Source organism: Endozoicomonas gorgoniicola (assembly GCF_025562715.2).
Classification (GTDB): Bacteria; Pseudomonadota; Gammaproteobacteria; order Pseudomonadales; family Endozoicomonadaceae; genus Endozoicomonas_A; species Endozoicomonas_A gorgoniicola.
Map to the genome: position 1 here is coordinate 5,100,001 of NZ_JAPFCC010000001.1, position 57,671 is coordinate 5,157,671.

The window sequence follows — 57,671 nt, forward strand, 5'->3', positions numbered from 1 at the left end:
AGCCCTTAAGCAATCCTGGAGTTAGCGGAACACACTGGAAAGTGTGGCCATAGTGGGTGATAGCCCCGTATGCGAAAACTCCTTTATTGTGAAATCGAGTAGGACGGCACACGTGAAATGCTGTCTGAACATGGGGGGACCATCCTCCAAGGCTAAATACTCCTGACTGACCGATAGTGAACCAGTACCGTGAGGGAAAGGCGAAAAGAACCCCGTTGAGGGGAGTGAAACAGAACCTGAAACCGTGTACGTACAAGCAGTGGGAGCATGCTCAGGCATGTGACTGCGTACCTTTTGTATAATGGGTCAGCGACTTACATTTTGTGGCAAGGTTAACCGAATAGGGTAGCCGTAGGGAAACCGAGTCTTAATAGGGCGAACAGTCGCAAGGTGTAGACCCGAAACCGGGCGATCTATCCATGAGCAGGTTGAAGACCAGGTAACACTGGTTGGAGGACCGAACCCACTGTCGTTGAAAAGCCAGGGGATGACTTGTGGATAGGAGTGAAAGGCTAATCAAGCCCGGAGATAGCTGGTTCTCCTCGAAAGCTATTTAGGTAGCGCCTCTTGTCTCACCATCGGGGGTAGAGCACTGTTTGGGCTAGGGGGTCATCCCGACTTACCAACCCCATGCAAACTCCGAATACCGATGAGTGCAATCAAGGGAGACACACGGCGGGTGCTAACGTCCGTCGTGGAAAGGGAAACAACCCAGACCGTCAGCTAAGGTCCCAAAGTAATAGTTAAGTGGGAAACGATGTGAGAAGGCCCAGACAGCCAGGAGGTTGGCTTAGAAGCAGCCACCCTTTAAAGAAAGCGTAATAGCTCACTGGTCGAGTCGGCTCGCGCGGAAGATGTAACGGGGCTCAAACTATTCACCGAAGCTACGGGTTCGATGCTCTTTTTATAAAGAGTTGTCGAGCGGTAGAGGAGCGTTGTGTAAGCGGTTGAAGGTGTGCCGGGAGGCATGCTGGACGTATCACAAGTGCGAATGCTGACATGAGTAACGATAAAGGGAGTGAGATCCTCCCTCGCCGGAAGACCAAGGGTTCCTGCGCAACGCTAATCGGCGCAGGGTGAGTCGGCCCCTAAGGTGAGGTCGAAAGACGTAATCGATGGGAAACAGGTTAATATTCCTGTACCCCCCTTGACTGCGATGGAGTGACGGAGAAGGCTAGGCCGGCAGGGCGATGGTTGTCCCTGTTTAAGGTCGTAGGCTGTGGGCCCAGGCAAATCCGGGTCCACTTATGCCGAGAACTGATGACGAACCGGCTACGGCCGGGAAGTGGTTGATGCCATGCTTCCAGGAAAAACTTCTAAGCGTCAGGTCAAGGGGGACCGTACCCCAAACCGACACAGGTGGTCAGGTAGAGAATACCAAGGCGCTTGAGAGAACTTGGGTGAAGGAACTAGGCAAAATGGCACCGTAACTTCGGGAGAAGGTGCGCCGGTTCTGGTGATGAGATTTACTCTCTAAGCTGGGACTGGTCGAAGATACCAGGTGGCTGCGACTGTTTATTAAAAACACAGCACTGTGCTAACACGTAAGTGGACGTATACGGTGTGACGCCTGCCCGGTGCCGGAAGGTTAATTGATGCTGTTATTCTTCGGAAGAAGCGGTTGATCGAAGCCCCGGTAAACGGCGGCCGTAACTATAACGGTCCTAAGGTAGCGAAATTCCTTGTCGGGTAAGTTCCGACCTGCACGAATGGCGTAACGATGGCCACGCTGTCTCCACCCAAGACTCAGTGAAATTGAAATCGCTGTTAAGATGCAGTGTATCCGCGGCTAGACGGAAAGACCCCGTGAACCTTTACTACAGCTTCACAGTGGATCTTGATGTTGCTTGTGTAGGATAGGTGGGAGGCTTTGAAGTGTGGACGCCAGTCTGCATGGAGCCAACCTTGAAATACCACCCTGGCAATATTGAGGTTCTAACCCAGGTCCCTTACCGGGACCGGGGACATTGTGTGGTGGGTAGTTTGACTGGGGCGGTCTCCTCCCAAAGAGTAACGGAGGAGCACGAAGGTTGGCTAAGCACGGTCGGACATCGTGCGGTTAGTGTAAAGGCACAAGCCAGCTTGACTGCGAGACGTACAGGTCGAGCAGGTACGAAAGTAGGTCTTAGTGATCCGGTGGTTCTGAATGGAAGGGCCATCGCTCAACGGATAAAAGGTACTCCGGGGATAACAGGCTGATACCGCCCAAGAGTTCACATCGACGGCGGTGTTTGGCACCTCGATGTCGGCTCATCACATCCTGGGGCTGAAGCCGGTCCCAAGGGTATGGCTGTTCGCCATTTAAAGTGGTACGCGAGCTGGGTTTAGAACGTCGTGAGACAGTTCGGTCCCTATCTGCCGTGGACGTTGGAAGTTTGAGGAGAGCTGCTCCTAGTACGAGAGGACCGGAGTGGACGAACCACTGGTGTTCGGGTTGTGTCGCCAGACGCATTGCCCGGTAGCTAAGTTCGGACGGGATAACCGCTGAAAGCATCTAAGCGGGAAGCCCCCTTCAAGATGAGACTTCCCTTGGCCCTTGAGGCCACATAAGAGACGTTGAAGACTACGACGTTGATAGGCGGGGTGTGTAAGCGTTGTGAGGCGTTGAGCTAACCCGTACTAATGACTCGAGAGGCTTGACCATATAACGCCAAAGCGATTTGAATGTTGACTGTGTTACCCGCTAGAGGATAACGAAGCCCGTTACCCGTAGCCCGTAACCCGTTAGCAGCCATGCACAGCATGAGAGTGCGAGCAAGAGAACTCGAAAAGCTTATTAAGAAACAGGATTCCAGAGTATGCAGCAGCCCAAACGGGTCACGGGATACGGGCCACGGGATACGACCCAAAACGCCACCCCAGCTGTGACTCAAAAGAATTTGCCTGGTGACCATAGAGTGTTGGAACCACCCGATCCCATCCCGAACTCGGAAGTGAAACGACACATCGCCGATGGTAGTGTGGGGCTTCCCCATGTGAGAGTAGGTCATCGCCAGGCACCCAATTTACCTTGAGCGACCTCCATGAATGGAGGAAGCACTTCGAAACGTCAGGAACGTTTCAAGTGTTCGCTCAAGGCTGTGAAAACCCCAATCGAGAAATCGGTTGGGGTTTTTGCTATGTACGAAAAACAAACGATTTGAATTTAAGAACCATAATCTCGTCTCATTCATTTTCAATTCAGAATGCTGATTGTTTTCTTTATATCGAATTATTTATAAGCAGCAAGAACTATTTAGTTATGAAGTTCTCTAAATGTTAATGGACCACTAACGATGTAAAGAAAAACTAAGGAGAAGTCTAATGAAAGTAATGTTTCGGTCACTGCTATTATTTCTGACGATTGCTTGCTTCGGGCTGACGGCTTATTCAGAGCAGTCTGTTCATACAATCGACACTGTCAGCTACGAGGTTCGTCAATCTTACCCGGATTGGGAAAATGCAGCTGATCGCTTGCCCTATGCAATGATGAGCTATTTTGCTGAAGTCATAAAAATCAAGGGAAGAAAGCCTAATAAGCAGAAAGCGATTGATCAGCGCTTCGCTTATCTGGCCTCTAATGGGTACATTCTTGCGGAAAAAAAAGACTTTCCCAGAGACTGGTACAAGCATTTTCAGGGTGGTGACCTGAATAGGATTTATATAGATGAGACAGGTTTCAGAGCCAGAGTCTTTATTAATGAAACCAAAAAGACCGTTCTGCTTGCCATTGCAGGTACTGACTTTTCTGATAAAGACAGCATTTTGTCAGCAGCTTACCTGGCTTATGGAAGGCAATCTGGTGCAATGATGAACGCCATGGATCTGGTTCTTGATCTGAGACAAATGTATTTCGAAAAGGACTATCGTATAGAAATTACCGGCGCATCCCAGGGAGGGGCTATTGCCCAGCTGGTAGCTTATGCAACGGCTGCTTCAGCTTTTGTATTTAACAGCCAAATGCCCGGTCAGGCACTTCTGGATATTGTTATGCCTGATGCCAAGGTAGATATTAAGCATGCCTACATTGGAGGAGATATGCTGAACGACAGCATCCATCCGGCAGGTTTTATTTTCCAGAACTCATCTACGGTAGAAACGCTTGAAATAATGCTTGATGACACTATGGAAGATGAAGTCAATGACCTTTACTACAGGCAGCATGGTGTACTTGGTTACTACTTAGCAACGACTCCGTGGGTCAGGCACTGGACCGGAACGGTTCTGTTTGTTTCTGAAAAGCTTGCCGGTAAAGACTTTGCTGATCTTTATGCAAAAGAAACAGGTAAAAAGAGTGCCAAATAAGAACTCTTTTAAAAAATCTGATCAGCGGCTATTAAGAAGCCGCTGCAGCACTCAGCCCATTACTGGTTGAGTTCATAAATACAAAATAAAGACGTACCACAACAAAGATAAGCCCTATTACCATGCCCAGTAGCAGGTTGGAAAGGCTCATAATAAAGGCGCCAGCCAGTGCAGCAAAAGGAATCCATGGCAGCATCAGGTACATCAGGCGCAGATACGCGCGGGCTTTGTTGCAGGATTTTGCACCAAATAGTCCCAGTACGGTAACCGGAAGAATAGTCAAAGGCAGGACAACGCTGATCAGGGTCAGGAGAACCAGCCAATCCGGAGAACCGATCAAAAACTGTTCGAAAGACGCCAGCATAACAATCTCCACTTTTCTGTCCTGCCATGATGACCGGATTGCTTCATTATTGCTGTAAGATATTGCCGCCGTCGCATCAAGGCTTTATGAGCAGAGGTGGGTATATTTACTGGGCTTCTATCAGGTTTGTTGACAAGGTGATTAGTCACAACCTGCAGGCTGTATGTAATACCAATCGCAGTTATTAGTTATTGTCTGATTCCTTCTACTTCCAGCGTAATATGAATATCAGCGGATGCTGGTCCGAGGTTCATGTCGAAATCAGCCATAGACAACTGGGTGGTTCCGGAAAAACCAGCTCTGTAACCTCCCCATGGGTCTCTGCCTTCGCCGACTTTAACCGCTTCAATAACGATTTTTTTGGTGACGCCCTTCAGGGTGAAGTCACCATAAATTCTGGCATTTTGTCCGTCGTCGCTTTCAATCCGGGTACTGACAAAAGAGGCTTCAGGGAACTGACTGGTGTTGAGAAATTTTTTACCGCGCAGGTGTTTATCCCGTTCAGCATGACTACTGTTCACTGAGTTGGTATTAATGTTTACCTTAATGCTTGATGCTTCCGGCTTTGCCGGGTCAAATTTGAATGAACCGCTAAAGTCTGTGAAATTCCCGTGAACCCAGCTATAGCCAAGATGACTGACCTTGAAGTTAATAAAGGCATGGGCTCCTTTGGTATCGATCAGGTAGGTATTGGCACTGGCTGGTGCACTCAATCCAAGAATCGACACGGCAAAAGCAGCGATGGCAAAGAATTTTTCTAAACGGGTCATAATGTTAACTCTTATTGTTATTAGGTAGCGGTCAGGCTTTCAATGCGTTTTTATCATTCTTATCAGTGTTCGGTCCCGGTTAATCACATGATGTTTAATCGCTGCCAGCCCATGCAGGGAGGCCAGAACAACCAGTGACCAGGCCAGATAAAAGTGGATCTCACCAGCTATATCTTCCTGCCCGCGAATTCCTGTTATTAAAGCGGGTACTTCAAACCAGCCAAAAAACGACAAAGGTCTTCCATCTGCCGTACTGATCAGATAACCGCTGATCATAATGCCAAACAGAAGAAGGTACATCAGATGGTGAGTTGAAACAGCCAGTCTGACGGTTGTTTTACTAAGCTCCGGGAGATGCGCAGTTTTAGGGTTAATGGCTTTCCATAGAAGCCTGAAAAGGGTAGCTGCAAACAGGGTTAAGCCAATACTTTTATGCCACCATGGAAGTGACTGATACAAAGAGTCGTAATAAGACAGGGACATCATATACAGGCCAACACCAAACAGTCCGAAAACAGTAAAGGCACTGATCCAGTGGATAAGTATGCTGATCAGGCCGTAACCCGCTGTTGTATTTTTCCAGACGCTCATGTCCGTTCCCCACTGCTCTGGTCAAAAAAAGATTACTGTAAAATAAATGTATTAAATATCATAAAAATTAGATGGCATTGTTCTAATAAATCGAAGGGTTGGATGAAAAATTAGCCAGCTTGTTTAATGACCTATGGTAACTAATTAAGAATGATCATAAATCATTCAGTCAGTGGCTGATTATTAAGCGACGATTGGTATTCTATTTTTACTTTTGTGCCAAATTTTACCTTTATGTTTACCTTTGTCTTTGCCTCTTGCCTCAGATCAAACTAAGCAGATTAAAATTATTTATAATCCATTCATCCAAAGATAAGCAAAAATAAAAGAGATGTATTGATGAAAAAGCTCAATTTGTTGGTGGGGACTGCAATAGCCGTGTTGTTATCGGCTTGCAGTGGCTCTGAAGAAACTGCGACAGCGGTGATTACTGGTGATCCAATCACCAGAGATATTAAAGCAGAGCTGAAAGTCTGGTCCTGGGATGTGGCAGCAAAAGCTTTAAAAGATACGATTCCCAGCTTCAATGAAAAATATCCCAACGTAAAAGTGGTCGTGGAAGAGCTGGGCACATCGGATACTTATCAGAAGTTGATGATAGGCCTGAACTCCAATACCGGCCTGCCTGATGTGATGACCATTGAAACCGATGGTTTCGTAAAATACCCTCCTAATTTTCCTGGTGGTTTCTACGACCTGAGCAAGGTCGCAGGGAACATGAAACAGGATTTCGACCCCAGCAAATGGCCAACTGGTGAGTACGAAGGAAAGCTTTATGCGCTTCCCTGGGACTCTGCGCCTGCCGGTATTTTCTACCGTCGTGATTTCTTCCAGAAAGCAGACGTCAATGTTAATGACTTAACTACCTGGGGCGACTTCATTGACGCAGGTAAAAAGGTTCAGGCTGCTAACCCTGGCGTAAAGATGATTCCTATAAATTATGCCAAGGGGACTTATATTCATGGCATGTTGACCGGGCAGCTGGGCGGAGGCAGCTTTAACGAGAAAGGTGAAATAACGTTAGCAGACAACAAGAATATCAAGGCGATGGAGCTTCAGAAACGGCTGCATGACGAAGACCTGACCTACAACGCGGATTCCTGGAACACCCTGGTTATCGCCACTAAACGTTCATGGCCGGTAACTGGCCACCCCGAAGCATGAAAATATTGAAGCCTTCATCCAGACTTGGAGTGGGCGGCAAGGCCTGATCATGGTCGACAAATTTTTCAGAGGCTTTTGACCCTGAACCTAAACTGACCTGGACGGATCGCTCGTACCCCTAATCGTTTCCCGCCTTACGACGTTGAACGGATAGTAAAAAGACCTCTGCTGATCCTCGGCTTATGGCCCACGATCAATCCATCAGACCTTGCCATCTTCCATGATCCATAGGGAGATTAGTCTGATGCAGTCAATTTTGAAATGTTGTGCTGGCCTCGATGTTCACAAGATGATGGTCATGGCGACTGTTCAGACCGAAGATGAAAACGGCGAAATCAAAGAGATCACTCAGTCGTTCAAGACGTATCGACGTGAACGCAGGAAGCTTCGCGACTTCCTGGTGAAACATCAGGTTGAGCTCGTAGTCATGGAAAGTACTGGCGTTTACTGGAAATGCGTTCACGAAACTCTGATTAAAGCAGGCCTCAAGGTCTGGGTTGTCAATGCCCGTCACGTCAAGAATGTGCCCGGTCGCAAGACTGATGTCCAGGACAGTCAGTGGCTGGCAACACTGGGTCGGTGTGGTTTGCTTCGCCCCAGCTTTGTACCGCCCCCTGATATCGAGCAGCTGAGGTTGCTGTTTCGCCGTCGTCAGAAACTGGTGGGGCAGCTTGCCGGTGAAAAGACCCGTCTGCATAAAGTTCTGGACGATGCCGGCATCCGTCTCGGTGGTGTAGTGAGTGACATACATGGCAAGTCCGCACAGGAAATGATTCAGGGACTGATTGACGGCCTGCCTCCGCAAGAGCTGGTGAAGTTTGCCCGTGGCAAGCTGAAGAGCAAAACCAAAGAGTTATTCGACAGCATGGAAGGCTCGCTGTCTTCAGCACATCTGACAGTGCTTAAGAGCATCCGGAAACATATTCAGTATCTGGATGATGAGGTTGCCGAATTGGATGCGGGAATACGCAATATTGTACAAACTCAGTACCGGGAACCCTGGCAGCTATTGCAAACCCTTCCGGGAGTCGATGAGATCGCAGCAGCAGGGTTGATTGCTGAGATCGGTGATGACATGAGTGCCTTTGGCAGCCGGGAGTCTCTGGCATCCTGGGCAGGCCTATGTCCGGGCAACAATGAAAGTGCCGGTAAGCGTAAGAGTGGTAAAACTCGTAAGGGCAACCAGTCCTTACGACGGCTGATGTGTGAGATCAGTCAGGCAGCTGTAAAGACCAAAAGCCAGTTCAAAGGCAAACATCAAAGCCTGACCATTCGCCGTGGATATAAGCGCAGCATCATTGCCATCGGACATAAAATGTTGCGGGTGATCTACTGCATCCTCACCAGGCTTACGCCCTACAAGGATCCAGAGATTGATTACGAAGCACTGACGGTTCACAGGAATGCACCGCGCTGGTTACAGATGCTCCAGAAATATAATTATCTGCCAGCTTTAACTAAAGAATAAAAGCTCATCAGAGGCTGCGAGTAAGAACCTTGCCTGTCGGTGAGGATGGAGTGCTTTGCGAGTTCGGAGCACTATTTTCATAGTAAAAACAACGAAGTGGCAACCGTACCTTATGGTGGCTGGTGGGGAGGAACCCTGAAAGATCAGATGCCTGAACACAGTGGCAAATGGGGCTTCTTTTCTTTCCCGGCTTTTGAGGAGGGAGGCAACCGGGCCACTTACATCGGTGGTGCGTCACTGACTATACCCTCCCAGTCTGAGAATGGGGAGCTGGCCTGGGAATTTATCAGGAACGCCATTGCTACCAAAGACAATCAGGTCATGATGTATAAAAAATACGACCTGTTTCCTTCCTATCTGCCTGCTTTTGATGACCCCTATTTTGAAAAAGGCGATCCTTACTTTGGGGGGCAGAAGATGGCTCGTGTACTGGCGGATATGGTTCCGCACATCAATGTTTCTTTCAATACGGAAGATGGCGGTGAAGCCGGTGACTATCTCCTGAATGCACAGTCCGATATTTTGCTTGAAGATGCTCCTGTCAGAGCGAGTCTCGAAAAAGCTGCCCGGTCTTTGCAGACTGCAACGGGGCGTGCTATCGCAAATTAAATGGGAAGCCGGTTGGCGGATGATGTGACGTCTTTAACCACATTATCCGCCTGGCTCGATAGACACACCGGAAGGATATATTATGGAAGCCTGTCTTTCACAAGAGAAAGAGACCAGGGTCAGTCTTCTTTCAAAACTGAAGCTGACCAATAAAACAGCACCTTATTATTTTATTGCTCCCGCTGTTTTTCTATTTTCACTGTTTACGATTTACCCTTTTCTACGAACCATTACCCTTAGTTTTTTCAGCTACGAACGTGGTCAATATATATTTACCGGGCTGGCTAATTACTCACGCCTGTTTGGTGATGAGGTGTTTTATCAGGCTCTGTCTAACACCTTTATCTATTTGCTGATTCAGGTGCCTTTGATGTCCATGCTGTCACTGGTTCTGGCAGTGGCCATGAACTCGCGATTTATTAAATGGAAATCCCAGTTCCGGGTTGGTTACTTTCTGCCATCTGTCACAGAGATGGTCGCCTATTCCATTATTTTCTCGCTCTTTTTAAACGATAAAGGTCTTCTTAATTACCTCCTTTCCATTTTAGGGATCGACAGTGTGTCCTGGCTGGTTGATCCTTTCTGGGCGAAGTTCTCCATTATGCTGGCACTGACATGGCGCTGGACCGGTTACAACATGGTGATCATGCTGGCAGGTCTGCAGGGAATTCCGGCTGACCTCTATGAAGCGGCGGAAATTGATGGTGCCAGCAAATTGAAACAGTTTTTCTATATCACCATTCCGCAGATGAAGCCTCTGATTCTGTTTTCCATGCTGATGTCTACTATCGGTACGATTAACCTGTTCAGTGAACCTTTTATTCTGACCAAAGGTGGCCCGGGTAACTCAACCATGTCTCTTGGCCTTTATCTCTATAACCAGGGCTTTATGAATCTGAATTTTGGCTATGCGTCGGCGATCTCGGTGGTTCTGCTGATATTGACCGCAGTGATGTCGTATATACAGGTAAAGGTAGGAGGCAAAGATAATGGTTGAATCCAGCACAGGCCTCAAAAAGGTATTCACTTATACCACGATAATACTGGGGCTGATTGTCTCACTGTTTCCCTTTTACTGGATGTTTATCGGTGCGACAAACAGCTCGGCGGATATTTTCGCCTTTCCGCCCCGTCTGCTGCCCGGTGATCATTTCTGGCAAAACCTGACCGCGCTAAACGAACAGATTGACCTTGGACGTGTTATTTTTAACTCGTTCTATGTGTCCCTGAGCTATACCTTTTTTGTTCTGGCGCTCAGTACTATTACCGGTTATGCCTTTGCAAAATTTCAGTTCAAGGGACAGGACTATATCTTCGGTGCCATCCTCCTGACCATGATGTTGCCTGCCCAGGCCACCATGATTCCCCTGTTTGATACCATGAAGGCCTTTGGCTGGCTGAACTCTTACAAAGCGGTCATTATCCCCGGTATTGCCAATGCCTTTGGTATTTTTCTGATGCGTCAGAATATGAAAAAAATCCCCGACTCATTGATTGAGGCAGCACGGATTGATGGCTGTGGCGAATTCGCTATTTTTTACAAAATCGTGTTGCCGACCATGAAGCCTGCCATTGCCGCGCTGGGTATTTATATGTTTATGGCCCAGTGGGGGAATTTTATGTGGCAGTTGATTGTGTTGAATGATGCTTCCATGAAGACCTTGCCGGTGGCTCTGTCCTCGCTGGTTGGGTTGTCCAGGGTGGATTATGGTCAGGTGTTTATGGGAGCCAGTCTCTCGACACTGCCCGTGATCGCTATTTTCCTGTTACTTCAGAAGCAGTTTATTTCCGGCATTCTTGGTGGTGCTGTTAAAGAATAAAGCCGCATTAAGGATTACGGCAATAAAAAACTTATCAGCTTGCCCTATTCCCCTAGTAGGAATAGCGATGGCTTGCAAATATTCATAAAAAATTGAGCAGTAGTTGAACAATGGCTGAAGTCGTACTGAAGAAGGTAGAAAAGGTTTACCCCAATGGTTTTAAAGCCGTACACGGGGTTGATCTGGATATCAGGGATGGTGAGTTTATGGTATTTGTCGGCCCGTCTGGCTGTGCCAAAACAACGACCCTGCGAATGGTGGCCGGGCTGGAAGAGATTTCCAGTGGCGAGGTCTGGATCGGAGACCGTATGGTCAATAGCACTCCTCCCAAAGACCGGGGCATTGCCATGGTATTCCAGAACTATGCGCTTTACCCACACATGACCGTTTATAACAACATGGCCTTTGGTTTGAAAATGGCCAAAATCCCTGCTGATGAGATTGATCGACGGGTACAGGACGCAGCGCAAAAGCTCGATATTACCGACCTTCTGGATCGAAAACCCAAAGAAATGTCGGGTGGTCAGCGTCAGCGGGTAGCGGTGGGGCGTGCAATTGTTCGTAAGCCTGATGTTTTTTTGTTTGATGAACCCCTTTCTAACCTGGATGCGAAACTTCGTGTATCCATGCGGGTACGGATTACCCAGTTGCATAAGGAACTGAAAAAAGCCGGTCAGAATGCCACCATGATCTACGTCACCCACGATCAGGTAGAAGCCATGACGATGGGCGACAGAATTTGTGTAATGGATTACGGCAAAATTATGCAGGTTGATACACCGCTTAATTTGTACCACGCACCGGCTAATAAATTTGTTGCAGGATTTATTGGTTCTCCGGCTATGAATCTTGCTGAAGCTGAAATCATCAGCAAGGATGATCAGGTCTTTGTGAGCCTGAACGGTGAAGAGTTGTTACTTCCCGAAGATAAAGCGACAAAGGCTGAACATTATGTCGGTCAGAAAGTCTGGTTTGGTATTCGTCCGGAAAACATTGCTATCAATGAAGCGGCTGGCAGCGGTCTGACAGGCAAGGTTTCTGTTGTAGAGCAGATGGGGAATGAAGTTTATATCTATTTCTTCCTTGGAGAGCAGCAGTTTATTGCCCGTCTCTCCGGGGAGAGTAATAGCCGGGATTTCAAAGCTTTGGATTATGGCACTCCAACCCGCTTTTTCGCTGACATGAATAAGTGCCATATTTTTGATTATGAAACCGAACAGAATATTTTTCTTCAATAAACAGCCATGAGCGAATAAAAAAATGAATCAACGTACCTTCCTGGCTGATGGCCTGCTGCTTTTGGTCGCTTTTATCTGGGGGTCTGCGTTTGTTGCTCAGCGTCTGGGCATGAACCATATTGAACCCTGGGCATTTAATGGCATACGTTTTTTGATTGGTAGCTTTGCCCTGATACCTTTTTTACTGTTTCAACGTCGGCGGGGGTCTGTGTTTACACGCTTAACCTGGCTGGGCGGTATTGCCCTTGGCTTGGTGATGATGCTCGCTTCCGGTTTTCAACAGATTGGCCTGATCTATACCACCGCAGGCAAGGCCGCTTTTATTACCTGCCTGTACATTGTGCTGGTACCGATTTTGGGATTATTGGTCGGTAACAAAACAGGTCGGGACACCTGGCTGGGGATTGTTATTGCTCTGCCCGGACTGGGATTTTTGACCCTTGGTGATGATCTGGTTCTGAACTATGGCGATATGCTGGAAATGATTGGGGCTTTATTCTGGGCTGCCCACCTGCTGCTGATTGCCAGGCTGGCTCCCCGGAATAATGTTATAGCCCTGGCATTTGTTCAGTTTCTGTCCTGTTCTCTGTTCTCTTTTGGTGTCGCCAGTGTTACTGAAAACTGGGCCTGGAGTCAGGCTGAAGCGGCTCTGATGCCATTGCTTTATGTGGGAATTGTGTCCACCGGGGTTGGCTATACCTTGCAGATTATTGGTCAGAAGACTGCGCCTGTGGCTCATGCTTCCATTATTCTCAGTCTGGAAACTGTATTTGCTGTCATCGTTGGCTATCTATTCCTGAATGAGACGTTGTCAGGTATTGCCATGCTCGGTTGTGTGCTGATGCTGGCGGGGATGGTTGTCTCTCAGTTTGGTTTACACGGCATTCGGCGTTTTTTTCAGCAAAAGGCGGGATAACTATCATTCAGCCGAATCTGTTGTCCGATAAGCCCCAGATAACACGTGCCAAAGGTAAGCCAGTAAGCCAGCTCTGTGTTCAGAGCCTTTAGCTTTTTAGCAGCAAGTATAATGAGGTGTTTGCATTCAGGGGCGACATTAACGCTGGACATGACGTTCACAATCAATCACAGAGGGAGTAAGCAGGAAAGATACTCCGGTAAAGTTTGTTATCCCACTCCCCTAAGCGGCTAATGGGGCAGGGGCGAGCTGACATTACCGGGCGATACTTTGAGTACAATATAGGCAGCCTGCCAGGGGTGTCTGGAGAACTGTCTGTCTGGAAATAGGACTTCACTTTTCTTTCTTCCCAAAACTTTATCGTCATCTGCAATAAGAATAACACGTCCCTGAGCGTCTATTGCCATAGCTTCTGCTTTGTGGGCGAAGTGATAAGGGGCGGAAGAGTTGTGCCTGACAAGTCGTGGCTTCAGGAGCTTATTGTTGGAATTATTGGGCAAAACCCAGAGGTAAGTTCCAACATCTTCATCGCCAGAACCCTTTTCATAACTCGTTGTCATGTAAAGCAACCGCCTTTTAAAGTCATATTCAATACTGGAGAGTCCAACAGAGCCTGCAAGGTTGTAGGATGCGTTGAGGGGAAAGTCATACTGCAGAGAAAACTGGGTACCTATGACCAGCTGCCCCGAGTCTATTCGGTAGTCAGTGGTAAGAATAATGTTTTTGAATCGGGTCTGGAGGTAGTGGGCTCCAATTTCTCGAACACCAAATGCCAGGCGGTTCCCCGGAAGTATGGATAATCCTTCAATCTTGAAAAAGTTGGTATCGGAGTATTTCGTTCGAAGGGCATTTAGCATTCCGTTTCTTAGATAATAAGAAAATTCTTCTGCATTAATGTTTTTTGCAGGAAGTGTGCTTCCATTGATCAGCAAGTCGGGTCGGGTAGCTTGCGAAACCTTTCCGTTCTGCCAGTACACTATGTTATTGATGGTTGCCCAGTCAGAGTATCCCGTTTCAGCAGAGTGTGTAAAAGCCCCTGAGGCAATAAAGATAAGGTTATCTTCTGTTCGGGTCATCGCCTCGATTTTCTCAATACCTGTGAACGCATTACTTTCAGAGTGGTATCTCTGGGTTGCTGGTAAAGGGGTACCATTTTCCCACTGAATAGACATCAGTTTGGAACTTTTTACGGTTTTCCACCAGTCGGAAGCAAAGTAAACCGTTTTCTGGTTGCCTGAGTAAACCGCTGCAGAAACATCACAGTAAATGGTTTTGCCACTGGTGCTTTTACGGAGTTGTTGTGGACACTCAAGGTAGCCTGAGCTTAATGGCTTCATTTTATAAAGAGATGAAGCCTGGACAAGACAGGCCGAGAACAGAAGTAAAAATGAAGCTGTTTTTACCATCACTGAAATCTTTTGATGTTATGCCGATGTAGTGTTTAGCGATCAAATAAGAAAATTCTAAAGTCTGAATTTATGTGTCCAAACCCGTTATTGACTCCGGCGTGGTGAAAAAAGTGAATAAAAAACGATCCAAGGCAACCCAGGGTTTTATTCAGGCAGCAGGCTTTATCTCTTTATGGGCACTGAGTGTGAACAGCTTCGCTATGGAGTATGAATTCTCTCTTGGAGTGCAGGCTGGCTATAGTTCATCAAGAAGCCATTTTGAGGACAAAAATGCTTTTGCCTCGGAGGTTTCAGAGTATCCTATCAATGGCCCGGTACTCGGGTTATATGCCAGTGCCGGACTATTGATCAATTCCTGGATTCTTGGGATGGAAATTGACTATACCGGTCGACAGCAAAGCACCAGAGCTTCAGTCAATAACGTTCTGGATGATATCAGTGAAGCTAAAAAGTTATCATTTGTGGATCGTCAGGACGTGTCTCTGTTGCTGGGTTATCAATATTCTGAACAGGTAAGGTTTTATCTGCGCGGAGGCCGAAGTTCTGCGACTTATGAGTTTTCATCATTCAGCACTGATAACGGTTCCAGTAAATTTGATATAGATATGAAAGCCCCCCATATGGGCTTTGGCATCCGTGTAAACCTGAATGACCGGTTCGCACTGAGAACAGACTATCGCTTTACTACCTTTTCAGACAAAAAAAGGGAAGCCATAAAAAGCACGGAGTATGAGTTTGAAATCCACACCTTTCTGTTAGGTCTCGAATACCTGTTTTGACAGTTATTCTGTTGAGTAAGCTTTTCTGTAGTTACCCTGATAATCAAACAGTTTGTCGATTATTTTCCAGTAATGCTTCTCTTTAAGGGCTACGACAAAGTCGGGCTTCCTGAATTTCTTACGGTTGTTGATAACCTGATCTACAGAATTGGCCCGGAAGGGTTCTGCCCGATTAATCAGGGCATGCTTGCCGAAGTTATGATAGAACGCTCCCTGCTGTGCCGGTGTGTCCAGCTGGAAATGTTCTTTTACATCCGCACCGTCTTCGTCGTAGTAAGTAATGGTGATACGGGCTTTGCCCTGTCGGTTTTCACCGGCTTCCATGGTCATTCCTGAGCAGCGAATGACCATACAGTTTTTCAGATTCAGTGCTTCTTTTAACTTCTGGTCCGGGTCAACCATTGGTTTCTGGCATTCATGGCACTTCCGGGCAGCAATATCATTTTCAGCCCCACACTGATCACATTCCTTAAAGCGATAACGAAAGTCACACTGTTCCCGCTCGCCTTCTATTTCCTTATAACCCTGACAACGCCGCCCGTAGTGTTCAATCAGATCGCCATCGTTATCCACAATGCCCCAGAAGCTGTTTTCATGGCCGCAGGCGGGGCAGGGAACGGTCACTGGAACGCTTTTGGAATCAGGTTTGGGGCTGCCAATTTCAGGACTGAAGAGGTTGTAGCGATTGCCGGCAAAGTCAATGACAAGACAATCATTTTTATCCGGTGCCAGTCGTAAGCCTCTACCGACTATCTGCTGGTACAGGCTAACCGATTCAGTGGGGCGCAAAATAGCAATCAGATCGACATGAGGGGCGTCAAAGCCAGTGGTCAGAACAGAAACGTTAACCAGGTACTTGAGCGTTTGCTGTTTAAAGGCCGCAATGATGGCATCGCGCTCTTTTCCGGGTGTCTCACCAATTACCAGAGCAGCTTCTTCGTCTGGCAGGTATCCCAGAATTTCTTTGGCATGATCAACGGTTGAAGCAAAAATCATCACACCTTTTCGGCTCTCCGCTTCTTTTATAACCTGTCTGATAATCTGTTGGGTCGCCCGCCCTTTGCCTTTCAGAAGCGAGTTCAGTTCCTGTTCGCTGTATCGACCAAAAGGATCACGGGACAGCTGACTGAAGTCGTAAAATACTACGGGGGCATCCACCATAGTGGCTGGTGTCAAAAACTGGCTTCTGATCATGTAAGACAGTGGCAGCTCAAAAATACAGTCTTTAAAAAAACGTTTGTCGGTGGTGCGAATGGTGCCTTTCCTGTCTTTGTCCTGACTGTGCTGATACTGATACAGCCATCCTATGCCCAGACGATAAGGCGTTGCCGTTAATCCGAGAATTTTCAATCTGGGATTTAGGCCACGCAGATGGTCAATGACCTTGTGATAGCTGGAATTTTTTTCCAGTGAAACCCGGTGGCATTCATCAATCACCAGCAGTGTAAAACCGTCGTCGTTAAACTGGTCGAGGTTGCGAACCACTGACTGCACACTGCCAAATACCACCTGTTCATCAGCGTCCTTGCGCCCAAGACCGGCACTGAAAACGGATGCTTTCAGGTCATAACTTTCGTATTTGGCATGGTTCTGCTCGACCAGCTCTTTTACATGAGCCAGCACCAGAACCCGGCCTCTGGCGATGCGCCCCAGTTCACTGATAACAAGACTTTTCCCGGCACCCGTGGGCAGCACAATCAATGCGGGATCATCGGTGGAGCGGAAATGTTGAATAACGCTTTTAACGGCGTCTTTTTGATAAGGGCGAAGTTGATAAACCATGAGGGGGATTATATGAATCCCCCTCATAAAGGTCTAATTACTGGAAACGGATGCGGTTGCGGTTGTACCGGGCCAGGCGTTTGCTGACACCTTTTACTTTGGTGAGATCATCAAGGTTGTTGAAAGTACCGTATTGCTGTCTGTACTCGACAATTTTTCTGGCGGTTTGTTGTCCGACAAACACCAGCGTTTTATCAATAGTCTCAGCTGAGGCGGTGTTGATATTCAGTCTGGATGGGTCCGCCTGAACGTTTAAGGCCAGGACAGTGGTAGCTACCAGAAGGATTGATGGGCATTTAAAGAACTTCATGTGCTAACTCCTTGTGCACTCGTTAAATAGGAAATCCTTAATTAACGGTTTAGCCCGGATATTTCATAAAAAGAGGCAAGTTCCGCCCAATCACTTGATATAATTGGGTCGACCAAAAAAATGCTTCGGAAGAAGCAAACCGGAACTTGCCATGAACAAATTTACACAAGAACAGCTTCGTTTTCACCCCTCCAACGGAAAAACTATCCGGGCAGACTTCAATGGCGGAGAATTATCCTCTGATTTTGGCGCCCTGATGCTACGTGAAACAATGCTTCACAGCGGTATCATATCCAGGCTGACTGACGGCATTGACGATAAACGTCATCAATCCTACATCGACCACACCCTGCAAGAACTCATTGCCCAAAGAGTTCTGCAAATGGCCTGTGGTTATGAAGATGCAAACGACAGCAACCATCTGCGTAAAGACCCAATCTTTAAGCTTGCCAATGGAAGAAACCCACTGGACGATGATAACCATCTGGCTTCCGCTCCAACGTATACAAGGCTTGGTCAGTCCATGACCAAACGGGATATTTATAATATGACCAAAGCACTGGCTGATCACTTCATCAGCAGTTATGAATACCCGCCATTAGCCATCATTATCGACCTGGATCATACGCCTGCTATCACCCATGGCGGCCAGCAGATGAACCTGTTCAACGCCAAATATCAAGACTACTGTTACTTGCCCTTAATGATCTTTGAGGGGCTCAGCGGCAAGCTGATCACTTCGATCCTGCGTCCTGGAAAAACACCCACAGGCCGAGAGAATGCAGCTATTCTCCAGCGCCTCATTAAGCTGATCCGTACAAGATGGCCGAAAACCCATTTACTGGTTCGTGGGGATAGCCACTTTGCCCAACCAGAGTTAATGCAGGTTGTTCAGGATGACCCTCACTCCGACTACGTGCTGGGAAAAGGCGCAGGACACAAGACGGCCTTGCGACCTAAAGCCAAAGAGTTGCTGGATGAAGCGCGGAAAGCTCTCGACGTTAAAACCGGGCTGGCAAAACTGAACAACATGCCAGAGCCTGAGCGACTCAGGCTCTACGGAGAAACGGACTATCAGGCAAAAAGCTGGAAAGGGCTGGACACCCGGATAATCTATAAGGCAGAGGTCAACCAGAAAGGCGACAATCCCCGCTTTATTGTGACTTCGATGATGGAGGCTTCCCCCGAGGAAATATATGAAGACCTTTATTGTCCCAGAGGGCAGGATGAGAACTTCATTAAGCATCTGAAAAGTGATTTGTCCGGTGATCGCTTGTCAGATCAAGGCTTTCTGGCAAATCACCTGAGAATGTTTTACGCCTGCGCTGCTTATGTTCTTCACTATGAGCTGAGAACCAAGGCACTGAAAGGTACGGAGCTGGAAAAGGCACAGCCATCAACCGTGATCACAAAACTTTGTAAGGTCGCGGTTAAAGTGGTTGAGTATAAAGACCGAATCAAACTTCACTTGCCCCGCAGCTGTCCAATAAAAGGGCTTTTGCAGCATATAACCGAAGTCTTTTATTCAATGCCGCTGCCTCGACCGGGATAGTCAGCTTCATAAACTCAATCAGAATAAAATAGCGACCAACAGAAAGAGTGTTGGGGAATTCTGTTGTCCTGAAAAAGCAGGTGCTGATCAAAAAACATCCGAATTAATGGTGAGTTCGGGTTGTAATACCTTTTTCATGGACAGTAGAGCAACAGACCTCCGAAAAAATCAGAATGGGATGTTTTTTCCGGAACTTGTTGCTCATTTATGAAATATTCGGGTTAGACAAGAAATCGGGCAGGAGCAAAAAAACTATTGAGTGTGACAGGTGTCAAAAAAGCATCAGTCAGGAGTCAGCGTATCGATTTCTGCGATGAATGGTGAAAAGCGGCCAGTCTCCTGAAAAAAGGCCGCTTTTCACGTTGGGCGAGGGTGCTTAAAAGTCGTAGCGCACTTTCACGATCCAGGTGTCAGCTTTAAATCCTGACTGCCAGTTGTGGTCGTAGTTTGCGCTCAGGGTGACATTATTATCCATCCAGTACTCAGCACCGATACCAGCCTGATAGCGATTCCGCACGCCCTTAGAGCCAAAGTAGGTAAATGAATTATTGCTGGTCTCGAATTTAACGTCAGCCTCAACCGATTCAGCATTCAGGTCGTGCCAGGCCATCAGGTTGATTTCAGGAAGCAGGGTATTGTTACCCAGTTCAAAACTGGTCTTATACCTCAGACCCACTCCCAGCTCTATAGCCTCCAGGTTCTGTTTTCCAACTGAAACCTGCTCGCCATTGCTCTGGTATCGGTAACCATCGGTACTGATTCGGGCGTAATTAAAGCCGACCTGAGGCTCTACCAATGTATCGTTATCATTCATCAGGAAACTTCTGCCTGCCAGAACGCTCAACCCTATTTGATCGGAATCATAGTCTGTTTCCCAGCCAGGCCCGGTCAGGTCGGTTTTACTTTTGCCGTAGCTGATAGTGGTATCTGCAAAGTAGGTGAGGTTTTTCCAACCAGCGTAAGCGGAGACCAGATAACTGTCTGTCTCACTGTTTGTATAACTCTTTACAGAACTCTGGCTGCTACCTTTTTCGTTAGCCCGGCTGGTGGCGTGGGTAACGCCTGCGCCGAGAGTGAGGTTATCAGTGATATCTTTATCCAGTCCCAGGGTAAAGCCTGTACTTCTGAGCGAGTAACCATTGTAACGGTTGCCCGAGGAACGGATTTCATCCTGCTGACCTTCTGAGTGAATAGCTCTTAGCCAGAGGGAGTCAGGCCTGATGCTTCTACTCTCTTCTGCGTCACCGGCCGAGATACCGGACGCGCCGGTACGAAGCTCGGCAATTCGGGACAATATAGTGCTTAAGGCTTCACTCTGGGCGTTCTGGCTGGCGGCTATGCCACTGTCAGGGCTGGCAATCAGCGTTTCAGCCAGTAAGGCCAGAGAAGCCGTAGTGCCATCGTAAATAGCGTTAAATAAATCCGGGTTTGATGCCTGTAACGCCACAAGCCCTGAGGAATCAGTTCCCTGAAGACTGGACAGGGCGTTGGCCGCATTATTGTCAGCGCCCCCTTCACTGGCCAGCTCACCAAGGTTATTGATGCTGGCGATCAGTCCCAGCTGTTCTTTGGTTCCACCTTCAGGAGCGGTTCTTTTGAATTTTTCATAGCTGAAAATAATGGAGTCTTTCTGGATAGAGAGACCATTGTCGGTAATACCAGTGCCTGCGTGTACCAGGTGTATTTCCTGAGAACCATTACCGGGATTGAAGTTATTCAGGTCCCTGTTTTCAACGCTTATCCGAAGCACACTGTCAGCATTTACATCGGCGCTGTTGCTGGCATCAACCAGTGGGTTTGTGAAGTCACCATTGTTCCGGTTAAGCACCAGAGCCATATCGCCGTTCTGGGAATAGTTGCCCTCCAGCTTGACCTGATTACCAGTGGTCATGGACAGCGTGCCGCTGTCTGTAACAGTCAGTCGTGTATTGTTGCCAGTACTCAGAACATGACTGTTAAGGTTGACGAGCCCGGTGATATTGACGGCTTCAACATCGTACACATAGCTGCTGAACTGACCTGCAGCCAGCTCAAACTGATCAGACTCCAGAGAGCTGCCGTAAATATCACCGTTAATGCTGCCCGTGTTATTGCCACTTTGCCCGCTGAAAAGATTCAACGCTGATGTAGCCTTTCGGTAATCAATAGCAACATTACGACGGGTATCCAGAGCCCTCATGCCTTCTGAGAGGTCAGCGCTATTTTCCGGAACCACATACTGACCACCCGTTATAACGCCATAGTTGGTAATTTTTGGTTCCTCGCTGTTTGCTATGGATTTAGTACGGTTATCTGACTGATAATTACCCGCCAAATAAAGTACACAGGTTTCGCAATTGTTCATGGATGGTAACCAGATTTTCATGCTTGGTCTTGGTTTGCAGGCACCCTGGAAAATAGTTGATCAACACCTCGATACATCCCAGAAGCCCAACCAACTCAGACTCAGAGTCAGCGCTGATCGTGGCAGCCTGTTTCCCTGCCCCAAATGCGGTAAGGCTTGCCCGACGCATGACTTTAAGGAACTAACCTGGCAGCATCTGAACTTTTTTCAGCATCATTGCTATATCACCGCTAAAGTACCTCGGACAACCTGTGAAGAACACGGCACTCTTCGTGTAAATGTTCCCTGGGCCAGAGAGAACAGTAAGTTTACCCTTCTTTTTGAACAGGCGTTGCTGTCTCTGGTCAGGGAGATGCCGGTCAAAGCCTGTGCCAAACATATTGGAGTCAATGACAAGCGTATATGGCGGGTGATCAAGCATTACGTCAGTCAGGCATTACTGCAAATGGATCTGTCATCTCTGAAGGCTATAGGGCTGGACGAAACGGCCTCAAAACGAGGTCATAACTATGTTACCGTTTTCATTGATATGGACAGGCACGACAAGCCCGTAATCTTTGCCACCACAGGTAAGGGCAAAGGTACTATTAAGGAGTTCAGGGCGTTTCTGGAGAAGCATGGAGGCCAGGCAGATAATGTGCTTGAGGTGGTTTGCGATATGTCAAAAGCGTTCTTGGCCGCCGTGAAAGAAGAGCTGCCGCAAGCCAACGTCACTGTTGACTGGTTCCACGTTGTTCAGCTGTTTACCCGGGCTGTTGGCGATGTCCGCAAAGAGGAGCGAAAACTGGGGCAGCATCCGAAAAGTTTGCGCTGGGCAGTGCTAAAGAAGGCAGATGGGCCACTTACTGAAAAACAGGTGGAAGCACTTGCCGAACTGGAAAGCAGTGACTTGAAAACTGGTATAGCATGGCGAATCAAGGAAAAGCTCCGCTGGATCCGGAAGGCCAAAACAGCGCAGGCGGCTCGCTGGAGGTTAACGCATTTCATCAAATATGCAAAATCTGAACTGGGAGAGTGTGAAATTCTGGTTCCGGTACGTAAGGCATTATCAACGGTAGAGAGTCACGCTGATAAGATAATACAACGATGGTCTTCAACCTATACCAATGCTCGCATGGAAGGGCTGAACAGCTTGTTTCAGGCAGCCAGAAGCAGAGCAAGGGGCTATCGAAATACAGGAACTTTTCTGATGATGATCTATATGATTGCCAGCCCTGTAGCGGATTTACTGAAATCCATATGAAACGGCGAAGAGCCTAATTTTTCCGACATTACCGTTACCCACAGTTATAACCGCTCCGGCAGAAGCCACCATTGAGCCGGAATTTATCACGCCAGCTATGGATGACTCGTCACCGTCGTATACATTGCCACTGGTATCAAGACCGATGCTCAGAGTCTCGTTCACTGAGCTGAGGCTGCCACTGTTGATCAATGAACCTGTCACTACCCCGGCATCAATATCAATGGCGTTTTCGCTGGCGTTGATGGTTCCATGATTCTCAAGGGATCCGCCCAGGGTCGATGACAGCAGACGAATGGCATCATCACCGGAGTTAATAGTGCCGTCGGCGGAATTAACGACACTGCCACTGTGTTCAGAGGATGCGGCAAGGGTGCTATCGACCAGTCGTATACCGTCATCGCCTGAGGTGATGGAGCCACTGTTTGCTAAGTCGCCGGTAAAATTCGAATTGAAAAGTTCAAAGGCGTACAGCGAACCATTAACGGTATTGTTGTTTGAAATAACCGCTGCACCGCTGGACTCTTTGACAGAGAAGGTAGTGGCTCCGCTCAGGGTTCCTGTGTTGGTGAAGTTTATACCGCCAGTAGCCGCTGTAATATCAATAGTGTGGTTGCCGTCTCCCTCGCCACTCGAACTCATGGTTCCTTCATTGAGTATCACCAGATTACCGCTGATATTGCCAATATCCAGAGCGTTGTTACTCTCTCCATCGCCATTGGCGTTAATGGTTCCAGAGTTCACAATTTCCAGATTGCCACCAATGCCGCCGATGTCCAGAGCGTCATTACCATCGCCGTTTGTGTTCGCATTGATCTGGCTGGAGTTAACGATGGCTACATTTCCGCTAATGCCATAAAGGTCCAGAGCATCGTTTCCGCCGTTACCCTCTGTGCTGACGGATTCAATCGTGCCGCTATTAGATACCTGTAAATCGCCGTCCACATTGCCAATATCCAGACTATCAACTCCACCATTTGTACCTCGTGCAGTCATCGTGCCGGAGTTGGTAATGGTGACGTTCCCTTCGATGTTTCCAAAATCCAGAGTATCAGAGCTGCCCGAATCATTTTCGGCTTTCAGGCTGTTGGTATTGACCAGGCTTATATTGCCAGCGGTGTCGTATATCTCAATGGTGTCTGAGGTTGCGGAAATGGTTCCGGAATTGCCAAGGGTAATATTGCCAGTGACATCCTGAAGGTCCAGACCGTCATCTCCGGCAGTAATGACACCGGCATTATTAATCGATGTGTCGCCACTGGCGATCTCTACTTCAATACCATCATCAACGGAAGTGATTGTGCCGGTTTCTGTGTTACGAATTTCGCCTCCGGTGCCTTTGTAGACTTTAATCCCGTTCCCGTAAGAAGACTCCTCATTGGTTGTTCCGGCAGTAATGGCTCCGCTGTTAACGATCAGGCTGACAGAAGAATTATCAATCAGGATGCCGTCATCACCCGCATCAATGTTGCCGCTATTCACAAAGCCTGAACCCACTTCTGTCTGGTTCAGGGTGATTCCCTGCTGACCTGACTGAATATTACCCGAGTTGTCAAAAACACCCCCGATGACAGCGTTGTCGATGTATATACCTTCATCGTTGGCGTTGATGTTACCGGAGTTAAAAACACTTTCCTTGATGACTAACTGACGCTCTACTTCCAGACTGCCGTCGTTGTTGTACAGGTTACTGATAAGGCTGATGCCGCGCTGCTTTACAGGAAGGTCACCTTCCTCCCGGATCACCACTGAATTCGCTGTCAGATCCCCCTGATTAATGAAGCTTCCATTGATATCACTGGCTTTTATAATGATCGCGCTTGAACTGCCCGCTGTGATATCGCCGCTGTTCTGGAAGTTGCCGCCAATGGTGGTTTCTTCAATATCAATACCACTACTGCCGGAGTTTATGTTGCCGGAGTTTTCAAAATTGCCACCGATTTCTATGGGTAACACCGTACCTTCGGGGAAATCTGATTCAATATCGTCATCACTACTGTTTTTTCTCAGACGTATACCTTCTTCGGCAGAAGTAATGGCTGCGGCATTGATAAAGTCACCACCAATCGTAATGCTTTCAAGATCAAAACCTTTTTTAGTGACGTTTATCTCGCCGGAGTTGATCAGGCTGCCACCGACTTTGACATGATCCATATCAAAACCATCACCACCGTCTGAAGCGTCATTGACCTCATCTTCCTCAACGGTAACGCTGGTGAGGGAAGCACTGTTATTCAGGTCACCACCAATCGAGGTATAAACAAAACCTTCCTCTTCATCTCCATCGAAGAAACCACCATCAATTTCGATGGCGTTGTCGCCAGCTTCTATGGAGCCAGACAGTAGAACGCTCCCTTTTACGGTGCTGTCGTTTATATCGATGCCGTCGTGACGGATGGCTTTGATGTTTCCGCTGCTGACCAGATCTTGTTCTACAACACCTCCGCCCTTGAGGTACATACCATCAGACCGGGCGGTAATGTCTCCCTCGTTGATAAAGCTCCCCTTTACTGTACCGCCATTAATTAGCATCCCTTCATTCTGGGCGTTAATGGTTCCTTCATTTTTGACATCACCCTCAACAAGAGCGTCATTGAGGTGAATGCCATCCGACTGCACGTAGGAGAGAAAAGAAGTCTTTATTTCGCCACTGTTAATGATTGACCCCTGCACTCTTGCCTTATCGACGTATATGCCGTGATTTTTGGAGCTGATCAGGGCGTTCTTTGCGTTAACAACAGAGCCAAGTACAAGTGTACTGTCTTCAGTATTATTTCCCTCAACATAGATACCGCTATTATCTGCTGAAATGTTGCCTTCATTCTGAATACTGCTGACGGTGGAATGTCCGTTTACCGTGATACCGTTAACCGGAAATGTATCTGCGAAAAACGGATGATCAGACTCTGCTAGTCCGGCATGAACAGAAATATCAGACCGGTTAATCACATTGCCGGCGGTACTGCCATTGGAGACCGCAATTCCTGACAGAGACTGAGGAAACACCTGATATCCCTCGTTAGCCTCATCTTCCAGGTTGGGCAGGTAAACACCTTCTATGGGGTAGGGCTCAGGCGGTGACTGGTCAACTTCCTGCTGTGGTATATAGATATCTATAACACCGGAATTGACAATATCCCCCTGAATGGTTGTCTGATGATCGACACGAATAGCCCCCAGGTTAGCGCCCTGGAATTCTGCGCCTTCTTCAAGAGCCGCTTCGGGGATATAGTCAGCGTACTCACTGACATGATTTGACTTAAAGGAAATTTCACCCTGGTTCTCAATGCCGCCTTCAATGGTCACCTGGTCAACGATTTCAATACTACTGTTGATAACACCATTGGCACCATTGGTCAGATCGCCAGTAACCACAGCCCCTTTGACAATTCCTGTTCCGGAGTTGTTGGCAGCTTCGTGATTGATTGAACCATCAACCGTACCTCCGTCGACGATTAGCCGGGACAGGCCATTACGATTAACAACATTGCCTTCGACAGTGCCTTCAATAGTCACAGTATCTACGGCTTCGTCTGGCTCTATACCACCATTACAGGTTGTACCGGCTGGCACTCCAATGTTATTTGATGCGTCCGGATTTGGGCAGCTGGCCGCTAATGAAACAGACGATACACTGTATAATGAAGCAAGAATGGCTGAACTTAGAATAGATCGACGAAAGATATCTCTGTGTTTGCTTTCCATAGCACTTCTCTTTTTTTTGTTGCAGCAATCCTTCTCTGAAACATCCTGTTAAAAGAAGGTACTTGTTTTTTAATTGACTATACCGTCATCAATAGCTTAACCACAACACTGTGATAAAAGCAGGCCAAAATAAGGTCTCTCTTAAAAACGACAAATGTCATTTAATAAGCCGGACCTGTCTTTGCTACGATTTACAGCTGCTTATCCGGGTTTCTCTATCTATCAACTGGCGTTTAATGTTCACTCCCCAGCGATAGCCGGAAAGACTGCCATCTCTGCGAACGACCCGATGACAGGGAATCGCCACTGCAAGCAGGTTGGCACCACACGCCCCTGCCACAGCCCTGACTGATTTGGGTGAACCTATTTTTTCGGCGATATCGGTATAGCTGACCGTTGCGCCTGCTGGAATATCCTGCAAGGCTGCCCACACTCGTTTCTGAAAAGCGGTTCCCTGTATATCCAGTGGCAGTTGCAGATCCATTTCCGGGTTTTCCAGAAATCCCACCACTCTGGCAACCAGTTGTTCATACAGGCGGTCATTACCCATCAGGTTGGCATTGGGAAAACGATCCTGAAGGTCGCGAACCAGCTTGTCCGGATCGTTTCCCAGAGAGATTGCACAAATGCCTTTTATACTCTGGGCAACAAGAATTGTTCCCAGGTAGCACTCACCGACAGCAAAATAGATATCGGTGTTATTGCCACCTTCCCAGCGAGGGTCTTCTTCGATTAGCAGCGATGTTTTGTTATCCATGACTGAGTGTTCCGGCAAAAAAAACAGGGACGGTGTAAGGTTCAGACAGTCTGGCGACGATCCGGATCTTGCGGTCAAATTTTAAGGAAGCGATGAGAGAGAAACAATAATCATCCCCTTTTTTCAGCCTTTACCTATACTTGGTGACGTTCTCAATCAGGCTAATCATTTTTGTATTCTAAAAAGAGAGATTGCCCAGTGATCAGTTCGTTAAAACACATAGTCCGTCAATTCCCACAGATAAAAATGGTGCTTCCTGCTTTGGCAATTATGGTCAATGCCTCAGCCTTCGCCGGGAATACTAAAGAAGATGTCGAAGATAAGAATACCTCAAGCGAAACAGAGACCGGCAAAACAGAACCTGCTCCCCGGCACACTGCCAACATACACCCTTATGTTTTTCAAAGGGAGGGCATGCCTCAAATAGTCATTTCACACCCGCATCGCTACTTTCCTCTCATCAACTCTGAAAGCGGTCAACCGGAACTGGTGGAAGTCGATGACCCCGGGCAAATACCATCCGGTGAATCTGGTAACGGTTTCAACAACTATTACAGCTACTCGGTCAATACTGGCGAGATTTCTATTGATACCGGTCAGGCTTCTGCTGACACTGACCAGGGCTCTGTTGCCACAAACAGGATAAGATATATGTTTGCAGGAGCAAACGCTTATGAACAATTAAGATATGTCCTTCCTGACTATCTAATAGAGCGGCGTAATGAGCATATTGAGTCGCGGGTCTTTACACCGACCCAAACACATCATTCATTATTACCTGAACGTCCCGTTCAGAATGGCCATTCTATTGAACAAGCCCTTGATCATTTTACCCAGTCCGACCAGAATGGCATCCTGCCAGAAGAACTCATTAATTTTTCTCTCGCTTTCTCAGATCTGAGCCGAGAATTTGAGGATTCACTTGACGATACAGAGAAGACAGAAACATTCAACTTGCGAGTCATTAACTTTGAACAAAGAGCTCAAACTCTGGTAAACATAATACGTGAGCAGGGAATTGACCTTCTGTTACTTGCAAGAACAAGAGTAAATGAATATGAGGCGATAATGAAAGTATTTACCAGAGAAGGGCTCAATCCCCGTTTGGTTATGGCCAGCCAGGGTGGACAGGTTCGCACCCGTCACATGGACGTAATGGAGTCTACCGACGGGTCCCTCATTTCGTCTATGTTCATCCAGTTTAACCGGGAGGGTGCTTCTTCAAATGTGAGAGCAGAACCGGTCGATCTGACTGCGCTGAATGTCCTTCCCGTTGATGGCTACGCGTTAAATCAGAATATGCCTGCCGCTGTTGATATTAGATTTGCTGATGAACAAACTGTTCGCTTGATCAGTGCGCTGACTCCACCTCGTCAGCAAGAAAGAGATCGGACGATAACAGATATCGAAACAATTGTTACTCATGCTGAATCGTCATCAGTCATGCCTTTTTACTCATTTAAATCCGATAGTCATGCAAAAGAGTCTGAACAATTTGTTGAAATGGGCGGTAAGGCAATCACTGACATTCACCCAATCATTTTTCTCCGGGACGGAGTCGGAGGAAGGTTCCCTTATAACGCTGATAGCCAGGAAGCCAAGTTGTTCAGACGTATTCTGCGCAGATACTGGGACAGCTCACCCTCTTTCGATGACCCCTACTCCATCAAACTCCGCACTCCCGGTGATGACAATGACCGTGACGGTTCGGGGTTAGGAGGGGGTATAAGCACAGGCTCTTAGCCGAAATCATTGAGACAGCGGCAGATAAAACACATAACAGACAATACAGCTGTCCGCTGTTTCATGTGCTGAAAATATTGGCAGTAACTTTGCTTCCGGATCTATCCGGCCTCACTGCCAATCAAGCTTGGTACTGAATGGATTCTGCCAGATGAGACTTAACAACCCTTTCTGAACTTTTTAAAGGGGGGCTGAAACTTTATTTTGTACAGATTGTCAAATCGCTAAATAAACGATTTATTACAGAGCGTTATAATTCAGGGAGATGATAATGTTAAATATACAAACATCGTCAGTTCAGGCTCTTCAGACACAGAGTCCGGATCAGGGAAGAAAGATTGAAACCGAACAGTTACAAGCAGCCAAACAAATACAAAAACTATGGCGAGGTTATTCAGCACGGAAAAAATTTCAAAAACCCCATATTCCTTCATGTACACCCAATAATAACCTTAAGCACTTGCCTTGTAGCAACGACCCTATTTCGCATGCAGATAAATACCTCCTCCCACATCAAAGTCGATACGCAATTGTAGCGACTGGAGGTGTGGCATGTTTAGCTATGTACGGGACAAAACATAAAGCAGGTCCGAAAAAGATGTTTCATCACTTCGACGGCATGAGTTCACAAGTACCCGTCGCAGCAAGTCCAAGCCAAGCCGAAAAAGACTATTTTGAGGGCGGTAGTGTTTATTCAGAGGCAGCTGATCGGCTTCACCGTATTTCCAGTGGCCTGCAACCATACACCAGAGAAAAGTCAGCGCAAGAATTGCCATGAGCTTGTCCATTTTTTCAGGCTCTGTCATATGAGTGGACTCAATCTCAAATCCTCGTTTTTTCAAGCAACCAAACAGAGTCTCTATACTCCAGCGTTGAGAGTAATCATCAATCATGGTCTCCGGATTTTTCGTGCCAACAACGATTAACAACCCTTTCGGTGACCGCCTTGCAGCAATGTAGAGCAAAACATCAGACACACGACGCTTAGTCATCCAAACTTCAGACTGGCCATATTTTAGATGACGAAACAGCTGGCCTGCTCGCAACTTTTTGCCGTTGCGCCCATCGATGCTAAAGTCTTCACGAATACGCAGTCGAAACAAAAGATGATTCTGTTCCAGCCATTCGAACCATTCCCTGCCAATAAACTCACGATCTGCCAGCAGATTGTCGATCTTTTCTGCAGGTATCAGGGCGATCACTTTCTTCATAAGATCAATGCGCTCCTGTGTACTTGAATTGCCTCCTCCTTTAGTCAGGCAGACCCATGCGATGGGGATGGAGACCCCTTGCCATGCTACAGACACTACAAGATAGTTGATGTCTTTACCGCCGTATTTCCAGTTGGTTCGATCCATGCACAATGTATAGCGTTCAAGACCAAGCCAGTGGAGGATAAGCTTCCCGATTTGCTTCAGACAGACTTCATAGCCCCAGAAAAAACGCTTTATGCGCCTGTAGCTGGACTCCGTGAGCGCAGTACTCTGAAAATTCTCAGCAACCCGATACAGGTTGGTAGAGCGTGCTCGCAACAAGGAGAGCATAAACTGGGCAAGGAAAATAATTCGGGCTTGATGCCAGGGCAAATGGGCTTTAAGCTCTGCGGCTAATGAGCTGACTTCTTTCATGTACGACAACGGTAAACTGTACGGAGTTAAGAGACCGGATAGGTTACCTGACGGGAAGGTCAGCTCATACCCTCCAGCTCCCATAAATCCTGACTTTTATACTTTTTGTCCCGTACATAGCATGTTTAGCCAATGCATTAAGTATCTATAAAAAAACCAAAATAATACCCAAGATATTTTTACTAGACTACAACCCCATTGTTGGAAAGTTCTGGGAAGTTCTTATCAATGCAATGAATGACTCCAGTGATAAAGAGTCATTCATAAAAAAAATGCCAGATTATGACCCCGAGACGTCTAAGTTTTATTTAACAAAAGAATCAAAGCGTTACTCTGAAAATGTTGAGGTATGGGGGTGTGAGACTCAATTTCCCGAAGAAAAAAAAGAAATGGCTTTTTTGGAAGACTGGGGGTTAGATAAGGAAAAATTCATGGCATTAAACCTTAAAGACTTCTTTCAAAACCTCTTTTGTTCTGAGGAAAATAGTTTTGATGTTATAAAAAGAATGTTGGAAAATCAGTTTTTGTTTTTAAATGTCGACTGGTCAAAGAAAGATTTTGAACCTGTTTTTAAATTTATAAAAGAAATTTGTGACCACAATGGTGCAAGTACTATAGTTTACGAGTCCAACATTCAGGACTGTGTTGAACGAAATGTAAATTGTGTAGAAGCTTCCGATGCTCTTTCAGCAAATGTAAATATAATGTCACCTGAGATCACGGTAAAAACTTCACAAGAAAATAAAAACACATGGTTGCAACCTGATCATACAATCTATCATTTGGAAAAGTCTAACAAGCGAATATTTGAACATACAAGAATACGTGAGGAATATCCATTTATGCCACCATTTAAAATTACCAGGATACAAAGCGATAACTACTGAGTATTCATTGCTGACGACTCTGTTCAGGATCCTCTGTGGCAGGATAGTTGTCCCGGTTACTGATTGATCAACCAGGCAGTGGCTTGCCGAAGCCCTATTTTTTGTAATCGTCGAATGTCCTTCCCGAATAGGCACCTGACTGGAAAGCTGAATATATGAACGAAAAAAGCCCTGAAGCGTTAACTTCAGGGCTTTTGAATATGGTGCCTAGGGACAGAATCGAACTGCCGACACGCGGATTTTCAATCCGCTGCTCTACCAACTGAGCTACCCAGGCTAAATTTTTTCATCAATTCGATGGCACGACCATTTCATCAACAGGAAATGGTGCCTAGGGACAGAATCGAACTGCCGACACGCGGATTTTCAATCCGCTGCTCTACCAACTGAGCTACCCAGGCGCTTCACAGCTTTCTAAACTTTCTAAGCAAGACTTTCTAAGCAAGAGAAGAGCGTGCGAGGCGTATTAAACGGATTTCCCCTGCTCTAGTCAAGTATGGAGTGAGGATTTTCTTCTTTCTTTTTAGTGCGTTAGTACAAATACCAATGTTTAAGAGGATGGCGTTTCCTGATCAGTCATCCTCTCAAACGCAAATTGCACAGACAATACGCTTTACTGGAACACCACATAGTCCGCAAGGGTTTCCAGATCATCGAGTTTCAGCAACTCTTCGATAGGCGACTGTTGAAGGCTTTCTTTCAACGCTTTGTAGGCTTGGGTATCGACGACAATGTCACCATTTTCATCCTGAAAGAAAATGGATTGATCCTTAACGCAGGCCAGCAACCTTTTCTTCTGGTTGTTGGAAAGAGGGATGTCTTTAATGCTCATTCAATATTCGACCCGTGATAACTCCAGAGAGCCATTATATGGGCAGGACGAGGTAGTAGCTACCGACAAAGCAGGTAGCTCTCTGTGTTTCCGTTGCCCACCGGGATATCTGGAACTGATTCGAGGCTTGTGTCCTTACTTTGCACCGTTCTGGGAAGGTGCCTGTAGATCCATGTCAATTGTCTTCAGGAACAAACCCTTCAGCAGCATCCACCTCTTCACCGGCAAAATATTTGTCCATCTGTTCGGTCAGGTATTGACGGGCTTCTGGCTCCAGCAGATTCAGGTGTTTTTCGTTGATCAGGCGGGTTTGGTGAATCTGCCATTCTGTCCATGCCTGTTCGGAAACATTTTCGTAAACCCATTGTCCCTTGGGTCCTGGCAGAGGTGGAACAGCAAGACCTTCAGCTTCTTTTTTCAGCTTTACACATTGAACAGTACGACCCATGATGTTTCCTGAATAGGTTGGTTAAAGGTGGGCTCATCTTAACGCCAATTGGTGGATAAGTCAGGATGAGCAGCTGATTTCCAGTTTTTTGCCCCAGTCGGGTGGAGCAGCGGCAAAGTGTTCATATTCCGGATGCTCTCCATAAGGGGATTCGAGGACACTCAATAATTCTTCTATGGGCTTGTAGTTGCCCTGTTCCGCCTGCTCGATGGTTTGCTGCGCCAGGTAGTTTCTGAGAATAAATTTGGGGTTCACCTGCTTCATTACCTGACTGCGGGTGCGGTTATCCATCAGGTTACGTTTCAGACGTTCGGTGTAGGTGTTCAGCCAGCGCAGCAGGGGGGGCTGTTGTAAAGTCTGAAGGTAATCAGGAAGTGGGGCGTCAGGAGAAAAAGCACACAAAGCTCTGAAAAACAGGGTGTAATCACAGTGTTCGTCCTGCAGCAGTTGCAGAAGGCTTTTGATCAGCTCCGGGTCTTCGTCTTCAACCAGCGTTAAACCAAGTTTTCTGGTCATCAGTTCGGTGTAATGACCGGAGTAGAGCTGTGGGTATTGGTCGATAATGGTTTGCAGAGATTCGGTATCGGCAATGAGTGGCAACAAAGCCTGGGCCAGCCGGCCGCAGTTCCAGTAGCTGATATCCGGTTGCTGGCTGAAGGCGTAACGACCATAGTAGTCGGAATGGTTGCAGATATAGTTCCAGTCAAAATCGTCCTGAAAACCAAACGGGCCATAGTCAAAGGTTTCACCCAGAATGCTCATGTTATCGGTGTTCATGACGCCGTGGGCAAACCCGGCTGCCTGCCAGTGGGCAACCATCAGGGCGGTTTTCGAAATGACTTCCTGAAACAACAGAAGGTATTTGTCGCTGTCATTAACCAGCTGCGGGAAGTATTGCCCGATGGTGTAATCGGCAAGTGCCTTCAGCAGATCGTGCTGTCTGGTGTAATAAAAATATTCAAAGTGTCCAAAGCGGATATGGGTTCTGGCTAACCGCAAAAGGGTTGAACCTTTTTCTTCTGTTTCCCGGTAAACAGGGGTATCGCTGGTGGTCACGCATAAGGCTCTGGTGGTGGGTATGCCCAGGTGGTGCATGGCTTCAGAGCATAAAAACTCACGGATGCAGGAACGCAGTACCGCCCTGCCATCGCCAAAGCGTGAGTAAGGTGTGGTGCCGGAACCTTTCAGATACAGGTCCCATTTTCCCTGATGGGTTGTCTGAACCTCTCCAAGCAGCAAGCCTCTGCCGTCACCCAGTTGTGGGTTGTAGGCACCGAACTGATGACCGGAATAAACCATTGCCAGGGGCGCAAATGACGGACAGGTGTCGTTGCCGGAGGTGATTTCACACAGCTGATTAAGGCTGGTACAGCTTGTGTCAAGTTCTATCAGGTCAGCTGCTGGCTGGCTGATACAGACCAGCCGGGGGTTTGTTAAGGGGTTAGCACTCTGTCGTGTATAAAACGCTTCAGGCAGTTGCGAAAAACTGTTTCTGAATTTTAGCTGGTTCAGATTTGTCATAGTGGCTGTCTTTACTGCTGAAGTACCTCCATTACAGATGAATCGGTTATCTCGGCGAACGCATGAACCATTCCTTTTGTATCAATGATCAATAAAACAAACCCTCTGTTAAAGCGTATTTTTTGTTCTCTTGAGTAGGACGGTTGTCTGGTTTGGGCAGAGGCAAGAGAAGCTTCTTCCTGGACTCGCAGCACAATGCTCTGTGATACAGCAACCGGCCCAGCGGTTGCTTCCCCGGCTGTGGAAGTTGCCTGACCGCTGTTGAAAAGCTCTCCGGGGAAGCTCTCTGTCAAGGGAAGAATGCCGCTGGAGCTTACCTGAAACGAAGGCATGGCTACAGTCATTCTGGTCTCTTCCAGCGAATCCAGCAAGTTTCTCACTATTTCTGCATTCAGTGCACTCACACCTGTTCTGTAGGGAGGCAGAATGGCTACTACTCTGAGCTCTGATCCTTGATTGTGAGGAAAGGCCACCATTTGCCATGAGCGCTCAGGAACACTTGTATTGTTAGGGTTTTCTGCCTGACGACTGTATTGTACCGGTACGCCTCTGCCCTCCATAAATCTCACGTTTTCAGTATCGCCGAAAGTGCTTCTTGAGATATGTATATTTGGGAATGCCCATTGAGCATCAAACGTAATAACACTATGCAAACCGGGCGTAGCTGTATGCAGAATGTCGTCATCAGAAATGACAGGGGAGGCTGTATTCGGAAAACTTTCCCTGAGAAAATTTGGTATCTGTTCTGGTACTTCTGAGTCAGGTTCGGTATTCAGATGATCCGCATCGCGATGACTAACAGTGAATCCCGCACTTTCTCTTGTCATATCAGCAATATTGCTACGGTTTGGAAGCTCTAAACTAGAGTATTCTTCTATTGTTTCTTGATCCATGCCCCCCAATAACTCCAAACCATTAAGAGCTACTATAGGGGAAAATATCTGGTTACCTGCCCAAGGGGCTGTATTTGAGAGCTGGCCTCTGATGGGGAAAGTAAAGGTCAGGATATCTGTTTCTGCTGGTGCCATTGCCTGTGTTTCCACGGCTGTCTCACTGGTTATTGCCTGCCTTTCTGTCTCTGTTGTAACTGATTCGGCTGAGGTATAAGAAAGGAAGTATAACGCACCGTTTCCACAGATTGGGCAGTAGAAGGTCTCTTGCCCTTGCAGTTCAACACTCTGTTCTCTGGAAATAAAATTAGTTAGATCGCACGTGGCGCATCGGAGAATGGTATTGAAGCCAGGTTCAATCAAGCTAATGGTATCAATGGAATAAACATTCGCTTGAAAAAAAAGTAACCCCAATAAAAAAGTTGTGACTTTAACCGGGAAAGTTCCGGAAAATAATACCTGAAAGACTGTCTTATTCTTCGGTTTCATGGCGTTACCCAGGTTAAGGCCAGAAAAGCCGGTTATACCAATATCGATAGTGGTTGCCGCTCCTCCTGACGCTATTGTCCAGAAAATTCAGAGGTTCTGTTTTATTTTTTTCAGGAGTTTGCTAACCGGTGCTGCCAGCCCCAGCTGAGAAGGGGTATCGGGCTGAAACCAGTGCCAGTGGTCGCCTTCCTGAACCTGACAGGAGTGAAGTTTAGTCGTGTCGGCAAAGGTTTTTACCGGTGTAATGTCCAGATGGTAGTGACTGAAAGTATGGCGGAAACTGTCCCACTCTTCGAACTCGATGATGTTGATGCCAGTCAGTTGCAGAGTTTTTTCTGACAGGCTGTCTTCTGATAAATCATCATTGACCTGGATTTCCGGAAATCCCCACAACCCTCCCCATATCCCCGTGGGTGGACGCTTTTCCAGTAAAACCTCACCATTCTGATTGATGATCATCAGCATTTTTACCGACCGTTCCGGCTTGTCTTTTTTGGGCTTTGAACCGGGAAACCGTGTTTCTTCACCGAGCTGGTGGGCGATGCAGGAGTCCTTCAGAGGGCAGATCAGGCACGAAGGCTTGCTGCGGGTGCAGACCATTGCGCCAAGGTCCATCATTGCCTGTGTGTAATCAGCCCCCCGTTTTTGGGGCGTGTACTCCTCTGCAATTGTCCACAGTTGTCTGGCAACGGCTGATTGTCCGGGCCAGCCTTCTATCGCCCGGTATCTTGCCAGTACACGTTTTACATTGCCGTCAAGAATCGGTGCCCGAATGTTCATACTGATAGAGGCTATGGCACCTGCTGTTGAACGACCAATGCCCGGTAGTTGTTCCAGTGCCTCTACCGACTGCGGAAATTCTCCGGCATGATTTTCCATAACCATTCTGGCGGCTTTGTGCAGGTTTCTTGCCCTGCTGTAATAGCCTAGTCCGCTCCAGTGGTGTAATACATCGTCTTCCGCCGCGTTAGCCAGATCGGCAACATCTGGAAAGCTGGCCATAAATTTTTCGAAGTAGGGGATAACGGTGGTCACCTGGGTTTGTTGTAGCATGATTTCACTGATCCAGACGCGATAGGGCGTAATATCCTGCTGCCACGGAAGATGTTTACGTCCGTGATGGTCAAACCATTTCAGAACCTGTTGGCTGAATGTTTTATCGTTGTGAGTCATTTTGGTTGAGTATTGGAATTGTCAGGAGCATTATGGCGTTAGAGGAGTGTAGCTGCCAATGCTAAACGGATTGGCAGCTGCGCTATAAGGCACGGCAAAATGCTATTGCCACTAATAATAACTAAATGTATGCTCTCCGCCGCATACTTATAATCTGGAAATTTTTATGGAAACCGATAAACCCCCGAGTAGAAAGGTAAGTCGTGATGTAACGCTCTGACGGTTTTCTGTGTCTGTTCGCCGAAACCGTCCGGGTTTCGGTTCTGCTGGTTTAATCCCCTCCGAAATATCACTTCTTACACACTCTGATAACAAGTAGTTAAAAAACAATCGACGTATATATTGCGCCTGGAGGATTACCATGGCGGTTGCTGATATGGCTGTTACAGACCTGCATCTTGTAAGTGTAAGTGAAAGTGAGTTTGACACTGCTCAGGCTATTGCCTTTATGCGATATCTCAGTCTTAAAGAGAAGGCTGAGTTTATTATTGGTTTAACCCTGAGTCAGGCGAATGATGTGTTGTCAGGGTGCCCATTGCGTGAAGTTCAGGACATTCTGGAACTGCTGGAAGATTCGGAATACGAAGTTCGTGCCCGGCAGATCAGTATGGGCCTGGGCTTGATCAGCAGTGAAGTTGAACCTGTTGGTGAATACCTTGATAACAGTGTGATGTCTCACGTTCGTGAGCGCATTGGCTGGATTATTGGTCTGGCGTTGATGGGTATTGTTTCCGGACTGATTATTTCACGTTACGAAGATGCCCTGAGTTCAATGGTGTTGCTGGCAGTTTATATGCCGGTGGTTGCGGCAGCAGGCGGTAACACCGGTTCTCAGGCAGCAACGCTGGTGGTACGCGCGCTGGCAACCGGCGATATCGGTATGAATGACTGGGTCAGAGTGGTCTGGAAAGAGTTTCGGGTTGCCTGCTTTATTTCCATGGTGCTGGCACTGGTGATTGGGGCTCGGGTTGTCATGTTCAGTGGTAGCAGTATCTTGCCGGAAGGTATTTCTTTGCAGATGGTGGCGTTTGCCATTGGTCTGGCGATTTCCATGCAGGTGATTATGTCCACCACCCTGGGTGGTGTTCTACCTCTGATTGCCAGGGCTTTCCGTCTTGATCCGGCGGTTCTGGTCAGCCCGGTTCTGGCCTCGGTGGTTGATATTACCGGTATGCTGATCTACTTCTTTACGGTGACACAGTTGCTGGGGATTTAACCATCACCCGGAATAATGCACACGCCACCGCCATCATCACCACGATGGACGCTCCTCCCGGATAGTCGAACAGGCTGGACAACATCAGGCCTGTTCCTATCCCGATAATGCCCAGGCTATAGCCTGTTATCCAAGACTTGATTCCCACCCTTCCCGAGATCGCCAGCGCCGGCATGATCAGGGTAGTGAATACCAGATAAACTCCAGACAGTTTCACCGACATTGTGATCATGATGGCAAAAACTGGATAGAACAGTCTGCCGGTCAGTAATTGAGGCATCAGAAACAAACCCGCCAACAACGTTATTGTTGCCAGTGTGGGGATTTGCAGGTCTGACCACTGTATCCAGAGCAGTCTGCCCCCCAGGGTGTCGGAGATATGCTCGGCTCCATGCGGGTCGCTGGCAAGGACAAGCAGTATGCACGCCGCTGCCAGAATATAAATACAGCCGATGATCGCTTCCAGCTCAATGGCAGCACGACGGGACAGTTTTGATATAAGACAGGCGCCAGCTATTGAGAAAACAAACGGCATAACCGTTTCCAGCCCATTCTTAAAGGTTTCCTGTAAATGGCTGTGGGAACTCTCCAGTGCTTTATTCATGATGTGAGCAATGACAGCACCCATGGCGGCAATTTGGGCCACAGCCAGATCCATAAAGACAATACCTCTGCTCAGCACCTGTCGTCCAAGAATCAGATGGCTGATCAGTATCAGAACACCACCACAGAATGATGGCAGCAGTATGGTCACAAGACTGATATCAACCATTGCTTTTAGTGGCCTTCAGTAGTTTACCAATCAGGTCATCATAGAGGCTTGTCAGAGCCTGGCTCTTGTTATTGTCATTGACCGACATGGGCAGCTTAATGGCAGGCACGCCGATCTGTTTACTCAGCCATTCTGCTCCGCTTTTATCCTGATACGAGGCATAAACGACAGCATCCACTCGTGTGTTTTTAGCCAGTTTCAGGAGTCTGGACAGATGTTTGCCGGAAGGTGGCAGCCCTGGTTTGGGCTCAAGGTCGCCAACCATTGATATGCCTAGCCACTGGAACAGGTACTCGAAGCTGGTGTGGTAAGCCACTACCTGCATACCCTTCAGGGGTTTGGCTTCCTGTTCCCACTTCCGGATGTTTTTCTGCCACTGTTCATCAAACTGTTTAATGTTCTCTCTGTAAGACTCCCCGTGATTGGGATCAATCTTTGCCATTCGTTCTGCCAGAGCATTGGCAACAGTCATTAAGCGATAAGGGTCAAGATGAAAATGAGGGTTTCCTTCCGGGTGAACATCGCCCATGGTGGGGTTAACGTTTTCGAGCTTACCAATAGTGTCTATCTGCTCGGCAGCATAGAACATACCGTCTTTGCCGTTTTGAATCCTGGCATTGGCTGATTTCATTTGCAGCAGAGGAAGCCAGCCTGCTTCGAGATCGGCTCCGGAGCAGATCGCCAGATCGGCATTGCGCATTTTTGCAATCAGCCCTGGTCTTGCCTCTATGTGATGAGGGTCCTGCAGGGCAGAGGTGGCACTGTAAATTTTACTGTGGGGTGCAATTTGTTCTGCCAGGGCTTTCCATTCGGGTTCACAGGTCAGGATATTTAACGCTGTGGCTTCAGGAATGAAAAACAGAGCAGGTGTTATCCCCAGAGCAATCCCCAGAGCAAAAAGCAGCCCGCTAATGCCCTCATTGTTAATAAGAGGGTTAATAAGAGGGTTAAAACTGGTGCGCATCATGAGCCCCTAAAGACATTACATATTGCAGAGTGATGATGTTGTCGTTGATGTGTTCCAGACCTTTGCCTTTCTGGTGTGTCCATTGCAGACGTATGGTGGAGAAATGGCTGTGACTCCATGACAGCATCAACTCGGTTTCCTGCAGTGAATTCTTGTGATGGTGGTCGTTTTCAAGCTTTAAGCCGTTAAATTCTCCATAACGAATACCTGTCGCCCATTGTGGAGCAAACTGATAGACACTGCTCAGATACCAGCCGTCGTGTTTATCGTCAGAGCTTTTAATGGTTTTGTTGTCGGTAATGTTCCTTGCCTGAAGGTATTCGGCAGACAGGCTCAGATGACGGTATTTGTAGTTTCCTTCCGGAGCCCATTTCCAGACAGCCTCTACGCCATAAAGGTCTTTGCCTGTATAGGAGGCTTTGTGACAGTGGTGGTGATCATGGTGGTGGTTGCTGTGATGACTGTGGTTTCCGTCAGAGTGCTGGAGATTTGCATCATGCTGCTTGTGATGATGCTCTTTCTCATGGTGTTCATGATGATCGTGGTGATGATGTTCTTCTTCATCATGGTGCTTTTGATGAAGATTGTGGGCATGATGTTCTACCGGGTGGCTTCGGGGACTGGTACCATTTTCATTACGCAGGTAGTTGAAACCAATCTGCCAGCTGTGTTCATGGTTGAAGTCACCACCGATCTTCGTAAAAAAGTTGTATACCCCGACCGAATTGGGGTCTTTGATGTTATTTGCCCTCAGTTTTTTGCCGCTGAAAGCTTCAGCCCCGATATTCCAGTAAATGTCTGTAGGCATCAGGTAACTGACTCGTACGCCATCATCAAAATAATGGGAACCTAACAGAGCCCGATAAACCGCCGGACGCTCTGTGAACGAATCGGTATGGGTATGCTGACTGTTAAGATAACCAAAGTCGGATAGAAAACGACCCGCCCTGACGGAAAGCCCTCCTGGCAATGCCAGAGTCTGGATAAAGGCTTCTTCCGTTTCTACGTCTGTTTTGCTGTCGTGGGAATGAAGGACAGCTGTCAATTTTCCAAAGAAAAGGTCGTCGACTGGGGAGCTGATACTCAGCTCAACGTGGCCCAGGCCAAAGCCTTTGTCCGTTTCGCTGAGGGCGCTTTTTTCAGACTTGTAGTGACCATCCAGTATCAAACTGTAGTTTGGGTTGAAGTCGATGGCGTGAGAAGTTGAAAGATAGCCAAGAAAGGCGGCTAAAGAGAGGGCTGTTTTGGTGATGCACCGATTATTCACTGCGGTTTGCTCTATGTGAAGTTGTTGTTGGAGCGCAAAGGCTTATGCAGTGTTTTGTTATAGTATAACGTTTCAGAAATGCCAGAAATTGATTAAATATTATTCTTACTCATAATGTTTGGGTCATTTGAAGGAAAATGGTTTAAGAGGTATGAGGCGATGTTTATATATTCAGAAGAGAATGTGCTGCAATTGACCAATGCTTTAAAGTTTAAGAACACAACCACCATACCTGGCAGCAGACAGATCCCGGCGGTAAGATCCAGACAGTTTCGGGCAAAAAGTTACTTTTCCGGATACGTCTTCAGGGGAGATTCCAGACAACCGGACATTATATTTGAACAGGGTTTCGATCTTAAGCAGCCCGTTACGGAAATGAGGCAGGTGCAAATAATGACTGGAGTCACTCCTGAGTGGGATGAATTCCCCTGTTATTATGGCCGTACGCTCGAAGAGGGTATATCAACCAGTGTCGATGCCTATGATGCAGCCTTCTACAGTCTGAGGTACAGGAAACCACCAGGGTATGTTTACTTGATTGATGCAATGGACATGGCAGGGTTTGTTGTATCTTACACCATGGAGAAATTTTCAGAAACGCCGGTTCTTGAAGACATACGGGAAGTATGCTTTCTAGCCCCTATTCCCAATACATCGGTAGTAGGGGCTGTATGCCCTGAAGGCTTGCGCCCATTATTATTTTCTTGGCCGGAAGCGATAGTCAGGCTTAACCTGAGTGTTAATCCGGAATACTGGTCAGGTTGTGAGAATGGACTGGCTGCTGGAAAGAAAGTGGTCGAATTATTTAATACATGACCTTGCTGGTGGCTGAGAAAGTATCATCCGGGTTCCGGTTACGAATCCCATTTCTGATTTTCAGTTGTTGTTGGAGCGCAAAGGCTTATGCAGTTTTTTGTTGCAGTATAACGTTCCGGAAATGCCAGAAATTGATTGAATATGACTTTTGTTCATGATTTTCGGGTCAGCTGCAGGAATCAGAACTTTTCCTGCATTGTAGTTAGACTGAAGCTTACTGAAATGACTTGATGATGCAGTGCTACGGGCTTTTAAAGAAGAGCAGTTTAAGGGGTATTGGACGATGTTTGAATCCGGTTTCGACACAGACACCCTGTATTCTGAAGAGAGTGTGCTGCAATTGACCAATGCTTTAAAGTTTCAGAACACAACCACCATACCCGGCAGCCGACATATCCCAGCGGTAAGCTCCAGGGACTTTGGGGCAAAAAGTTACTTTTCCGGATACGTTTTCAGGGGAGATAGCAGACCTCCGGACGTTATATTTGAGCAGGGCTTTATGCTGCAGCATTCAGTGCAGTCAATGGGTCAGGTGCGTATGATGACCGGAACCAGTCCTTTTGCCCACTTTCCCGGCTTTACGGGAAAAGAAGGTATATCAACCAGCGTTTGTGCATGTGATGCAGCTTTGTATACTGGGAACCTTAAAGCCCTTGAATTTAGAGGGTATGTTTACCTGATCGATGCAATGCACATGGGGGGATTTGCTGTATCTGATGACCCGGAAACATTTTCAAAACCTCCCATTCTTAAAGAAATCAGTGAAGTATGCTTTCCATGCTCTATTCCAAATACGTCGGTAATAGGGGTTGTATGGCCTGAAGGCTTGCGGCCATTAATATTAGATTGGCCGGAAGTGACAGTCAGGCTTAACCTGTCTGTTAATCCTGAGTACTGGTCAGGTTGTGAGAAGGGACTGGCTGCTGCAAAGAAAGTGGTCGAATTATTTAATACATGACCTTGCTGGCGGCTGAGAAAGTATCATCCGGGTTCCGGTTACGAGTATTCAGAGCCGATTTTCTTCTTTGGCAAGCCTTTTTATATCAAGGGCTGAAGCCTTAAGTCAGTGCCATTGGTTTAAGAGGTGTGAGGCTATGTTTAAACCCGGTTCCAGCAGCAGTTCTATATATTCAGTAGGGAATGTGCTGCAATTGACCAATGCTTTAAAGTTTCAGAACACAACCTCCATACCCGGCAGCAGACAGATCCCAGCGGTAAGATCCAGAGAGTTTCGGGCAAAAAGTTACTTTTCCGGATACGTCTTCAGGGCAGATCGCAGACCCCCGGGCATTATATTTGAACAGGGTTTCATGCTTTTGAAGCCCGTTACGGAAATGGAGCAGGTGCATACAATGACTGGAGTCAGCCCTAAGGCGGATGAAAACCCCGCTGGTTATGGCTTTACGTTGCAAGAGGGTATATCAACCGCTGTCTCTGTCTATGAGGCAGCCCACTACGCTATAACCGGCTGGCGACCAGCAGGGTTTGTTTACTTGATTGATGCAATGGACATGGCAGGGTTTGTTGTATATGACACCATGGATACATTTTCAGAACCGCCGGTTCTTGAAGACATACATGAAGTATGCTTTCTAGCCCCTATTCCCAATACATCGATAGTCGGGCTTGTATTGCCTGAAGGCCATAATCCATTAGAGCCCAGCTGGCCTGAAGCGACAAACAGGCTTAATCTGATTGTTAATCCAGAATACTGGTCAGATTCCGAAATGGGATTGACTGCGGCAAAAAAAGTGGCGGGGTTGTTTAACGCCTGACTGCACAGGCGCTTGCCGGGAGCCGGGGAGGTGGCAGTCAGGAATTCCATTGCTGGTTTTCAGAGTCCACAGGGCTGATGCTTAGGTTGTCGTTTGACCCGAAATTCGCAGAAGGCGTCTGATCCATTTTCAGCAACAGGCGCAGGTTGTTTGGCGATGTGGCATGCAGCATAGCGCGGTCCTGGGTAATTTTTCCGGCTTTAACCAGATCGTAGAGCGCCTGGTCAAAGGTCTGCATGCCCTGGCTTTTGCCTTTATGAACGGTTTCATTCAGTTCGTCGATTTCGCCATTCTTGATGAGGTCGGCGACTCGTGGCGTGTTGATCAGGATTTCGTGTACTCGTTGCTGGACTAACTACGAGAAACAAATCAGGAAAACACAACCGTTTTCTGGCTTCTACCGCCGATGCGCTGGGACACAGCGTATGTGTAAAGAGTTCCCCTGTCGTGGTTCGGCAACCTGTACGACAGTGAGAGGCTATGTTATTTGACATAGTGGGTCGCACGTAATTCCCGATTAGAAGCCCCCACTAGAATCGGCTTGCCGATTTAGTGGAGGGAGTATGTCACGAGGCATGAGGTTATGTTTAAACGCGGTTCCAGAAGTCGTTCTCAGGCAGACAGCTCACATTCAGAAGGGAATGTGCTGCAATTGACCAATGCTTTAAAGTTTGAGAACACAACCACCATACCTGGCTGCAGACAGATCCCAGCGATAAGATCCAGAAAGTATCGGGCAAAAAGTTACTTTTCCGGATACGTCTTCAGGGGAGAAAGCAGACCCCCGGACATTATATTTGAACAGGGTTTCATGCTTTTGTATCCCGTTATGGAAATGGAGCAGGCGCATACAATGACTGGACTCGCCATTCTGGATGAAGACGTTCTTTATGGTTATGGCAGTGGCAGTACGTTCCATGAGGGTGTATCAACCACTGTCTCTATCTATGATGCAGCCTACTACGTTGAGAGGCGCTGGCAACCGGCAGGGTATGTTTACTTGATTGATGCAATGGACATGGCAGGGTTTGTTGTATCTCACACCATGGATACATTTTTACAACCGCCGGTTCTTGAAGACATACATTATGAAGTATGCTTTCTAGCCCCTATTCCCAATACATCGATAGTCGGGTTTGTATTGCCTGAAGGCCATGATCCATTAGAGTCCCGCTGGCCTAAAGTGATAAAGAGGCTTAATCTGACTGTTAATCCAGAATACTGGTCAGGTTCCGAAAAGGGATTGACTGCGGCAAAAAAAGTGGCGGGGTTGTTTAACGCCTGACTGCACAGGCGCTTGCCGGGAGCCGGGGAGGTGGCAGTCAGTAATTCCGTTGCTGGTTTTCAGAGTCCACAGGGCTGATGCTTAGGTTGTCATTTGATCCGAAATTCGAGGAAGGCACCTGATCCATCTTCAGCAACAGACGCAGGTTGTTTGGCGATGTAGCGTGCAGCATGGCGCGGTCCTGGGTAATTTTTCCGGCTTTAACCAGATCGTAGAGCGCCTGGTCAAAGGTCTGCATCCCCTGACTTTTGCCTTTATGAACGGTCTCATTCAGTTCGTCGATTTCGCCATTCTTGATGAGGTCGGCGACTCGTGGCGTGTTGATCAGGATTTCGTGTACTGGTACCACCGAGCCTTCTTCTTTACCCTCAACCAGTTGCTGGCCGACCACCATTCTCAGGCTGAGTGACAGGTCCATAAGAATCTCAGAGTGCTGTTCTGGGGGGAAAAAGTGAATGATTCTTTCCAGAGCCTGATAGGTGTTATTGGCGTGCATGGTGGCTATGCATAAATGGCCGGTTTCAACAAATTCAACGGTATGTTTCATAACGCCGGGAGAGCGAATTTCTCCGACCACCACAAGGTTGGGCGCCTGTCTCAGTGCATTAAACAAACCGGCTTCATAGCTTTCGGTGTCCAGTCCGACATCCCGCTGGGTAACAATACAGTTTTTGTGCTCATGAATGTATTCCACAGGGTCTTCAATGGTAATGATATGGCCTTTGCTGTTCTGGTTGCGGTAATCAACCAGTGAAGCCATTGACGTGGATTTACCCGCTCCTGCTGCTCCGGTGATCAGAATAAGCCCGCGTTCCTGCAACATGTGGTCAGCAATCTGTGGAGGTATCGACAACTCCTGGTGAGAGGGAATGTAAGAGTTAAGCCTGCGAATCACCAGACCAGGCTCAGACTTCTGGAAAAAAGCACTGATCCGAAAGCGTCCGACATCTTTCAGGTTGTAGCCATAATTACACTCTTTGTTTTTAACAAACTGCTGAAAGCGTTCTTCTCCCATAAAAGTACGAATACTCTGATGTGCCTGTTCACTGGTCAGAACCGTGTTACCAACGTTGTGGATCGATTTACCAATTTTGAGGTTGGGTGGAATGCCTACGGTGAAAAAGCACTCGGAGCCTTTTTTGTCAGTCAGTAACTGAAGAATTTTGTCTATTTTCATGGCAGCCATGGCAACGCAGGAAGGTAATAACTGATATTGTCGGCTTGCGGGCTTTGAACTTGCGGCTATAGAGTAGAGTCTGATCGGGAACAGACCGGTTCTTCCCTGAATTAAGCAGACTGCTTGAGTTGACGCCCCTGTAATCCGCCCGGGGTGGCACTCTTTACTCTGGTTCCGGAGATTTCATGGTAAAAGGAGAAGTCACCCTTGGCGGGAGTTTTCAATTGAGGTCAAACTCTCCATTTTTGACACCTTTGATAAAGGCGTTCCATTCATCCTTATTAAAAACGACTGTTGCTTTTTTCGAATCACCGCTATTTCTTACAGCGATCTCATGTTCAGGGCTAATTGCAACGGCAACACAACAAAAAGTTTGAATACAGGCTGATGATGTTTTGAAGTGCCTGTCATTTGCAAAATAAGTGTTCATGACAATACAGCTCCCAAATTAACACTTCTTCCAACCTATTGTGATAAGAAGTTATAAACAACCATAAGCTGACGAAGCTTATTTCTATCTGAATCGGAAGCGGTTCAGAAATTTAACATCCGGCACGTTATTATCGGGACAGACGACGAAAAGCATCTGTTTGACGGGCCAATCTGTTTAAAAGAGTCTGGTTAAGAGCTACAAAAACAATTATGAATACCGCTGCCGGATTCTGGTGTTGAAATTTCGCCAGACAGCTCTTCCAATGCTTCATTTGGAGCCTGAAAAGTATAGTTCCTGATGCCAAAAAGACAAGGCGGGTTTTTCTCTAATATGCAATAATCTGGCGGAATAGCCTGGTCATCATCTGGTGGAGCGTCCTCCGGCGCTGATCCATTTACCATGCCAAAGTTCTGGCTTAAGCATGTTGTTGAACTCTCTGGAATCGGTGCCAGGGCAGTCCGGGTGTTATGCTACCCGGACTCAAGGCCGAGTGAAAAATAATTACTTAAAGAAACCTTTCAGAACATCCTTGAGAGGGCCTTCAACCTTCTCCTCGATTTCTTCTTTAATGCGATGCTTCACTTCCTGTCTGGCCAGACCGGCAATGGTGTCAGCCAGACGTTCTGTATCGAGGCCACAATCCGGTTTGCCCAGCTCTCCACGGCAACGTACTGGCCAGGTGACCTCCACATAATCCTCGTTTACCTGACACGCAGGGTCGCTGTCCGGAGCCGTGTCGCCACTGATATTCAGGCCAACGTGGTAATCCATGGCCTGCTCTATCAGGTTGACGGTGCCATCGCCTTTCAGGTTCAGGTTCGCCAGGGCTGCGGTGAGGTTGTCGTTGCTGGCAACACCATTTCGAATATCAAAGCTGCCGCTGAGGTTTTTAAATTGTGTTGATTCTCCCCAGTCTTTTTTCTGCAGGTCTTTGTTGCGAATCCGGGCAATGCCTTCACACACCAGCTTGTCGAAATTGGTTCCGGTGAAGGCGCCATTGGCAATCCTGAACCCTACCTTGCCGTTGAGGTTTCGGGTCAGAGTACTTTGCAGCAGGCCGTGGGTAGTGACATTCACATCGGCATTCAGATTGCCTTCCACAGAAGCCAGCGCCGGAACCGGTTCGGCCACAGATTGCAGGTCAATGCCTTTAAGGCCTGCCACTGTTGATACTTTTGGATTGCCCTTCTGGCGTACATCCAGTCTGGTGTCCAGATCAATGACGCCTTTGTAGAAAGCTGAATTGATTTTAACCTGTTGACGACCGTTTTTAGCAGTGAGCTGAACACTGGGGTTTTCAAACTTCAGTTTTGCCACGGTCATGGAATTCAGCTTCAGGGAACCTTTGATATCCAAAGGACGCAGAGCATCTTCCGGAATCAGGGGGACTTCGCTGGTGGTTGCCGGAGCCGTTTGCTGACTGCTTTCTTCTTTACCGCTACCTTCTTTATTAGAGTGCGCCCCGTCATTTGCTGGTGGCAGGTAGTTATCGAGATTCAGGTCATTACCGGAAAACTGGAACCTCATGGCCTGGGTGTCCAGGTCAGTGACCTTGAGGTTGCCATCAATGACAAAGCTGTCAAGGCTGAGCTTCAGGGTATTAGCGTCAAAGCGTTTGCCATTGGTGGTGAACTGGCTGTTAAACGACAGTTTGCTTAAAGCGTCCGGGTCAGCCATCGGGGGCAGGCTGACTTTAATCTGGCTTAACAGTCTGGCAGGGTTGAATTCAGTAACATCCATTGTGCCGTCAATCTTCATCGGCTCCTGCTGATAGTTAACATTACCCACAAGGTTGATGTTTTCGCCCTGAGCCATATCTGGTCTGGCACTGAGTTTGTAGTTTTTCAGGGCGTACTGCCCATTTTGCAGGTCAAAACTGACGTTACCGCTCAGCCCTGTCTGGAATGCAAGGTCTGGTTCATTGCTCCTGATGCGTGCCTGCAGATCAAAATCGAAAGGTTCCTGATTGCGAATGGCACCGGTGGTCAGGCTGGCCTGATCAATGGTGTAGGATTTTCCTGTAGCAAGATCCTGATACTGAATGATCAGGTCATTAGCAACGACGTTGGCAATGTTGATCTGCAAAGGCTGTTTTTCACCGACTGGTTCTGAAGCTGCTGAGGTCTCTGTTGTGTTTTTGGCAGATTCAGAACCACCCGGTTCAGAAGGCTTATATCTGGTTTCCCAGTTACCGTTACCCTGCCTGTCTTTAATCAGGTTCAGTTTCAGCCCGATCAAAGTGGCGGTCTGCATTTCTACGGTCTGGCTCAACAGGGGCAGCAGTTTAACGCTGACTTCAGCTTTGCCCAGTTCGGCGAATGGCTTTTCTCCGGAACCTTTGACATTGATGTCTTGCAGAGAAAGCCCCAGCCAGGGAAAAACTGACCAGCCGATAGGCCCGTCAATACTGAGCGTCAGCCCCGTGTTATCGTAAACCAGCTGGCTGATTTCATCCCGGTAATTGTTAGGGTCGAGTACTCTGGGAAGGACAAGGGCGGCGATAATTAAAATTAAGGCCAGTCCAGCTACCACAAAGACAAAAAACTTGATAATGCGGTTCATGGTTCGCCTCGGTCGAATGTGTTTGGGGTTCTTGTAAAGTAGTTATTCGTTCAGTTTACTGATCTGAAGGCGCTGGGGATAGACCGATAGGCATTAGATGATTATTGAGGGCATCAGGTTTCCCGAATGCCCAGCTTTTTCAGAGAGGTCAGAGGGCGAGTCCATGGATGCAGGACTCGGACAGCATCCTGCATTACCGGTGATTTTATGATCGACAACGCTTCACTGCTACTGTTGAACTGTCCCTGTAACAGTACATACCAGTCTTTCTGGTTACGCCGGTAATGGACCGTGACCGCAGAAGCCAGTTCAGGAAAGCGCTGTTTCATTTTTTTAATGGACTCTGGCTTGTTGGCTGCAAACCACTGAATGGTATAACTGCCATCTGAATTCTGCAGAAGACTGGTTGGACGACTTTTGTGAGGCAGCACAGGGGGTGCTGATGGCTGTCTGGACAAGCGTGAACGTTGCTGGGAAGCCGTGATACGTTGATCCTGATGGGCAGGTTTACTCTGTGCCGCCAGTTGCCGCAGTTTATCTACCGGGCGAACCCTTGGATAAAGCCTGGTCGCTATGCGGGCATAGGCTGGTTGCTCCAGCGCTCGTTTTGCCATCGCCAGGTTGTCATAAGCAGGGCTGACCAGCACATACCAGTTGCGACCACGTTTGCGGTACGGAATGACCTGGGCGTCTTCCAGATAAGGAAAACGCTGTTTAGTCCGTTCGAGCGTTTCCTTTTTACTGCTGGCTAACCATTGAATGGTGTAACTGCCCGGAGGCGCTTCCAGAACTCCTTCAGGTTCTTTCTCTCGTTGATATCGTCTTGACGACTGACGCTCAGTATTTCCTTTATAACCTCTCAGGTGTTCTGGTTTTTGCTGATTATATTGAATCTGCTGTTGGAACGGATTGACGTTGTAGTCGTAGGGTTCAGGCTGTGAAGCCGTGTTGTAACCTGGAACTTTATAGGAATAATCTGACGTCTGTTCCATGCTTGGATAGGCTGGCGCAATACTGGCAAACATGGTTTCGGCTGGCTGGCGAGAGCCAACCGGTATGTTGTACTGGCTTGCCAGGACTGGTTGTTCCGGAATTGGGTCAGGGGTATCCGGGCGGATGAGATCGAGTTTCTGGATACTGGCGACTGAGCGTGTCCAGGGATACAGCTTGTTAATCATGCCGGATCGGGGAGCTGCCTGCAGCGCTTCGTTTGCAGTACTCCTGTCGTTGAACGGACCATCAAGAAGTACGTACCACTCTTTACCATTTCGACGATATTGAACAATAGCCGCTGTTTGCAGAACAGGGTAATAACTCTGTAACTCCCTGAGAGGTTTTGGGGTATGTGCAGCCAGCCATTGCAGCACGTAGCTGCCATGAGGGGCATTCAGCAGGCGGTTCAGGTTCTGGCTTTCTGTTTCCGCAACGGTTACAGGTTGTCTGGGGTAAAACGGTTCCAGCGGCAGTCTGGTAACAGGAGACTCCCGGTATTGTCTTGCCGGTGGTTGAGGATCGTCTGGTACAGACTGATAGAGGGCCTGGTAAGGATCACGAAAACTGTCGTCTGAAGAGGAAGGGTAAGCCAGATTGTATTGCTGCTGTGGTGGGTACTGGCTGCCTTCCGGAGCTGTCGGGTACTTTCCATTAGTCGGGTACTTTCCATTAGCAGATGGATAGTCATCTGATCGATAGTCTTCACGGGCTTGTGCAGGCTGATATTTTCTTTGTCTGGCAACCTCTTCGAGAGGCTGGCTGTAGTCACTGGTTGCATCTTTTCGACACAGCCAGTCGTTGTTGGCATTGGATTTACAGTCCCAGGATGAACTCAGGGCAAGGGGTTTTGGAGGCAACAGTAACGCCTCCGCCACAGGGGCAGACAGGGGTGCAAGCGCAGCCACGACTGAAAGACTGAGTGGTTTACAGGTAAACAGCACTCGACCAGGCATGAGCCAGATCCTTCTGATTCATTACCTTTAACAGAACAGATTTGAAAATGGAATGCAACAGTTGTGTGTGAATTATTTTTATCACACAAGATGTTGTGAGTCAGGCGAAAAGCCCCGGCCAGGTAAACAAGGCTATATTTTCTGGTTACTTATTAAGGCAGTCCAGAGTCAGCTTTTTTTTGGTAGCCATTTAAGCAGCTATTATGTTTAAGGTTTTTTGGTGAGGATTTTGTCATGTGGACTCTCAGGAAAGTTCCGGGCGCAACGGTTGTTTCTCTGCTTGCCAGCTTGCTGGCAACTGGAAGTCTTTTATTTACTCCTGAGACGAGTGCGATGGATACTGACTGTTTTCCGGTGCTGGATGAAAAACAACCTCAGTATGTGGTGGCCTATGGGCAATATATGCTTGAAAACCTTAGAGAACAAAAAATTAAGAATATACTTGAAAGCCTTAGAGAACAAAAAATTAAGAAAAAGTACAACAGTCAGCTTCCTGTGTGGATCAGCGGTTATCAGCGTGGCTGGATGACCCGCATAAAAGATGAAGGCAAGTACACGACGCTTGGTGTTGCCCCTGAAGCCGGAAAATTGTTGAACGGCATTCTGGTCGAGGTGAGTCCCGGTATCATCAATACCCATGACAGAACCGAACGAAGAATGTGCAGAACCCGTCTGGACCGTAAAAGCATCTCATCGATGACCGGGCAGGTGATTCCTTCAAAAGGCGACTTCTGGATCTATACAACTAAAAAGGCGTCCAGACTTCAGCCAGCGGGTAAGTTCCCGATTCTGATGTCAGAGGTGGATGAGTTTTTGACCGCTTGCATTGAACAGGCTGAACAGTTCAACCTGACTAACTTCCCTGAACAGTGTATTGATACCACTGATTTCTGGTCTAAACACTGGACAAATGACCGCGAACGTCCTTTAACTGGCAGGCTGGTACAGGTAAAGCGCAAAAAGGTGGACAGCCTGTTAAGCAAGCTCAAGGGCGGACTGTATGAAAACGTGCGGGCTGAATGATAACAGGCCTGGAGAAAGCTCTGAGGAAAAGATAGTTTTGGCTGCCTGTTTTCGGTGAAGGGCTTAATGCCTATAATGATCAGGCCTCTGCTATAGGCTTCAATATAAAATCAAGCAAAACAAAAAAGATTCAGCCCTGCATAAACAGACAGCTATAAAAACAGATAGATAAAGAAACAAGAACCGGAACCGGAGTTTTTAATGTCAAAGCGTAAAGCTAGTGTAGAGCGGAATACACTGGAAACCAAAATCAGGGTTGATATCAATCTCGATGGTACAGGCAAAGGTCAGTTTGATACTGGTGTACCGTTTCTGGAACACATGATGGATCAGATTGCCCGTCATGGCATGGTCGACCTCGATATAAAAGCCGATGGTGATAATCACATCGATGACCATCATACCGTTGAAGACATAGGCATTACCCTTGGGCAGGCATTTACCAAAGCGATTGGCGATAAAAAAGGGATTACCCGTTATGGGCACGCTTATGTACCGCTGGATGAAGCGCTTTCCAGGGTTGTGATCGATTTTTCAGGTCGTCCCGGCCTTGAGTACAATATTGATTTTACCCGCGCCCATATTGGTCAGTTTGATGTTGATCTGTTCTATGAGTTTTTTCAGGGCTTTGTGAACCACGCCAATGTTACCCTGCATATCGACAACCTCCGTGGGCGTAATTCTCACCATCAGATTGAGACCGTATTCAAAGCGTTTGGGCGGGCTTTGCGCATGGCTCTGACGCTTGATCCCCGTATGTCCGGGCAGATGCCTTCGACCAAAGGTTCGCTGTAAACCATGAAAACAGTGGCTGTTATCGATTATGGAATGGGAAATCTGCACTCAGCCAGCAAAGCTCTCGAGCATGTTGCAGGCAGAGATACCAGAGTCGTTGTTACCTGTGATCCTAAAATCGTCCTGCAGGCTGACCGTGTTGTCTTGCCGGGCGTTGGTGCTATTCGCGACTGTATGTCAGAAATACGGCATAAAGGTGTAGACGACGTTGTCAGGGAAGTGGTGGCTTCGGAACGACCGCTGCTGGGTATTTGCGTGGGTATGCAGGTGATGCTGGATCATAGTGAAGAAAACGGTGGCGTTGAATGTCTGGGGGTGATGTCAGGCAACGTGAAGTTTTTTGGGCGTGACTTAAAAAGCCCGGCGGGTGATAAACTGAAGGTTCCCCACATGGGATGGAGCAGGGTCGATCAACATCAGCCTCATGCCTTGTGGGAGGGCATAGAAAACAACGAACGGTTTTATTTTGTCCACAGCTACCATGCTCATGCCGTTGACGATGAGGTGGCGGTGGGTCGTTGTGACTACGGTGTAAACTTTGATGTTGCACTGGCAAGAGATGCCATTTTTGCCGTGCAGTTTCACCCGGAAAAAAGTGCTGCCAGTGGTTTGAAGCTGCTGGAAAACTTTTTACAGTGGACTCCCTGAACGGTTTTTTTTGAAAAATGGATGAATGGCCTCCCATGAGGGATCTGGACCCACCTCCGGGCCGGGATGAAAAGAACATAGCCATGCTGGCACACCTGTTGCCATTGCTGGGTTTTCTGATTCCGGGCATGAACATTGTTGTGCCGTTGCTGATTTGGCTGACCAAGCGTAATGAGTCAGCTTTTCTGGACCACCATGGCAGAGAGGCACTGAACTTTCAGATATCCCTGACCTTGCTGGCTGCGATATGGCTTGCCCTGAAGCTGATCATTGTCGGACTGCTTTTTCTGCCCCTTGTGCCGGTAGTAGTCATCCTGGCATTGATATTAATGATTCGTGCTGGCCTGAAGGCCAGTGGTGGGAAATATTACCAGTACCCGTTCTGTGTACGGTTTGTGAATTAATAACTGAAGGCTGTGTATGGGTTTAGCAAAAAGAATAATTCCCTGTCTTGATGTTGAAAACGGTCGGGTAGTAAAGGGTGTTCAGTTTGTGGATATCCGCGATGCCGGAGACCCGGTGGAAGTCGCTCGCCGTTATAACGATGAAGGGGCTGATGAAATCACGTTTCTGGACATTACTGCCACCCATGAAGGACGTGATACAACGGTTCATACCGTGGAACGAATGGCCAGCGAAGTGTTTATTCCCCTGACGGTCGGTGGTGGTATTCGCAAGGTGGAAGACATTCGTATCATGCTCAATGCCGGAGCTGACAAAGTCAGCATTAATACGGCAGCTGTCTTTAACCCGGCGTTTGTTCAGGAAGCCGCCGGGCGTTTTGGGTCGCAATGCATCGTGGTAGCGATAGATGCCAAGAAAGTGAGTCAGCCCGGCGAAGAAGATCGCTGGGAAATTTTTACCCATGGTGGTCGCAAGCCTACAGGATTCGATGCGGTTGAGTGGGCGATAAAAATGGAGCAGTTGGGAGCCGGTGAAATCATGCTCACCAGCATGGATCAGGACGGTGTGAGGAGTGGTTATGACCTTGGGGTCACCCGGGCTATTTCCGAAGCACTGTCGATTCCGGTTATTGCTTCAGGTGGAGCAGGGAACCTGGATCATCTGGTGGATGGCATTCAAAAAGGTAAGGCGGATGCGGTTCTGGCGGCGAGTATTTTTCACTTTGGGGAATACTCGATTCCTGAAGCCAAGCAATACATGGCAGAACGTGGTATTGAAATGAGGCTGTAATGGTTCATTAAGAAAATGCTCCCACGGTTTGCATGGGAGCATTTTTTTCAAACCGCTTTAACGCATTTTGAAGCCTTTGCTGGCTAGAAACGCTTTCATATGTGGGCGCGACTCTTTTCCGAGAAGAGCCGACATATCCTGACTCCATACCCGATCCAGCTTACCTTTGGTTCGCTGGTGGTAATAGTCACGCATGGTTTCATCGTATTCGGCCAGAAGCTGTTCATCCACAGGCTGATATTCTTCTTCCATTAACACCATATCAACAGGCAGGCGGGGCTTAAGCTCCGGGTTCTGATCCGGATAGCCCAGACACAGGCCAAATACCGGATAAACATTCTGTGGAAGATTAATCAGTTCACTGACTTTTGCCGGATTGTTGCGAATGCCACCAATGTAACAGATGCCCAGTCCTTCAGACTCTGCCGCCACCACGACATTCTGGGCAAACAGGGCCACATCAATCGTTGCGATCATGAAATGCTCGGTCATACCGTCAGCCAGTTGCTGACCTTCTTTTTCGCAGCAGACGGCTGAACGGTTAAGGTCGGCACAGAACACCAGAAACTCAGCGGCACTGGCAACATAAGGCTGCCCACTGGCCAGTTCCGCCATGGCTTCACGGGTTTGTGGATTGCGTATACGAATAACACTGACACCCTGGAGGTTGCTGGAGGTGGCGGCACTTTGTCCGGCGCGGATCAGCTGGAGTAACAAAGCGTTGTCAATTGGCTGGTCGGTAAACTTGCGAATTGAACGATGCGACTGCAATAACTCGATAACGGATCGGTTCATACTGATTCTCTTTCCAGTTCCCTGCTCAGGTTATAAGCCTGTTGATTGATCTTTTTTTTCTGTTCTTCGGCAATACCCGTTATTTGAACAATGTCTTCTGCATGCCCAGAGGCGCTGAACTCTGCCAGCTCCGTTGGCAGCCAGCTTAACTGCTCCTTCAACATATTCAAACCCTCTTCTCCCGGCAAGCTGGCAAGCATTAATGCGTTACCTGCGGCACTGTCTACCTCGCTGGGAGACTCGTCTCCGGGAAAATCCGGAATATCATCGCTGACACAAAGCCCGATACCCACCTGAATTTTGACAATGGCGTTCTCGCCAATGACCCGGCTGACCGATTCAATTAACAGGCAGCAGCTCAGGGCATCCTGTGTAAACTCGCTGCTGTCGAAACTGGAAAACCGGATATAGGCATTACCTTCGGGGGTGTAGCTTATTTCACCGTTATAAAGGCTGGCAGCCTGTTCGATAGCGAAGGTGTGAGTATGAAGAATATCCATCATGTCCTGATGGGAAATCAACTGGCGTAACCGTGGCAGGTTTTTGTTACGTATACAGACGACCACAGACGTTTCATCCTGCTCAGCTTCCGGCTCTTCATCTTCTGACTGACTGTTAGCCAGTTTTTCAGTGAGCTGCTGTTCCACAAAGTGTGCAAGCTGGTTCAGTTCATTACCGGATTTATCCCGGTTAACAAGCGGAGTTTGCAATAAGCTTCTTAACTGACGTAATACCAGTTCAAGCCTGCTGCTCAGCGTTGTGGCGTAGATTTGCAGAAAAATCAGTGCAGCAACCAGCAGGATAAGGCTGACGGCAGTAATCACCACTAACGCATCGCGGGCGTTTTTGGTCAACAGGGCTTCGTCCAGCTGCAGGCGTACATAACCGGCAATAACATCCTGATAGTGTATGGGCGATGCATAGGTTTGTCCGGAAACCGTCGTGGAATCTTCACTTTCTGAACTGGCAATTTTGCGATTATCAATGCTGTAAATCGCAGCCCTGGCAACGTAAGGCGTCTGTACCAGCTGATTAAGAAGAACACTCAGGCTCAAACGGTCTCCGGTGACCAGCATGTCGGTGGCGGCACTGGCTGTTTGCTGACTCAGTAAAACGCCAATGGTGTCAGACTGATGCTGGCTGGCAGAGTTCATTTCTGAACGGATAATCATGCCGCTGCTGCCGATCACGGCAATAAAAAACAGGCTGAAAATCAGCAGCAACTGGTTTCGTATCGACAGCGAATACAATCGATCGGTGATGTGTTTGATGAACTTAATCGGCGATTGCAAAGCCGAATCTCCTGATAATAAAGGCGAATTTACCTTCTATGATGACAGGCTGCCCGGAAGAATAAAGTGATGAGCTTCAATTTATGCTGCAAATAATTGCCATCAGCCGGTTTTGTATTGTCAGTTGCTTAACACTGCTGAGGAGTGGGTTACAATACTTGCAGATCAATAAAATTGTCGGATAAAAAGTGAGCGAAATACTGCTGATTAATGTCACCGGGCAGGATAAACCCGGGCTGACCTCTTCCATTACATCCATTATGGCTGACTATGGTCTGGAAATTCTGGATATTGGCCAGTCGGTTATTCATGACACATTGACCTGGGGGATTCTGGTTCGTCTGCCTGAAGGAAAGGAAGCTGCACCGGTTATCAAAGAACTGATGTTCCATTTCCATGAACACAATCTGCAATTTAACTATCAACCCGTTTCTGATGAAAACTATGAACACTGGGTCAGAGAGCAGGGGAAAAAGCGTTATATTCTGACGTTGTTGGCCCGGCATGTATCCGCTGAACAGATTGCCAGAGTGTCGGGCATCACGGCAGAACACGGATTGAATATTGACGATATTCGTCGTCTTTCAGGGCGTCGTTCCCTGAAGCAGGAAGAACAGGGTAGCCTGTCCTCCTGTCTGCAGTTCTCTGTTCGTGGCATATCTCCTGATTTGGCTAAACTCCGTTCTGACTTTTTGCATATTTCGTCTGAGCTGGATGTCGATGTTGCTTTTCAGGAAGACACGGTCTTTCGCCGGAACCGACGTCTGGTTGTGTTTGATATGGACTCAACCCTTATTGAGGCCGAAGTGATTGACCTGCTGGCCGACGCTGCCGGAGCCGGCGAAAAGGTGGCAGAAATAACAGAGCGTGCAATGCGGGGTGAACTTGATTTTAACGCCAGTTTCCGTGAACGCCTTGCCATGTTGAAAGGGCTTGATGAGTCGGTGTTGCAGGACATCGCTGAAAAACTGCCAATGACAGAAGGGGCTGAG

The 57,671-nt window shown here is 47.7% G+C and carries 50 protein-coding genes, 2 tRNA genes and 2 rRNA genes (2 of these 54 only partly in view); 26 read left to right on the top strand and 28 right to left on the bottom strand.

Features of this window, described 5'->3' with window-relative positions; genetic code table 11:
• From NX722_RS22835 to NX722_RS22845, 3 genes are all read left to right on the top strand, one after another.
• Nucleotides 1-2,644: ribosomal RNA gene (locus tag NX722_RS22835) — 23S ribosomal RNA — on the top strand (it extends 264 nt beyond the left edge of the window).
• Between the two features lie 238 nt (nt 2,645-2,882).
• Nucleotides 2,883-2,998, top strand: a 5S ribosomal RNA gene (gene rrf / locus NX722_RS22840).
• Between the two features lie 305 nt (nt 2,999-3,303).
• A complete protein-coding gene (locus tag NX722_RS22845; RefSeq protein ID WP_262565169.1) occupies nt 3,304-4,284 on the top strand; it encodes an alpha/beta hydrolase family protein in 981 nt (326 codons plus the stop codon).
• A 31-nt stretch (nt 4,285-4,315) separates the two neighbouring features.
• On the opposite strand, the gene NX722_RS22850 is transcribed toward NX722_RS22845, so the two are convergent.
• From NX722_RS22850 to NX722_RS22860, 3 genes are all read right to left on the bottom strand, one after another.
• A complete protein-coding gene (locus tag NX722_RS22850) occupies nt 4,316-4,660 on the bottom strand; it encodes a hypothetical protein (RefSeq protein ID WP_262565170.1) in 345 nt (114 codons plus the stop codon).
• Between the two features lie 176 nt (nt 4,661-4,836).
• A complete protein-coding gene (locus NX722_RS22855) occupies nt 4,837-5,418 on the bottom strand; it encodes a YceI family protein (protein WP_262565171.1) in 582 nt (193 codons plus the stop codon).
• Between the two features lie 39 nt (nt 5,419-5,457).
• Complete coding sequence (locus NX722_RS22860; protein ID WP_262565172.1) at nt 5,458-6,009, bottom strand: cytochrome b; 552 nt, start codon at nt 6,007-6,009, stop codon at nt 5,458-5,460.
• A 339-nt stretch (nt 6,010-6,348) separates the two neighbouring features.
• Here NX722_RS22860 and NX722_RS22865 point away from each other — a divergent pair, with 339 nt between their 5' ends.
• From NX722_RS22865 to NX722_RS22895, 7 genes are all read left to right on the top strand, one after another.
• A complete protein-coding gene (locus NX722_RS22865) occupies nt 6,349-7,173 on the top strand; it encodes an ABC transporter substrate-binding protein (RefSeq protein ID WP_262565173.1) in 825 nt (274 codons plus the stop codon).
• A gap of 244 nt (nt 7,174-7,417) precedes the next feature.
• On the top strand, nt 7,418-8,641 hold the full coding sequence (locus tag NX722_RS22870; protein WP_262564054.1) for an IS110 family RNA-guided transposase: 1,224 nt from the start codon (nt 7,418-7,420) through the stop codon (nt 8,639-8,641).
• A 45-nt stretch (nt 8,642-8,686) separates the two neighbouring features.
• Nucleotides 8,687-9,250, top strand: coding sequence for an extracellular solute-binding protein (locus NX722_RS22875; protein WP_262565174.1), 564 nt, complete (start codon nt 8,687-8,689; stop codon nt 9,248-9,250).
• An 82-nt stretch (nt 9,251-9,332) separates the two neighbouring features.
• On the top strand, nt 9,333-10,247 hold the full coding sequence (locus NX722_RS22880; RefSeq protein WP_262565175.1) for a carbohydrate ABC transporter permease: 915 nt from the start codon (nt 9,333-9,335) through the stop codon (nt 10,245-10,247).
• Entirely contained in the window at nt 10,240-11,070 is an 831-nt protein-coding gene (locus NX722_RS22885; RefSeq protein WP_262565176.1) for a carbohydrate ABC transporter permease, read from the top strand. Before NX722_RS22880 ends, NX722_RS22885 begins: the two co-directional genes overlap by 8 nt.
• A 110-nt stretch (nt 11,071-11,180) precedes the next feature.
• Nucleotides 11,181-12,308: an ABC transporter ATP-binding protein gene (locus NX722_RS22890; RefSeq protein ID WP_262565177.1), complete on the top strand. Its 1,128-nt coding sequence runs from the start codon at nt 11,181-11,183 to the stop codon at nt 12,306-12,308.
• A gap of 22 nt (nt 12,309-12,330) precedes the next feature.
• Nucleotides 12,331-13,224, top strand: coding sequence for a DMT family transporter (locus NX722_RS22895; RefSeq protein WP_262565178.1), 894 nt, complete (start codon nt 12,331-12,333; stop codon nt 13,222-13,224).
• 230 nt (nt 13,225-13,454) lie between these two features.
• Here NX722_RS22895 and NX722_RS22900 read toward each other — a convergent pair whose 3' ends face one another.
• A complete protein-coding gene (locus NX722_RS22900) occupies nt 13,455-14,630 on the bottom strand; it encodes a hypothetical protein (protein WP_265442379.1) in 1,176 nt (391 codons plus the stop codon).
• A gap of 74 nt (nt 14,631-14,704) precedes the next feature.
• Here NX722_RS22900 and NX722_RS22905 point away from each other — a divergent pair, with 74 nt between their 5' ends.
• Complete coding sequence (locus NX722_RS22905) at nt 14,705-15,412, top strand: outer membrane protein (RefSeq protein WP_262565180.1); 708 nt, start codon at nt 14,705-14,707, stop codon at nt 15,410-15,412.
• Nucleotides 15,413-15,415: 3 nt separating this feature from the next.
• On the opposite strand, the gene NX722_RS22910 is transcribed toward NX722_RS22905, so the two are convergent.
• Both NX722_RS22910 and NX722_RS22915 read right to left on the bottom strand, forming a co-directional pair.
• The gene (locus NX722_RS22910) at nt 15,416-17,194 is read right to left on the bottom strand and encodes a DEAD/DEAH box helicase (protein WP_262565181.1); all 1,779 of its coding nucleotides are present in this window, start codon (nt 17,192-17,194) and stop codon (nt 15,416-15,418) included.
• A gap of 37 nt (nt 17,195-17,231) precedes the next feature.
• A complete protein-coding gene (locus NX722_RS22915) occupies nt 17,232-17,504 on the bottom strand; it encodes a ComEA family DNA-binding protein (protein WP_262565182.1) in 273 nt (90 codons plus the stop codon).
• A gap of 151 nt (nt 17,505-17,655) precedes the next feature.
• Here NX722_RS22915 and NX722_RS22920 point away from each other — a divergent pair, with 151 nt between their 5' ends.
• Nucleotides 17,656-19,056 carry an IS1380 family transposase gene (locus tag NX722_RS22920; RefSeq protein ID WP_262563762.1) on the top strand — a complete coding sequence of 467 codons (1,401 nt, stop codon included), beginning with the start codon at nt 17,656-17,658 and terminating at the stop codon, nt 19,054-19,056.
• A gap of 376 nt (nt 19,057-19,432) precedes the next feature.
• On the opposite strand, the gene NX722_RS22925 is transcribed toward NX722_RS22920, so the two are convergent.
• Nucleotides 19,433-21,400 (bottom strand): autotransporter family protein, encoded by a 1,968-nt coding sequence (locus NX722_RS22925; RefSeq protein WP_262565183.1) that lies wholly within the window; start codon nt 21,398-21,400, stop codon nt 19,433-19,435.
• Between NX722_RS22925 and NX722_RS22930 the strand changes: the two genes are divergently transcribed.
• On the top strand, nt 21,399-22,643 hold the full coding sequence (locus NX722_RS22930) for an ISL3 family transposase (protein WP_262565184.1): 1,245 nt from the start codon (nt 21,399-21,401) through the stop codon (nt 22,641-22,643). The two genes, NX722_RS22925 and NX722_RS22930, sit on opposite strands and share 2 nt — an antisense overlap.
• Here the strand turns inward: NX722_RS22930 and NX722_RS22935 are convergent.
• Both NX722_RS22935 and NX722_RS22940 read right to left on the bottom strand, forming a co-directional pair.
• Entirely contained in the window at nt 22,626-26,348 is a 3,723-nt protein-coding gene (locus tag NX722_RS22935) for a beta strand repeat-containing protein (RefSeq protein WP_262565185.1), read from the bottom strand. The genes NX722_RS22930 and NX722_RS22935 overlap by 18 nt on opposite strands.
• Before the next feature lie 184 nt (nt 26,349-26,532).
• A complete protein-coding gene (locus NX722_RS22940; RefSeq protein WP_262565186.1) occupies nt 26,533-27,105 on the bottom strand; it encodes a methylated-DNA--[protein]-cysteine S-methyltransferase in 573 nt (190 codons plus the stop codon).
• Nucleotides 27,106-27,519: 414 nt separating this feature from the next.
• Between NX722_RS22940 and NX722_RS22945 the strand changes: the two genes are divergently transcribed.
• Nucleotides 27,520-28,848: a hypothetical protein gene (locus tag NX722_RS22945; protein ID WP_262565187.1), complete on the top strand. Its 1,329-nt coding sequence runs from the start codon at nt 27,520-27,522 to the stop codon at nt 28,846-28,848.
• 560 nt (nt 28,849-29,408) lie between these two features.
• Here the strand turns inward: NX722_RS22945 and NX722_RS22950 are convergent.
• Nucleotides 29,409-30,476 carry an IS4 family transposase gene (locus NX722_RS22950; RefSeq protein WP_262565188.1) on the bottom strand — a complete coding sequence of 356 codons (1,068 nt, stop codon included), beginning with the start codon at nt 30,474-30,476 and terminating at the stop codon, nt 29,409-29,411.
• A gap of 233 nt (nt 30,477-30,709) precedes the next feature.
• Between NX722_RS22950 and NX722_RS22955 the strand changes: the two genes are divergently transcribed.
• A complete protein-coding gene (locus tag NX722_RS22955) occupies nt 30,710-31,363 on the top strand; it encodes a hypothetical protein (RefSeq protein ID WP_262565189.1) in 654 nt (217 codons plus the stop codon).
• Nucleotides 31,364-31,564: 201 nt separating this feature from the next.
• Here the strand turns inward: NX722_RS22955 and NX722_RS22960 are convergent.
• The 7 genes from NX722_RS22960 to mutY all read right to left on the bottom strand — a co-directional run bounded on the left by NX722_RS22960 (nt 31,565) and on the right by mutY (nt 36,716).
• Nucleotides 31,565-31,640, bottom strand: a tRNA-Phe gene (locus NX722_RS22960).
• Nucleotides 31,641-31,688: 48 nt separating this feature from the next.
• Nucleotides 31,689-31,764, bottom strand: a tRNA-Phe gene (locus tag NX722_RS22965).
• A 212-nt stretch (nt 31,765-31,976) separates the two neighbouring features.
• A complete protein-coding gene (locus tag NX722_RS22970; protein ID WP_262565190.1) occupies nt 31,977-32,195 on the bottom strand; it encodes a hypothetical protein in 219 nt (72 codons plus the stop codon).
• Nucleotides 32,196-32,370: 175 nt separating this feature from the next.
• Entirely contained in the window at nt 32,371-32,643 is a 273-nt protein-coding gene (locus NX722_RS22975) for an oxidative damage protection protein (RefSeq protein WP_262565191.1), read from the bottom strand.
• A 60-nt stretch (nt 32,644-32,703) separates the two neighbouring features.
• On the bottom strand, nt 32,704-34,164 hold the full coding sequence (locus tag NX722_RS22980) for a protein adenylyltransferase SelO (protein ID WP_262565192.1): 1,461 nt from the start codon (nt 34,162-34,164) through the stop codon (nt 32,704-32,706).
• 11 nt (nt 34,165-34,175) lie between these two features.
• A complete protein-coding gene (locus NX722_RS22985; RefSeq protein ID WP_262565193.1) occupies nt 34,176-35,543 on the bottom strand; it encodes a serpin family protein in 1,368 nt (455 codons plus the stop codon).
• An 87-nt stretch (nt 35,544-35,630) separates the two neighbouring features.
• Entirely contained in the window at nt 35,631-36,716 is a 1,086-nt protein-coding gene (gene mutY, locus NX722_RS22990) for an A/G-specific adenine glycosylase (protein ID WP_262565194.1), read from the bottom strand.
• Nucleotides 36,717-37,077: 361 nt separating this feature from the next.
• On the opposite strand from mutY, the gene NX722_RS22995 reads away from it, so the two are divergent.
• Nucleotides 37,078-37,932, top strand: a complete 855-nt coding sequence (locus NX722_RS22995) for a magnesium transporter (protein WP_262565195.1) — start codon at nt 37,078-37,080, stop codon at nt 37,930-37,932.
• Here NX722_RS22995 and NX722_RS23000 read toward each other — a convergent pair.
• From NX722_RS23000 to NX722_RS23010, 3 genes are read right to left on the bottom strand one after another with little or no spacing between them, the layout of a single operon-like run.
• A complete protein-coding gene (locus tag NX722_RS23000) occupies nt 37,904-38,704 on the bottom strand; it encodes a metal ABC transporter permease (RefSeq protein WP_262565196.1) in 801 nt (266 codons plus the stop codon). The genes NX722_RS22995 and NX722_RS23000 overlap by 29 nt on opposite strands.
• Nucleotides 38,697-39,671: a metal ABC transporter solute-binding protein, Zn/Mn family gene (locus NX722_RS23005; RefSeq protein WP_262565197.1), complete on the bottom strand. Its 975-nt coding sequence runs from the start codon at nt 39,669-39,671 to the stop codon at nt 38,697-38,699. The genes NX722_RS23000 and NX722_RS23005 overlap by 8 nt, the downstream gene beginning before the upstream one ends.
• Nucleotides 39,652-40,938: a hypothetical protein gene (locus tag NX722_RS23010; protein ID WP_262565198.1), complete on the bottom strand. Its 1,287-nt coding sequence runs from the start codon at nt 40,936-40,938 to the stop codon at nt 39,652-39,654. The genes NX722_RS23005 and NX722_RS23010 overlap by 20 nt, the downstream gene beginning before the upstream one ends.
• Nucleotides 40,939-41,331: 393 nt before the next feature.
• Here NX722_RS23010 and NX722_RS23015 point away from each other — a divergent pair, with 393 nt between their 5' ends.
• The 3 genes from NX722_RS23015 (at nt 41,332) to NX722_RS23025 (ending at nt 43,529) form a co-directional block, all read left to right on the top strand.
• The gene (locus NX722_RS23015) at nt 41,332-41,754 is read left to right on the top strand and encodes a hypothetical protein (RefSeq protein ID WP_262565199.1); all 423 of its coding nucleotides are present in this window, start codon (nt 41,332-41,334) and stop codon (nt 41,752-41,754) included.
• 283 nt (nt 41,755-42,037) lie between these two features.
• Nucleotides 42,038-42,712: a hypothetical protein gene (locus NX722_RS23020; RefSeq protein ID WP_262565200.1), complete on the top strand. Its 675-nt coding sequence runs from the start codon at nt 42,038-42,040 to the stop codon at nt 42,710-42,712.
• A gap of 394 nt (nt 42,713-43,106) precedes the next feature.
• Entirely contained in the window at nt 43,107-43,529 is a 423-nt protein-coding gene (locus NX722_RS23025) for a hypothetical protein (protein WP_262565201.1), read from the top strand.
• A 37-nt stretch (nt 43,530-43,566) separates the two neighbouring features.
• Here NX722_RS23025 and NX722_RS23030 read toward each other — a convergent pair whose 3' ends face one another.
• Nucleotides 43,567-43,767 (bottom strand): hypothetical protein, encoded by a 201-nt coding sequence (locus tag NX722_RS23030; RefSeq protein ID WP_262565202.1) that lies wholly within the window; start codon nt 43,765-43,767, stop codon nt 43,567-43,569.
• A gap of 615 nt (nt 43,768-44,382) precedes the next feature.
• On the opposite strand from NX722_RS23030, the gene NX722_RS23035 reads away from it, so the two are divergent.
• Nucleotides 44,383-44,814, top strand: coding sequence for a hypothetical protein (locus tag NX722_RS23035; protein ID WP_262565203.1), 432 nt, complete (start codon nt 44,383-44,385; stop codon nt 44,812-44,814).
• Nucleotides 44,815-44,851: 37 nt separating this feature from the next.
• On the opposite strand, the gene NX722_RS23040 is transcribed toward NX722_RS23035, so the two are convergent.
• From NX722_RS23040 to NX722_RS23060, 5 genes are all read right to left on the bottom strand, one after another.
• Nucleotides 44,852-45,991, bottom strand: a complete 1,140-nt coding sequence (locus tag NX722_RS23040; protein ID WP_262565204.1) for a PilT/PilU family type 4a pilus ATPase — start codon at nt 45,989-45,991, stop codon at nt 44,852-44,854.
• A 220-nt stretch (nt 45,992-46,211) separates the two neighbouring features.
• Nucleotides 46,212-46,421 carry a DUF397 domain-containing protein gene (locus NX722_RS23045; protein WP_262565205.1) on the bottom strand — a complete coding sequence of 70 codons (210 nt, stop codon included), beginning with the start codon at nt 46,419-46,421 and terminating at the stop codon, nt 46,212-46,214.
• Between the two features lie 191 nt (nt 46,422-46,612).
• A complete protein-coding gene (locus NX722_RS23050; RefSeq protein ID WP_262565206.1) occupies nt 46,613-46,825 on the bottom strand; it encodes a hypothetical protein in 213 nt (70 codons plus the stop codon).
• Nucleotides 46,826-46,925: 100 nt separating this feature from the next.
• Entirely contained in the window at nt 46,926-48,986 is a 2,061-nt protein-coding gene (locus tag NX722_RS23055) for an AsmA family protein (protein WP_262565207.1), read from the bottom strand.
• A gap of 113 nt (nt 48,987-49,099) precedes the next feature.
• Nucleotides 49,100-50,932: an SPOR domain-containing protein gene (locus tag NX722_RS23060; RefSeq protein WP_262565208.1), complete on the bottom strand. Its 1,833-nt coding sequence runs from the start codon at nt 50,930-50,932 to the stop codon at nt 49,100-49,102.
• Nucleotides 50,933-51,166: 234 nt separating this feature from the next.
• Between NX722_RS23060 and NX722_RS23065 the strand changes: the two genes are divergently transcribed.
• From NX722_RS23065 to hisF, 5 genes are all read left to right on the top strand, one after another.
• Nucleotides 51,167-51,955 (top strand): hypothetical protein, encoded by a 789-nt coding sequence (locus tag NX722_RS23065; protein WP_262565209.1) that lies wholly within the window; start codon nt 51,167-51,169, stop codon nt 51,953-51,955.
• Between the two features lie 201 nt (nt 51,956-52,156).
• The gene (gene hisB, locus NX722_RS23070; protein WP_262565210.1) at nt 52,157-52,750 is read left to right on the top strand and encodes an imidazoleglycerol-phosphate dehydratase HisB; all 594 of its coding nucleotides are present in this window, start codon (nt 52,157-52,159) and stop codon (nt 52,748-52,750) included.
• A 3-nt stretch (nt 52,751-52,753) separates the two neighbouring features.
• Entirely contained in the window at nt 52,754-53,398 is a 645-nt protein-coding gene (gene hisH / locus NX722_RS23075) for an imidazole glycerol phosphate synthase subunit HisH (protein ID WP_262565211.1), read from the top strand.
• 17 nt (nt 53,399-53,415) lie between these two features.
• Nucleotides 53,416-53,802: a DUF4870 domain-containing protein gene (locus tag NX722_RS23080; protein ID WP_262565212.1), complete on the top strand. Its 387-nt coding sequence runs from the start codon at nt 53,416-53,418 to the stop codon at nt 53,800-53,802.
• 16 nt (nt 53,803-53,818) lie between these two features.
• Nucleotides 53,819-54,592, top strand: coding sequence for an imidazole glycerol phosphate synthase subunit HisF (gene hisF / locus NX722_RS23085; RefSeq protein WP_262565213.1), 774 nt, complete (start codon nt 53,819-53,821; stop codon nt 54,590-54,592).
• Nucleotides 54,593-54,649: 57 nt separating this feature from the next.
• Here the strand turns inward: hisF and nfsA are convergent, their stop codons facing one another.
• Both nfsA and NX722_RS23095 read right to left on the bottom strand, forming a co-directional pair.
• On the bottom strand, nt 54,650-55,387 hold the full coding sequence (gene nfsA / locus NX722_RS23090) for an oxygen-insensitive NADPH nitroreductase (protein WP_262565214.1): 738 nt from the start codon (nt 55,385-55,387) through the stop codon (nt 54,650-54,652).
• On the bottom strand, nt 55,384-56,679 hold the full coding sequence (locus tag NX722_RS23095) for an AhpA/YtjB family protein (RefSeq protein WP_262565215.1): 1,296 nt from the start codon (nt 56,677-56,679) through the stop codon (nt 55,384-55,386). The genes nfsA and NX722_RS23095 overlap by 4 nt, the downstream gene beginning before the upstream one ends.
• A 188-nt stretch (nt 56,680-56,867) precedes the next feature.
• On the opposite strand from NX722_RS23095, the gene serB reads away from it, so the two are divergent.
• On the top strand, nt 56,868-57,671 hold the 5' portion of the coding sequence (serB, locus tag NX722_RS23100) for a phosphoserine phosphatase SerB (protein ID WP_262565216.1). Its footprint extends 423 nt past the window's final position; only the first 804 of its 1,227 coding nucleotides appear in the window; the start codon lies at nt 56,868-56,870; its stop codon lies beyond the right edge, outside the window.

What these genes read in the sequence shown, in the direction of transcription:
- NX722_RS23055 (WP_262565207.1), bottom strand. Translation starts at nt 48,986, where the DNA reads ATGAACCGCATTATCAAGTTTTTTGTCTTTGTGGTAGCTGGACTGGCC.
- NX722_RS23005 (WP_262565197.1), bottom strand. Translation starts at nt 39,671, where the DNA reads ATGATGCGCACCAGTTTTAACCCTCTTATTAACCCTCTTATTAACAAT.
- NX722_RS22980 (WP_262565192.1), bottom strand. Translation starts at nt 34,164, where the DNA reads ATGACAAATCTGAACCAGCTAAAATTCAGAAACAGTTTTTCGCAACTG.
- NX722_RS23050 (WP_262565206.1), bottom strand. Translation starts at nt 46,825, where the DNA reads ATGGTAAATGGATCAGCGCCGGAGGACGCTCCACCAGATGATGACCAG.
- NX722_RS22930 (WP_262565184.1), top strand. Translation starts at nt 21,399, where the DNA reads ATGGATGGTAACCAGATTTTCATGCTTGGTCTTGGTTTGCAGGCACCC.
- NX722_RS23080 (WP_262565212.1), top strand. Translation starts at nt 53,416, where the DNA reads ATGGATGAATGGCCTCCCATGAGGGATCTGGACCCACCTCCGGGCCGG.
- NX722_RS22910 (WP_262565181.1), bottom strand. Translation starts at nt 17,194, where the DNA reads ATGGTTTATCAACTTCGCCCTTATCAAAAAGACGCCGTTAAAAGCGTT.
- NX722_RS22885 (WP_262565176.1), top strand. Translation starts at nt 10,240, where the DNA reads ATGGTTGAATCCAGCACAGGCCTCAAAAAGGTATTCACTTATACCACG.
- NX722_RS23025 (WP_262565201.1), top strand. Translation starts at nt 43,107, where the DNA reads ATGACTGGAGTCAGCCCTAAGGCGGATGAAAACCCCGCTGGTTATGGC.
- hisH (WP_262565211.1), top strand. Translation starts at nt 52,754, where the DNA reads ATGAAAACAGTGGCTGTTATCGATTATGGAATGGGAAATCTGCACTCA.
- NX722_RS22915 (WP_262565182.1), bottom strand. Translation starts at nt 17,504, where the DNA reads ATGAAGTTCTTTAAATGCCCATCAATCCTTCTGGTAGCTACCACTGTC.
- NX722_RS22925 (WP_262565183.1), bottom strand. Translation starts at nt 21,400, where the DNA reads ATGAACAATTGCGAAACCTGTGTACTTTATTTGGCGGGTAATTATCAG.
- NX722_RS22945 (WP_262565187.1), top strand. Translation starts at nt 27,520, where the DNA reads ATGCCTCAAATAGTCATTTCACACCCGCATCGCTACTTTCCTCTCATC.
- NX722_RS22970 (WP_262565190.1), bottom strand. Translation starts at nt 32,195, where the DNA reads ATGAGCATTAAAGACATCCCTCTTTCCAACAACCAGAAGAAAAGGTTG.
- hisF (WP_262565213.1), top strand. Translation starts at nt 53,819, where the DNA reads ATGGGTTTAGCAAAAAGAATAATTCCCTGTCTTGATGTTGAAAACGGT.
- NX722_RS22985 (WP_262565193.1), bottom strand. Translation starts at nt 35,543, where the DNA reads ATGAAACCGAAGAATAAGACAGTCTTTCAGGTATTATTTTCCGGAACT.
- NX722_RS22895 (WP_262565178.1), top strand. Translation starts at nt 12,331, where the DNA reads ATGAATCAACGTACCTTCCTGGCTGATGGCCTGCTGCTTTTGGTCGCT.
- NX722_RS22875 (WP_262565174.1), top strand. Translation starts at nt 8,687, where the DNA reads ATGGAGTGCTTTGCGAGTTCGGAGCACTATTTTCATAGTAAAAACAAC.
- NX722_RS22955 (WP_262565189.1), top strand. Translation starts at nt 30,710, where the DNA reads ATGAATGACTCCAGTGATAAAGAGTCATTCATAAAAAAAATGCCAGAT.
- NX722_RS23060 (WP_262565208.1), bottom strand. Translation starts at nt 50,932, where the DNA reads ATGCCTGGTCGAGTGCTGTTTACCTGTAAACCACTCAGTCTTTCAGTC.
- NX722_RS23020 (WP_262565200.1), top strand. Translation starts at nt 42,038, where the DNA reads ATGTTTGAATCCGGTTTCGACACAGACACCCTGTATTCTGAAGAGAGT.
- NX722_RS22890 (WP_262565177.1), top strand. Translation starts at nt 11,181, where the DNA reads ATGGCTGAAGTCGTACTGAAGAAGGTAGAAAAGGTTTACCCCAATGGT.
- NX722_RS23030 (WP_262565202.1), bottom strand. Translation starts at nt 43,767, where the DNA reads ATGCAGACCTTTGACCAGGCGCTCTACGATCTGGTTAAAGCCGGAAAA.
- NX722_RS23040 (WP_262565204.1), bottom strand. Translation starts at nt 45,991, where the DNA reads ATGAAAATAGACAAAATTCTTCAGTTACTGACTGACAAAAAAGGCTCC.
- NX722_RS22845 (WP_262565169.1), top strand. Translation starts at nt 3,304, where the DNA reads ATGAAAGTAATGTTTCGGTCACTGCTATTATTTCTGACGATTGCTTGC.
- NX722_RS22855 (WP_262565171.1), bottom strand. Translation starts at nt 5,418, where the DNA reads ATGACCCGTTTAGAAAAATTCTTTGCCATCGCTGCTTTTGCCGTGTCG.
- NX722_RS22995 (WP_262565195.1), top strand. Translation starts at nt 37,078, where the DNA reads ATGGCGGTTGCTGATATGGCTGTTACAGACCTGCATCTTGTAAGTGTA.
- NX722_RS22975 (WP_262565191.1), bottom strand. Translation starts at nt 32,643, where the DNA reads ATGGGTCGTACTGTTCAATGTGTAAAGCTGAAAAAAGAAGCTGAAGGT.
- NX722_RS22950 (WP_262565188.1), bottom strand. Translation starts at nt 30,476, where the DNA reads ATGAAAGAAGTCAGCTCATTAGCCGCAGAGCTTAAAGCCCATTTGCCC.
- NX722_RS22935 (WP_262565185.1), bottom strand. Translation starts at nt 26,348, where the DNA reads ATGGAAAGCAAACACAGAGATATCTTTCGTCGATCTATTCTAAGTTCA.
- NX722_RS22860 (WP_262565172.1), bottom strand. Translation starts at nt 6,009, where the DNA reads ATGAGCGTCTGGAAAAATACAACAGCGGGTTACGGCCTGATCAGCATA.
- NX722_RS23045 (WP_262565205.1), bottom strand. Translation starts at nt 46,421, where the DNA reads ATGAACACTTATTTTGCAAATGACAGGCACTTCAAAACATCATCAGCC.
- NX722_RS22880 (WP_262565175.1), top strand. Translation starts at nt 9,333, where the DNA reads ATGGAAGCCTGTCTTTCACAAGAGAAAGAGACCAGGGTCAGTCTTCTT.
- NX722_RS22870 (WP_262564054.1), top strand. Translation starts at nt 7,418, where the DNA reads ATGCAGTCAATTTTGAAATGTTGTGCTGGCCTCGATGTTCACAAGATG.
- NX722_RS23035 (WP_262565203.1), top strand. Translation starts at nt 44,383, where the DNA reads ATGACTGGACTCGCCATTCTGGATGAAGACGTTCTTTATGGTTATGGC.
- NX722_RS22940 (WP_262565186.1), bottom strand. Translation starts at nt 27,105, where the DNA reads ATGGATAACAAAACATCGCTGCTAATCGAAGAAGACCCTCGCTGGGAA.
- hisB (WP_262565210.1), top strand. Translation starts at nt 52,157, where the DNA reads ATGTCAAAGCGTAAAGCTAGTGTAGAGCGGAATACACTGGAAACCAAA.
- NX722_RS23015 (WP_262565199.1), top strand. Translation starts at nt 41,332, where the DNA reads ATGACTGGAGTCACTCCTGAGTGGGATGAATTCCCCTGTTATTATGGC.
- NX722_RS22900 (WP_265442379.1), bottom strand. Translation starts at nt 14,630, where the DNA reads ATGGTAAAAACAGCTTCATTTTTACTTCTGTTCTCGGCCTGTCTTGTC.
- NX722_RS23000 (WP_262565196.1), bottom strand. Translation starts at nt 38,704, where the DNA reads ATGGTTGATATCAGTCTTGTGACCATACTGCTGCCATCATTCTGTGGT.
- NX722_RS22865 (WP_262565173.1), top strand. Translation starts at nt 6,349, where the DNA reads ATGAAAAAGCTCAATTTGTTGGTGGGGACTGCAATAGCCGTGTTGTTA.
- NX722_RS22920 (WP_262563762.1), top strand. Translation starts at nt 17,656, where the DNA reads ATGAACAAATTTACACAAGAACAGCTTCGTTTTCACCCCTCCAACGGA.
- NX722_RS23065 (WP_262565209.1), top strand. Translation starts at nt 51,167, where the DNA reads ATGTGGACTCTCAGGAAAGTTCCGGGCGCAACGGTTGTTTCTCTGCTT.
- mutY (WP_262565194.1), bottom strand. Translation starts at nt 36,716, where the DNA reads ATGACTCACAACGATAAAACATTCAGCCAACAGGTTCTGAAATGGTTT.
- nfsA (WP_262565214.1), bottom strand. Translation starts at nt 55,387, where the DNA reads ATGAACCGATCCGTTATCGAGTTATTGCAGTCGCATCGTTCAATTCGC.